Below are 43322 nucleotides of genomic sequence, written 5' to 3'. Positions count from 1 at the left end.
GTGACCTCGACAGGATTAAGCAATATCTCCAAAACCCTTTTAGGTCGCACAACTCTATTTTTAGTGGGACTGCAGTGGGACAATTTTAAGTTATAATTAATAATATTTTATTATTTTATCCGTTAATTTACTTGCTATTAACCAACTAAACACCAATGCCGCTACAGCAAATTGTACTCAATAAAATTTATAAATCCTATGGTCCTACTTTTTTTATTAAGACGTTTAACAGTTACATAGACCATAAAACAACACCTACAAACTACCATCTAGAAAACCTAGTGATTTACACCACCATCATTTGCGAAACCAGAATCAATATTGCTGGCGACTGTATAAAACACAAACATCTTATACAACAAACCAAGCACACTCTAGATGCCATTTACCACAACACAAACGATATGGTGATTAAAGCCGCAGCCGATATTTTACAGTATTGTCTAGACTACACCTCTAATCTTAGACATATAGGCTAACTGTTTGCGCTGTTCTGTTTATCAATATCATTGCCAGACAAGCCACGCTTGGTTAAAATTTTCAAGCTTTCTGCAATCCGCTCAAACCTTGGATCTACTTCGTCTTTAACAATAGCCCTTACCAGCTTTTCAAATGAAGCATCTTTTTGTGTGTTATAATCTTCGCCTGGTTCATTTAGCACACCTTCAGGTTCCTTCATTTCTCCTTCTCCTGTTGCCAACCATAATAAATTATACTCAGGAAATGCAGAAACAACATCTAAAAGCACATCTATATTTGGACTTCCACCTCTAGATTTCATTCCATTTATATAGCCATTAGATTTTTTTATACTCATTTCAAACTTTCGAGGACTATAACCCAAATCGTCGGCTATCTCTAACATGCGTTGTACTACTGGATGAATCGTGGTAGTTTTCATAATAAAAAATTTAGATAAATCACTAAATTATTTAGCGATTTGCTTGTAAGTATAGATTTTATTCTATACTTTAGCATCACGTTTACATAACAAAGATATTACAAATTCATCACAAATAAAATAATGTATTTCTATGATTACTCAAAAGCAGAGAATAAAGCTTAAAGTTTACTTAAAAGCTGACTACACCGAAGACGTAATAACTGTTTTAAACAACAGTAACAAGCGTTCTCCTAAAGGTTTAGAGTACACTCCACACATGATAAGACAAGTTATGGCTGGACGAGAAAACGCAGATGTAGAGCAAGCTATATTAACGGTATATCAAAACCGAAAAAATGCCCAGAAAAAAATAAACGCCAAAAAACATCGATTATTAGCATCATGAAAATTCAAAAAAATAGAATAAAATCTAAACAACAAGGCAGCAATGTTTGGGAAGTATTTATCACTTATCTAGAACTCGCGCTCATACCAGTAATAGCTCTATTAGTCTATTGCGCCATAATATGTATTAACCAAACCCTATAAAAACAAAAATGCAGAGCTACCACTCTGCACTTTAACACAACATTAATTATTAAAACACCAATGTTATGAAACACAAAAGTACAACACCAGTAAGCAACCTGCAATTATTACCTGCAGGAATGTCACCAGCCGACAATAATATAGAGTTTGTGGGACAAAAACCCACAAAAACCGTCGTATGGTTTCAGTTTGGGAACGCTCACACTTGGTCAGAGTTGCCAAAAAAATATTACAAGGCATGCGAAGAACTTTTCCTAACGGATATAGAAGCCGTTAGAATCTTACCTAATCATTATAAAGATTTAGCTCATAATGTTAACCGCCTAACAGAGTTATACATCTATCACATGTACGGAGGTTGCGACCAATCACCAGACATGATTGATGGTGTTTTACAACCTTGCGAAAATTTTAGAGAAACTAAAGACTGCCTCTCTTTAGAGTTCGATAATAAATATATAGACATCAATGGCATTCATTTAAGCCAGCGCGACCTTAAGATTTTAGACATGGCTATGGAAAATATGCCAGACAAACTCATTGCGCACCACCTAGGCATTACGCTTTCTACTTTCGATTTTCATAAAAAGAACCTGTTTAAAAAACTAGGTATAGATAGTAAGGTAAGTTTTGTTATTCACGGCCTTAAAAACCACATACTATGCGAAAGTTAAGCACAATAGATGCCGAGCTTACAGCACTCGAAAAACGAAAACAACAGCTATTACAAGAACGCGATGCAGCACTTAGAAACATTACAGTCATTGAAGCAACAACTTGTAGAGCTAACGAAACCGAGACCCTATTTATATAGCAAAGCAGAATGTAATGCCCATTGTAAAAAAATAATTGAATTGTATAACAAAATCCATAATTATAAAGCTTATGAAGACGCAAAACTCACCGTTGAAAACTACTTCCAACAGCACACAGATCACCGTAAAAGCTAAGCACACCTTAGCAGATTATTTTGATGCTCTATATACAGCCAGAAACTATTACGACGCTATGCGTCTAGAGGCTAACTTACCAAAAAAGCCTTTACCTCCATTACAGTTAATACTAGAAGCCTATACCGTTTGTATGGCTTATATAGAAGCCCACAAAATGCCGGCTATTAATCTAGTAAAAGCCTTAGCCAGATTAGATGCCGACAAAATTGTAGCTGTATGGCTTATGTACAAGCACCCTAACCTTAACCTAAAACTAGGCAACAAGCAAATAATAGTAACCAATACCACACCACTATGAGCAAATTCACTAAACGCGATGCGTATGTTAACGCCTTTGTAGCCATAGGCCTTATCATTTTTATAATCATTGTAGCAAAATTTATACAATAATGAACAAACTAAAAGCACAACAAAAAGCCATTATTAGGCAAATGCGAGAAGAAGGCTATAAGTATTTTGAAATAGAAAAGCACTTTAAAACCTGTGCTGAAGAAATACTAACTGAAGAAAATAACGGGAAACCAATAAAAATTAATAATTAAAATGAAAAACGGAAGAAACAGAACAATGAGTATTTGTTTAACAGATTTGCCAAAAGAAAGAATCTTTAAACACGAAAACGGAAAAATGTATCTCAACCTTTCAACTTACGATTACGATAAACCAGACCAGTTTGATAATGATTTTTCTGTATCTCTTCCATTAACTAAAGAGGAAATAGAAAAAAAGAAATCTGGCGAAAAAGTTGAGCGTATTTTTTTGGGTAATGGAAAAATATGGCCAGACAAACAACTGCAACCAATTAGTCAGGAAGAGCAAGACGATTTACCATTTTAATTTTTTTTTGTATGTTTGTATCGACCGAAAGTTTAGGAGAAATCCAAAAACTACATTTTAACGATAAGAGCTTCCCTATGGGTAGCAAACCCGAAAGGTATGCACGTCAGTTCCTAGAACTTTCGGTCAGCCCTAAGGGGAAGCTCGCATACAAAATTATTTTCGACATGACCGAAGAAAAAGATTTTGTAACCAACGCTGTATGCGTTATGGTTACACCTACCCAAAAAGCATTTATTGAATATTTACTATTAAATGCAGAAGATTTACAACAAGATTTATTAGATGCCTTAACACGCGCAACGTACATGTGCGAGTTTGAGCTGTCCAAAGATCAACTACGAAGCGATTTTAATCTTCAATGTTTCCTAAAACACCTTCAACAATTTTCTAACTCTCAAAATCAAGACTCATGAAATCAGAAACTAACAAAACCTTAGAATTTTTATATCAAGAAAAAGTAATTCATTTTCTAGTTAATCCAGATGAAGAAAATGTAATGATAAATGCTACAGAAATGGCAAAGCTTTTTAATAAAAGAACAGATAATTATCTACAGCTAAAAACAACAAAATTGTTTTTAAAAGAACTTAAAGTACCTGAGATGTCAGGTACTTTAAATACAGAAAGTCATCATAAACTAACTGACATTCCGGTTCAAATAATTGATAACAGAGGTAGAAACGGTATCTTTTTTTGTGAAGACTTAGCTATAGACTTTGCAATGTGGCTAGATGTTAAGTTTAGAGTTTGGGTTGCTAGAAAAATTAGACAATCATTAAAAGCTGAATATCAAAAACGCTCTAAAGTCTTAGAGAAAAAGACAGAATCTCAAATTGAGTTAGAAAAACTTCAGGCTGAGCTAGATGAGGAATTAAAATCGTCGGAAAAATACAAGCGCATCCAAGAGTTAAAGAAAGAGCAAGCCTCTTGTAACAAAAAACTAAAAGAGCTTGATAATGAAATTATAAGCCGTCAACTTAATTTATTCACTATTAATTAATAAGCTATGAAACCAGAAAACAAAAAAACAATTGAAGAAGCCTTAAAAAGTATAGACGAAAGTTCTAAAAACATGTGGTATGAAGGTGAGCACAGAGAAGATGAGTGTTTCGATTTTTTCAAAGAAGAACAAAATATCAGCAACAACACTAATAAAATAAGAGATATTCTAAGCATAGCCAAACCTAAAGAATAGCCCAGATTAATAGCAACCCAAAAGGCTTTGGCCTACAATTCCCTCCCAAAGCCTTTTATATTTTTTTTAGACAATGACACCAAAACAAAAAATAACCAACACCACAGCAACCAAGCTAATGCTTGGTACAGCTCAGTGTTTGGTACAGCACCAACAAAGCCAAGTGTCTAACCAAATAGATAATGTTGGTTTTGGTGACCATCGCTATAACATAAAAATCACTGTTTCAGTAAGTAAAATACAAGATTAACAATACCATTATTTAACTAATCCATGCCATATATAAGCCAAAACTTTATAGAAAAATTACTAGACGAGACCAACCTCGAAGACATCATTAAAGATTTTGTACAATTAAAACGCGAAGGTGCCAATCTTAAAGGCTTATCTCCCTTTAAAGACGAACGCACTCCAAGCTTTGTAGTAAGCCCAGCAAAACAAGTGTGGAAGGATTTTTCTACAGATCTAGGTGGCAACAACGCTGTAAGTTTTCTCATGGCAAAAAACTACAGCTTTGTAGATGCTATTGCGTATATAGCCAAAAAACAAGGCTTAACCATACAATACGAAGACAGCAAAGAAGCCAAAGCTTATCAAGAAAAATTAGTAAAAATCAACAGTTTACGTCCTACGCTTAAGCGTGCTATTGCCACCTACCAAAATGAGTTTGCCAATTTACCAAAGGACCATCCGGCAAAACACGAAGTATTTACCAAGCGACAATACAACCAAGATATTATAGACACCTACCAAATAGGTTATGCACCAGGTTCTAAATTTCTGTATGGTAAACTAAAAGAAAACGCTTTGGTAGAAGATGGTAAAGCCACAAGCCTAATAACCGGAACCAACGATTTTTACAACAACAGAGTTACCTACACCATATTTGATGCCAATGGCGAACCTATAAGCATTGCAGGTAGAGATCTACAACCAGACCCAAAAATAAAATGGCTTAACGGACGCACCACAGAACTCTATAAAAAAGAATTTACTTGGTACGGACTGCATATTGCCAAACAAGAGATAAGAAAAACTGGTGTAGCTTATATTATGGAAGGCTATAACGATGTTATTGCTTTTCAAACCAACGGATTGCTTAATGCTGTAGCTCCTTGTGGCACTTCTATACACGACAACCAGATTAAGGTCCTTAAAAAATATGCAGACATCGTTTATTTTTGTATGGACGATGATAAAGCCGGAAGAAAATCTGCACTAAAAAACATACCTCGTTTTATTGAAGCTGGTTTTAGATGCTATGTTGTAGCATTTAAAGAATGTGATCCTGACGATTTTGTAAGGCTACACAATGAAGCCCTTAAAACTAAAACTTTAGTTGAAGTATTAGACCAACAAACCAAAATAAGTGAAGGTTTTAAATTGCTATTGCAACAGCTAGACACTAAAGACGATGTTACTAAAAGCGTTATAGCCAAACAACTTTGCGAAGTTATAAGCAAAATTAGCGACGACAGCATTGTTTCTATATACCAAAAATGGCTTCAAAAAGAATCTGGTGTATCTATAACAGATATTAAGAAATGGATTAAGGAATTTCAACAAGCAAGGGACGACGAAGCTAAAGAGCGTTACATAGCCAACCACGAATACGAGTTACCAAAAGGCGTGGAAATGACCGAGGACATACTCAACGATATTAAACGCTATCAAATGTTTCAGGCTGGTAATAAAATCTACTCGCAACTTGGGTACGAATATCCTATAAAGTTTAGTCCGTGCTCAAATTTTTCGGTAGAGATTATTCAGCACATGCGAGACGAGGACTTTCCAAAAAAATTAGTTTCCGTGGAAAACACTTTTAAGGAATCCTTTGTTTTTGATGTACCAAGCGACACCTTTAACTCGCACCAAATGTTTCAAAAAGCCATGACTAATTTTGGTAATTTTCGCTGGAGTGGTCGTAGCGAAGATTTAGTACGCTTACAAGCCTTATTGTTCGATAAAATGGGTAATGGTCGTAGCGTAGATGTTTTAGGTTGGCAACAAGAGGGTTTTTTTCTGTTTAATAATCTTGTGGTTGTGCCTGGTGATAAAAATCTAGACATTGATAAAAATGGCTGTTTTAAGTTTAAAGGCACTAGTTATTATGTACCTTCTGCCAACCACATTTACAAGGACAATCCTTATAAATATACACCTCAAAAACAGTTTCGTCATATACCTGGTACAATTTCGGAATTAGATTATTTTGCTAAGGTGCATCGCGTTCATGGCAACCATGCTATATCTGCCATTTTCCACGCTATTAGCTGTATGTTTCATGATATTGTGGTAAAAAGCCTAAAGGGTTTTCCTATAAATTTTTCTTATGGTCCACCAGGAACAGGAAAAGACGAGCTTAACCATGCTGTAAAAAGTCTTTGGGGAATTCCGCAAATAGCCACCAACCTAGAGGGTAAAAACGCCACAAAAACCGCAACCATTAGAGAGTTAGCTCAGTTTACCAACTGCCTTTTAGAGTGGTCAGAGTATTCTAGAGGCGACTCTGAGCTAGACGGTACTATAAAATCGGTTTGGGATTTAAGAGGAAAAAAAGTGGGTAAGTTTGAAAGTCGTGTTGCCACAGACAACGTACCAGTTTTAAGTGGTATTGCGCTTACCGGAAATGAATATCCAGATAATTCTGCAATCATTACTCGTATTATATGGAACGATATGAATCGTACTGATTTTACTGAAGCAGACGAGCTTGCTTTTAACGAGCTTAATGACATTATAGAAGAAGGCCTTACGCATATTACCGTAAAAATATTAAACCAAAGACAATTGGTTGAAGCTAATTTTAACAAAGAGTACCGTTTACTTATGGATATTTACCAACGCAGAATACCAGACTGTAATAAACGTATGCTAAAAAATATAAGTACGCTTACAGCCTTTTATAACGTACTAAAAGATGTTATAGATTTTCCTTTTAGTCAAAACCAAATCCTAGACCACTTTACGGCCATTACCGAAGCTCAAATGCGTAAACTAACAAGCAGTAGTATTGTAACCAGATGGTGGGATTGCTTTGTTGCTAGTATGCGTGGTGTAGATCATGATATTATTAAGGTAAGTAGAGACATTAAGCTAGATGGTAGCATGCTTTATTTTCAGTTTACCAACTGCTATACTAAGATTTATAGACAATGGTCCAGACAATACTCAGATAATGCTCCAGCCAAAACCACTATGAAAGAAGCTTTAACCAAAGACCAAATATTTGTTGAGGAAAAAGCATCTGTACAATACAACACAGGCTCAGACCGTATTCGCTCTTCTGCAATGATAGTAGATATATCTAGAATGCCCGAAGACTTGCACACGTTGTTAAAAAGTGAAGTAAACCGACAAGAGTTTGAAATGAATTTACACCCTTTTTCCCCCGAACCCCCTTTGAATAAAGACAGTAATGGAGAAAAAGTTGACGAACCTGAACAAGGCGAAATACCTTTTTAAGATTTTTTGATGAAATTTTTTTTTAAAAATAAGGTAAAAAACTTTCTGACGTTTCTGACAACTACTTATTCTATTGATTATTAAGTAGTTAATTAAAAAAAAGTGTCAGAAACACAGACAGAAAGTGTCAGAAAGTGTCAGAGCGGTTTTTGAGTTTCTGACACTTTCTGACAAAAATAAGGGTAGTTTTTAAGCTAAGTATTTGATTATCAGCAATGTCAGAATGTCAGAAAGTGAAAACGGAAAATAACTTAAACGCGTACGCGACTTAAAAAAAAATAATGAGCAAACCAATTGAAATAACAACCGCCATACAACGCGCTAAAAACAATGATCTATTAGTTAAGCAAGGCTTATTAAAACTAGGTCAACCCTATTATATATTAAGTGAAGATGGTACCAAGTTTTCTGGTGTGCATGTTATAGACCAATTTCATAATTACGAAAAACTTAAGGACCTACAACTTAAGCAACGCATCTACGTACCTGTTATAGAATTCTCAGAAGAAATAACTAATACCTTACAGCAGCAGGACCTAAAAACATTATTAAGCGACTAGTTTTTTCCTCACCAATCACCAATTTACAACCAATAGCTTATAAATAATGTCCTTTTAACACTGGTAGTTACAAAGTATAATTGTATTATGGAGCTATCAAAAAACACAGATCTATTTAATGCTATTTGCTTGGTGCAAATAAAGAGCGTTACAGATATTGTAGATATTCCAGATTTACAAACCATTTACCACACACCATCAAAAATAAGTTTTACTATAAACTCATCTCCTAATGAGTCTGGTGTATTGCATCGCAAACGGTTAACACTTAATTATCCTGGACTCAGCACTGCAGACTTTAATAAGTTTCATAAGCTGTTGCATGGCGAGTACCAAGTTTTTATAAAGTTAGACAACAACGACATCTACGAGGTGGCCTCGATAACCCAACCTTTAGAGTTGGCAAGCACTTATAACCAACACCATAGTTTGGTATTTAGTGGCAGCTCACCAATACCAGTAAAATATAGAGACAACCAACCAGGTACAGGTATAGAAATAGATGGTTTTAACTACGATTTTAATTTTTACCTCAGTTAATGGCATTAGACAGAATTACATATCCCGAAAAAACCGCAGGATCAGAAACCTCTACCGAAGCAAAATTTTTTGATAGCGAAGCTAATGAAATAAAAACCGTAGTTAATGCGGCTATAGATGCTGTTGAAGAATTACAAGACGAGCAAATAGTATCTCCAAATCCGTTTTATGGCAGGCACGACTCAATAGAATTATTAGAAGCTGCATACCCAACAGGCGAGGAAAACGCTTGGGCAATTATAGACGCAGGTGTTGGTGTAACTCCACAAATAGCTGCTTGGGACGATATAGCAGGCGAATGGGAAATAACAGGCTACTCTAATTACCATGTATTTGTAAACACAGCAGCCAACTTACCAGCAACTGGCGAAGTACAAAAAGACTACATTACCTTAGACGACATGTTGGTTAGAGTATGGCATAACGGCCAGTACAAAATAAAATCTCCTATTACCAATACAACGCTTTGGTACACCAAAACCGTTAAAACCAAAGATATTGATGGTAACACGGACCCAACAGATGCCGACTCTGGAAAAGTACTAGCTATTACAGATAACACCGATATTACAGCTATTATATTTGATGTGTCTTATACGCAAGCTTTAGCAAAAGCAGCAGCCTTATCGAGTTCAGAAAGCTTTTATCTTAACATCTACAATGCCACAAAAAACAAAAATGTAAGAGCCACAATAACAACTTTTACATTAGTAGATAGTAGCACTAAATATAAACTAACAGTTACAGGTGTAGCAGACGCAGAAATTGACGAAGGTGATACGTTGCATTTAGGATTGCCAATTAATGTAGGAAGTGGTGTTACACCAAGAATAGCAACATGGTATCAACAAGGCTTTAGAGTACACGGAAGTGCTTCAGCTACATATTTTGGTGCTGATGATTTTCCTAATGGATTTATTTTAGACCACGACACTACAGAAACCGATGCGGACGACATTTCAATGGCTGAGCGTCGTGTGGTGTTTAGAGCACCATTTAATATGCGTTTGCACAACGTTTATTTTCAAATACAAGAGGAAAATTGCGCCATTGCTATTATAAAATCGTCTGATGCGTATGATGATGAAGTAGTAGTTTACGAAGAAAATTGCATAAATGGTGGTTCTGGTTCAGGAATAGACGACAACAATATAGAAGGTGGCACTACAATTTATAAAGGTGAGTTAATAGGTGTTTTTGTAAAGCGAGAAGATGGCACACCTTCTTATATAGAAGCGCAAATGTTTGTTGATTTTATTGAGGTTGGCACTGTAACAGCAGACGATGAAGCGGAATACACTTTACCTTTAGAAGATGGCACAAACGGTCAAGTACTTAAAACTAATGGAAGTGGAACGGTTAGTTGGCAAGATGAGAGTGGTGGTGGCTCATCACCAGATGATACAGCTTACGATGCTACAAGTTGGAACGATAACACAGATGCAGCAACCAAAAACGCACTACGAGATAAGTTTGTTACTATAGATGATAGCTTTGATTACCTACAGGAAGAACTTAATACCGAAAACCTGTTTAATAAAGAAACCATTGTAGAAGGTTACTATGGTAGTGGTGGTGTTACCTTTATTCCTTCTGGTAGTTTATGGACATCAGATTTTATTGAGGTTACTGAAGGTGAAATCTACAAAACTACCAACGATGCTACGACAAACATTTATATGTATGATGCTAGCCAAGACCCACATACTCCAGCTGTTACTGCTACAACACAATTAACCATACCTTCTGGTGTGGCTTATGTAAAGGTGTTGTTTGATAGTTCTAAGTTAGATGTGGTAATGTTTACCTTAAATAGTGTAGATACTGGTAGTTATATTCCGTTTTCAAAAGTTTATATTAAGGATGATGTGCTTCAAAATCCGTACACAGCACAAGATGTTGTAAACGCAGCAGATACAGAAGATTTTAAAGAACGTTTATTAGTTAGGACTTACACCGAAAACTTATTTAATAAGCGCACCATTGTAGAAGGTTACTATGGTACAAATGGTACAACGTTTCAGAGTGATGCTACATTTCACACTTCAGATTATATTCCTGTTGTAGAGGGTGAAACCTACAGAAAATCTAATGATGTAGATGCTTTTATTTATATGTATGATGAAGGTAAAACACCTCACTCACCATCTTATATTAATGATACTACAATAACCATACCTTCAGGTGTGGCTTTTGTAAGAGTTATTTATTACGCTGATAAGTTAGATGTGGTGATGTTTACGCTAGATAGTGTTGATACTACACATTACATACCTCATATTCTTCAAACTGTAGATAGAGAAGTTGTATTGCCACAACTTCAAGAACATGTTATCATTAAAAAAGTAGCGTATTGGTTGGGTGATAGTATGACAGCTTCAGGCACGTATTATCTAAACGACCTTAGGACAATGCTATCATTTTCTAAGGAATACAACTTAGCAAATAGTGGTGCAAAATGGTCTCATGGTGCAACGACAGCATACGACATTACCACAACAGGTAGTAGTATAGCAGATTGGAACTGTATATGGAATCAAGCCAATAAGATGAAAGATTTAGTAGATAATTCATCTTACTTAGATCCAGATGTGGTAATAATTAATTGTGGTACTAATGATTTTTTAGAAGATTTAGGTACACCAAGTACGGTTTATGATGGATTAGCCTTTACAAGTTTAAGTCCAGATGATTCAGAGCTTCAATCTGTAGCTGGTGGTATTCGTTATACTTGCGAAACTATACTTGAGGATTTTCCAGATGTTCAAATAATACTAATAGCACCAATACAAAGAGGTGTAGCAGATAATTCTAAGATATTTAGTATTACAGATACGATGATTGAGTGTGGTGGCTACAACAGTATTGAGGTTATAGACCAAGCTCGTAGATGCGGCATTTATGGTTATCCAGAAATTGCTTCGGATATATATCTCGCAGACAATTTACATACCAACGCAGCAGGTGCAACAAAGGTTGCTAAATTTTTATCAAAAGCTTTAAGGCAAATAATTATAGACAAATGAGAAAGTTAATAGAAATATTTAAAGCACCAGACAAAATAGCCCATACCGTAATAGGCTTGGTATTCTTTTTAGGCTGTTTACTGTTTACCACAACAGAATACGCTTTAGCTTTTACAGTAGTACTGGCTTTGGCAAAAGAGATAAACGACCAATTTGGTATTGTTACAAAAAAATCTACAGCTTCAATTTTAGATTTCATTGCAACGATAACCATTCCTTTAATAATTCACTTAATAAACCTCTATATTTTATGAGAAATTTAATCACATTACTAACGCTAATAATTTGCATATATGCAAATGGGCAATCCAAAACTTTTATAGAATATGATACTAAAACATCGCAAGTATTTTATGAGTATCTCAAGAGTATAGATAAAAAAATCATTGACCTTCAAAATAGTGTAGTGCCAATAGACATCACTAAACAACTCAATGAGCTAGAAGCGCAATTAAAAGCAGCAGATGTAAAAATTAAAGCCTTAGAAGAGCGAGTTGCCAAGTTGGAAAATGAAAATCCAACAGACCCAACAGATCCAATAGATACTATTATTCCTAGTCCAGTAGAAGGTATCTTCGGTTACGGTAAAAACACAGTTGGCGGTGAAGGTGGTAGAGTTATAAACGTTAGTAATCTTAACGATAGTGGTGCAGGTAGTTTTAGAGAAGCTGTAGAAGCGTCTGGTGCAAGAATTATAGAATTTAATGGTCTTGAAGGTAGAATAGACGTGACAGGTGAAACTATTAAAATTACCAATCCAAATATTACTATAAGATTTCAAACCGCAAAAGGCAAAGGAATTACATTAAGTCGTGAAACAAAGGATAGACCTATATTAGAAATAGACACCGACGAAGTAATTATTGAGTATATGCGTACAAGACGTTCTACATCCTACAGAAGCGGAAACAACAGCGATAACGTTTGGGTTAATAGCGGTAACAACATCGTTTTTAACCATTGTTCCTTTGCGTGGTCATCTGATGGCAACTTAGACCTAGCAAATTACGATGGGCAACCAGGAAGACCACCAAAAATAGAAATAAGTAATGTTACAATACAGTACTGCATTTTTACTAATTCTTATGGTGGTAGTAATAAGACATCGTTAGTGAGTAGAGGTGCAACAAACATCACTTATTTTAGAAATGCTTGGCTGAGTACTGCAACTCGTAATCCTTCGATATCTACACCAGTAAACGAAGCACCAACTTGGGATTGTTATTATGAGCATATCAATAACTTTCATTACGATTATACAAATGGTCCTTCATATAACAATAACGACCCAAGCCCAGATGCAGGTATTTACTATGTTAATGTTATTAAAAACAGAGCTATGGAAAATACTACATCTACAGGTATTGTAGATCCAAATATTGAAACCTATCCAGCATCAAAAAGACGATGGTTAAGAGCATCTACAGTAGGTAACGGAATGAAAATCTATGTAGAAGGAAATATCACTTATTATAGACCAAACGAAACTTATGATGAATGGGAAATAGGACAAAATAGTGGTGGTGAAGCAGACAGAAATAAATTAATACCAGAAAATCTACGCTCGTACACCGTAAACCCAACACCTATAATTACAGATAATATTGAGTTATGGGATGCTAATGATATTTGGGACAATTTAAAAGACCATGTAGGTGCATCATTACCAATGCGAGATGCTGAGGATAGAAGGGCTATAAATGATGTGGATTTAGGTATTTCAACTGAAAATAAAGTTGAAAATAAATTTGATGATTAAACTTGCTATTAAGCTACTTAGGGGATGAAGTAACTTAAAAAAATTATAGAAAATGAGTATTAAAGAAACGTTTTTAAAAAAGTACGGAATATGGGAATATATTTTATTCATATTCGGAATTGCGTTGGCTGGACGTGCAACTTATAGTATGGTGGTTTTAAACTTTAAAGAAACCTCTTGGCTAGAAATTGCGTTCATTACAACAACATTCTTTTTGGGTGTTTTAGCGTTTTCAGCACCTAAATTCCTAGTGGATTTAGCAAAGCGAAAAACAGGCGAGAGCATTAAAGATGATGAGAAATGAAAATATCCCACATTTGCAAAAAAATAAAACGCCTTTTTCATAAATATAAAACGCTTCTGACATATTCAGGATTGGCATTTTTAACCGTTTCTAACTTCTACCTAAGAAAAGATGTATTGAGTTTAGAAGTAGAACTACAAGCTATTAAGAGTGAAAATAAAGCACTTATAGCAGATATGGTTTACTTCAATCGTTCATTTGAGGACTTTCCGCTTCCTGTTTGGCAAAAAGTAAAAAGGGATGGTCAGTTTGTAATGCAATATGTTAACAAAGCGTACTATCAAAAATACTTAGAGCCAAGAGGTTATAGTAGATATGATTATATGGGTTCAACCGATTTCGATATTTACGATTATAAAACAGCTTCGCTTTTTTACGCTAGGGATTTAACACTTGCTTTAGATGGTGATTGGAAACGTTTTGATGAAAGCATTTTAGACGTTCAGACTTACAATAGATTAAAGCTAGACGTTATTAAATGGCGAATTATAGAGCGAAAAGACACTTTAATATATGGAATGGTAGTTCCTGAAAAAATAAATTAAATGAGTTTATCAAAAATACAAAGAGAGTTCACTTTTGACATTGCAAAGCTGATTATACACGCTTACGAATGTTTAGGAATAGAAATGACCTTTGGTGAAGCGCACCGTACAAATTCACAAATGCTACTTAACTATTTTGGATATGAGGTTGTAAAAGGCGGTGTGTTTGGAATAAAGCTACAAAAAACAAGACAATTAAGTAAAGTCCTTTGGTCTAGTCACGGTGATAGATTAGCAGTTGATTTTAACTTCTTTATTGATGGTGAATTAACCTATGATTGGCACAAGATAAAACCACTTGCAGATTATTGGGAAGATTTAAGAGAAGAAAATGTTTGGGGTGGTGATTGGAACAAGAACGGTATAAAGGATGGATTTATTGATGTACCACATTTTCAAAGATTAAAGGAATAATTGAACCACAAAATGACCACATTACTATTGTTTTGGCAAAAGCGCACGGTATTAGAAAAACTATTTTTAATCATTATAGTTGTAGGTGTTATTTATGCTTCGGTAGTTACTATACAGAAAGGTGTATATAAGTACAGATATTTTAAAGAGGTTGAGCAAAACTACACCAAGGCAAGGGATAGTATTATTGTGCTTAATGAAACTATAAAGTACCTAAACACTAAACAGGAAAATAGGACAAAAAATGTCCAAAAAAAATCCACTACCATAAACGATAAACTAAAGCAAGATGAAACGATTATTGATAATTCTAACCCTGATGATGACGAGCTTAACGCTTACATCTCAAAACACGAAAACGGATAGCGTTACCATTTCAAAAAAAGCCTTAAAGTCTATGGTAAAAGAAAGTCGTAAATGCGATAGTTTGCGTGTGGCTTATAATGCGCAGTACACTACCTTGCAAGATCTAATAAAAAGCAACCTGGACTACTTTAAAAAAATACAAACCGAGGAACTAAAACGTGCCAACCTACAACAGCAACTTGACGATTCTGTAAAGGCTTTGCGCAAAAAGAAAAACAATTGGTTGTTGCCAACATCTATTGGTGTGGTTGGTGGTTTGGTGCTTGGTGTTGTTATTTCTAATTAAAGAAACTCGTCACTACTACCAGTAACCAACCACAGCCCAAATAAAAAGCAAACTATTAAGGCTATAAGTTTTAGTATTATCATTGAATTAGATTTTATTCTATGTTATAATAGATTATTTTCTATATTTGGTAAACCTTTTTTATAGATGCCTACAGATAATTACCAGCTTGTTGCGTTTAATATTCCAGAACATTTAGTGTATTATTTTGCACGCAAGTTAGGTAATGAGGTAGAACTACTACCAGATGGGTCTTACACGACCGAAACCATCGTTAGAAAAAACAGCTTTTACGGCCAGCACATCTACACCAATATAATAGAAAATCCAAAGCCAAAAACTATAAAAGCCAATTTTTATTTAAAGATCCGTAATACTATTAGGATAGACTACCCTAATTTACCAGATGCGCGCTATGTTGGTATTATGTTAGATAAGGAAGTAGAGAATTTTATAAACAAACACCTTTACCATATTCTTAAAACTGAATTAATATCTTATGTAGATGGAGCGTTGTTTTCTTACCAACGCGAAAAAGGCATTACCAAAGGCATTACACACAGGGCAATATCAGAGTTTATGTTTAAAAATCGCATCCTTATCAACGATTCGACGTTTGAAAACTTCCGAAAAATGCATTACCGCGAAAAAAAGCGACCTAAAAAACTGATTTTCAGTTAATTAAAAAAATTAGTAGAATCGTGTCCCGTAAAACACGCGCTAAATGTTAAAATTTATCCATTATTTAGACCGATTTTTAGAATAAAATCTAAACCTTAAAAATTCAATTTTTTTTGAGCGCAATTAGGTGTCCTTTTTAAACGCTTCCTCTCATTGTATCATTACGTTGTTAAATACAATTTATAGTATGTAATGATATTTTCAAAAACAGCTTCAGAAATAAAGCGTGGCATTTGGTTTATGGAACCACGTATTGCCCTTAGCTACGCAGATGTTGTATCTAATATCCTTAGCAAAACAAAAACCGAAATAGATCCACGACCAGAAGCTATTACCATAAAACAGGCTTTAGCTCCAAATGGTGCTAAAATAGGTTACGACGAAGAAATACCAGAAGGTAGTATTGGTGTTGTTGCCATACATGGTCCTATGCTTAAGTATGGAGATTGGTGTAGTTATGGTGCTGATGAGCTTGTTGGGTTTGCCGAAGAGTTTGAAGCCCACGATAATATTATAGGACAAATATGGCTTATGGATAGTGGAGGCGGTTCTGTTGCAGCTATTGCGCCTTATCTCGATTTTTTAAACAAAACCAATAAACCTGTTGTAGCACTTTGCGATTTATGTGCTTCGGCAAGTTACTACGTAGCTTCTGCTACAGATTATATAATGGCAGAAAATAACATATCTGCCATGTTTGGTAGTATAGGTGTTATGATTCAGTTTGCGGATTATAAAAAATACTACGAAAAGGAAGGTATTGCATTGCACGAAATCTATGCCGACCAGTCTAAGGACAAAAACCTAGATTTTAGAAAAGCCTTAGAAAACGATTACGAACCTATGAAAACAGAAATGCTAAATCCTTTAGCTATTCAGTTTCAGGAACACGTAAAGGCATCTCGTAATCTTACCGATGCCAACGCAGTACTTAGTGGTAAAATGTTTTATGCCGAAAAAGCTTTACAGCTTGGACTTATAGACGGTATAGGCAATATGAGTGCTGCTATAAACAAAGTAAAGTTCCTTGCTTCTGCAAGATCTTTAATATCAAATAATTATTAACTATTTAAAAATTCAGAAACCATGAAAAACTGGAATGTGATTAAAGCTAATGTTTTGGCGTTTTTAGGCTTAGCGGCTCAACACGATAAACCATTAGAACTTTCTGCAGAAGAAAAAGACAAACTTAACAAGTTTGCTTCTGGAGGAAAAGAACCAACAGGCGACATGACAAAGTTTGCCGACATCTTTGCTGAAAAGTTCAACAAAGAAATTGATGCTTTAGCTGATAATAGCGAAGCGCAACAAATTTACGCCGATTTCTTAGCGGAAAACGGTATTGATGCTGCACCAGCAGCGGCAGACGATACAGACGATGCACCAGATGCACCAGAAGTACCAACTGCAGATGCTAAATCTGTAGCCGAGGCCATGAAAACCCTTGTGGCCGAAAACAAAAAAATGGCACAAACTAACGCTGAGTTAGCTGCCAATGTAGAAAAGCTAAAGAAAGATCCTGAGCCAGATGTTCCTGAAGCTATTATAACTGTTGGCTCTAAAAAAATGAATACTGTGAAACACTCTGCAACACACTTGTTTGCTTCTGGTGAGTCTTACGATAGTTTAGATTTACCATGGAACAAAAATCTTGTTGACGCTCAGAAAAATGGCGTTATACCAACCGCAACAACTGTTTGGGACAAGATAAACATTGACAAATTAAACTCAGAACTTGGTGCTTATGCTCGTAGAAACTCTAACGAGATTATGGACCTATTAATGGATGGTTACGATATACCAGAGCATTGGTCTGTAGTTAGTAATGTGCAAGACGAGTATGTTTTTGCTTCTATAGTATCAGGGCAAATTACACAAGCGTTTAAAAAGGCTTATTTGCCTAAAAACGACCAACGTTTTGTACCTGTAAAAAACAAAATTTACGACAAGCAAATTGATGGTCAGTGGCAAAGTAGCGAATTAAAGTCAATAGAGAAGAGCTGGCTTAATATGTTCTTTAACGAAGGTTCTACTCCTTATAAAGATTCTTTTGCACGTTACTTAATTGGTAAATTATTAAACCAAGCACGTAAAGAGGATAAGATTTCAATCTTTAAAGGTGTTTACTCTAGTCCAGATGTACAACCAGAAAAAGCTGGTGATTTCTTAAATGCTATGAGTGGCTTCTTAAAACTTGTATCTAACCACAGAGGTACAGATTACCAACCTTTTGATACCGCAACGTTGACGTCTGCAAATACTTACGATGTTATAAATGATGTGTGTAAAAACAAATTACCAATTGATGTAAGAAACACACCTTTAAAACTAGGTTTAGGTAGCGATGCTTTGCGTTGGTATATAGACGGAAGAGAATTAGCAAAAGGTACCAATACGGATTACGGACGAGTAACCTCGCATGTAGATGATATGCCAAATATAGAGTTTGTAAAGCATCCACAATTAGAAGGTACAGGCTTTTTCTACATTACTACCGAAGATAATATTGGTTTAATGGTAGATAGACCAGGCGAAGAAAGTTTAATTACTATTGAAAAAGATGTTAGAGCAATCAACTTCTTTGCTGATTATAAGCTAGGTGTTTATTTTAAAGCCTTTGGTGCTAACGTAGATCCTAATGTAGCTGTAACTTATGAAGATCAGATTTTCTTTTCTAACAACGTAGAGTTACTTACAGATGTTTATGTGCCAGTTGCGGCTAATGATGCTACACCTTCATTAAGTGAGCACAACGCCTTAAAAATTGGTGGTAACAACACATCTGCTACAGATGTTACAAATTTTGATGATGCTACTGCAGGCCAGTACGTTTATATTTATTGTGATGATGCTACTAACGCGCCTACAATAAAGCACAATGCCAATATTATTTTAGCATCTGGTGCAGACTTTACTATGGCTAAGGGAGATAAACTAACCTTAGTATATACTAACTCTAAATTTGTAGAGTATAGCAGAACTGTAGCTAGCGAGGTTGCATTAGAAACTAAAGTAACATTAGCGGCAGACGCTACAACTGCAGACGCAGCAGATGGTACTTGGTTTGTAACCCAAGCTAACACAGGTGCTACAGCATTTACTAATATTGCTAACGCAGTAGTAGGAGAAATCTACACCCTTGAAGGTGGTAGCGATACAGACTCTACAACGGTTGCAAGTAGCGGTAACTTTTTATTAAGTGCATCGTTTACAGCAAGTGATGGAGCTATACTAAAAGTGAAGTACAACGGCAGCAAATTTGTTGAAGTTTCTAGAGCTTAGAGATACTTTAGCCCTTATTACGGTAAGGGCTAAGGTTTTTGTTTAATTATTAAAAAACATAGAAATTATGTCTTATTCAAACCCAAGTATAGTAGAAAAAGGAAGAGGCTCTGCGGAAAGTAAAAGTTTTGAAATCATTATCATGGACGTTAATGATATTGCAACTTTTCCAACTAGAGACAGCAGTAACGTAGCAATGTCTGGAAACTTTGTTATGAAAGACGGAAAGTACGTTACTAAGATGCAAGTATCATCTAGTAAAACAAGTTTACCGGTAACAAGTGAAGGTGAAGAAGATAACGTATCTATAAGTGCGTTACCAGAATTCTCTTTTCCAGGAAGCACATTAGCTTTTGAAGAGTTTGTTGCTAACTGGACCAACAGAAGTGTTATTGTTGCAGTACAAGTAGGTGCATGCGGTGGTGGTAGTTCTTTTTGGCGCGTTTACGGAAGCCAATGCGCACCGCTTAGCTTATTGCTAGAAGCGCAAAATAACAATGATGCAACAATGGGCTTAATTAAGTTTCAGCAATTTGCTAAAACCGATTTAATGCCAGGACGTTACTCAGGTACATTTACTTTAGCCACAGTTGCAGATACTGTAGATGCAGATGCAACAACGGTAGATGTAAGTAATGGTAACGGTGAATACCAATTACAGGATAACACAGGCGCAACAGAGATTACAGACCTTACTAACGCAACTAATAACGGTAAATACACCATATTAGGTAGCGGAGGTTCTAATCCAGCAACCATTAGTACAGGTGGAAACTTTGTACTAGTAGGTGGCGTGGACTGGACAGGAACATCTGGTGCAACCATAACCTTTAACGCTATAGACGCAGGATCTAGCGACCATGTGTTTATAGAAATCAGTAGAACGTAATTTTTTTCATATAGATTATAGTTGATTAAGTTTAGTTGAAAAAACCCTACCGTTAATTTGGTAGGGTTTTTGTATTTTAGTTGCCTATTAATTAAATCTTTATGTATGAAAAACGTTTTATTATTGTGTTTGTTGTTTTGTTTTGGTTGTTCTAGTGACGATGACAACCATACTTCAGATGTTTTTTTAGGGTATATAGTAGAAACAACAGGTGAATTGAAAAGTGTTTCTTTTAATACGCCAGATGGTATTCACACCGAAGAAATAACAGGCACTTATTGGGCTATTGAGTTTGTTTCTACAGGAGGTTATAACGCAAGTATTGAAGTCGAAGTAGAAGGAAGTGCTGAAACCGAGATAATTATTCATTATGATCAATTATTTTTAGACAATAATATTTGTACAAGTACATCTGGAATATCAACTTGTAGCTTATCGACTCCAATTCCTTAACTCATAGAAACACACTATTGCAAACAAAAAACCAATACTCTAATTTTGAGTATTGGTTTTATAGTATGTCCTTTTAACCATTACATAGTGTAATTACATTGCAGTATTATTATAGATAACCTATAAATACTGCCTTATGGATGCACTAGCAAAAGCAGAAGCTTACTTAAAAACAGACCGCTCGCTTTCTGGCGGACGTACTTTGTATAATTTATTACCTGGAAAAAATAAAGCGTTTCAGAATATTTTAGCACGCTTTACAGACACCCAACCCAACTTAGCAAAACTACATTATGAGATTGCCAAGGCTGTAAAAATGCCAGAGCGCAAGCTTAAAATGTTATTGCAACAACCTATTGCAAACACTACAGCTACCAAAGCACCTGTAGAGGACGCTCCGCAACCACTTACCTTAGATGATAAGTTAATAGCTTTTAACGAAAAAGACGCGGATTACCAAGCTGCAAAACAATTGGCTAAGGACTTAGGTTTAAAACCTAAAAGCCGTAAAAAGGCAGACGTGTATGAGGCTCTTACAACTGCCAGAACTGCGCTTGTAAAAAAAAAGTAGCTAGCCTTCCGCTTAAAGAGAAGGCTTCTATAAAACTTAGAGATCAGTTTCCTTTTTTGCGCCAACCTGGTTATCCTGTTGTTTTAGACACTTTGGTTAACCGCTTAATTACCGATTGGGAAATTTTTAAAGCGCACCAGCCACAGCTTCATGATATATTAGATAATCCTAATCCAAAGCTTTTAGCAGATACGGTACGCGAAAGCTATATAAGGCGCAAACAGGCTTTTGCCGAGTTAGAGCATTACCACCGAACCAAAAAGTTATTGGGTAAGCACCCAATATTTGAATTGATACATCTTAAAGATGCTATTAGTGCCTTAGACACGGTAAGGCTTACTAAAAAGATTACCGCACTAAAAGCCAACCTAACACGTAACAGACAAAAAAACAACACGGATTTAGTAACAAGAGACGAAGCGCTTTTAAAGCACGCTGAATCTGTTTTGGAAAAACGATAAGAATTATGAACAACACTAATTTTTGGGAAGACTTAAAGCGCGCTATAGCTTTTTTAACACTACTCTATGCTGCTATATGGTTGCTTAATCAATTGTTTGTAGGATGAAAGTAGTAGAACTCAATACCGCACTAACACCAAGCGACTATACGGAAATTGAAAGTTTAGCGGAGCAGAATTATGGACCAAGGGATATAGCCAAGGTCTTAAGGGTTAGTGTGCGTACGTTTTTGCATGTGTGGCGCGACAAAAATAGCCAGATACGCAAGGCTTATGATTTGGGTAGATTTCAGATAGAGATAAAAAAGAGTGAGAAGCTTATTTCTATGATAGATAATGAGAATACCACCGCAATACAAATACATAATAAACAATCTGAGGAACGCGACTTTGAAGACGCTAGACTCGATGTTTTTGGATTTTAAGACTTATGGCATTAGATGATATTTTAGACGAACTAGAAGGGCTTCATTTTGATATTTTAAACGACTATATACAAAAAGGCGAAACCAACGAAATGCCAGAAGAAATGGTGCTCTACATGAAACAGCTAGAGCACGCGCATAGCAGACTTAACCGTGGTGAATCTCCTATGAATGTTATTAAGTCCTTGCGTTCGTTTTTTCCTGAGCTTAACGAGATTACCGCTAAAAGCCGACTAGATGACACGTTGCGTTTCTTTTATATAGATACTAACGACAACAAAAAACTTTATAATAATGTATTGTTTGAGTTGAGCATGAAGGCTATAGAACTTGCTATAAAAACCGTAAAAACACCTGAGCAAGCACTTAAGGTAGTGGATGCAATAAAGAAAGCCCAAGAGGTAAAATACTTTGGTATTGATGATGAAATAGAGATAGATCCACGACTGTTAGAAGAGAAAACGGAGTTGCATACATTAACGCCTTCAGATGTTGGTTTACCAGAAGCTAACAAGCGCGCTATTGCCAACCAAATAGACCAGATGCCAATTACCGAAGAGCAGAAACTTAAGATAAAAATGGACGCAGGTGTTACGCCTAGAAAAATATTGAATTGGAATAATGAGCAAACCGAAGATACAGAAGGATAGTCCAGATGTAGCATTGCGCTATATGCATTGGTTGGCGCAAATGATAGATATGATAAAGCCTACTAATTTATTTTTAATACTTGGTAGAGCTGGAGCTAAAACGGTACAGATTTTAAGCAAACGTTTTATGGATATTTCTAAGGAAATGCCAGGTGCTTTTGTGTCGGTGTCTGCAGATACGTATATGAATGCTATTAAAAATATTCTGCCAAATATTATAAAAGGTTGGGAACTTAATGGCTGGATAGAGGGAATTCATTTTGTGGTTGATAAACGCCCTCCTAAGCACTTTAAGAAGCCTCATAAGTCTGTTTTAAACTGGAAGCATACGTTAACAACATATCATGGTACACATTTTAAGATTATAAGTCAGGATAGACCATCTGCAGGAGCAGGAGACAGCTACCAACATAATGCTGGAGATGAAGCTAAGTACTTAAACGAGAAGAAACTTAATAAGATTAGTCAGGCTTCGCGCGGTGAATATGTGCGTTACCATAAATCACCCTATTATCTAGGCTCCACGTTTACGACTGATATGCCTAATACTAATTTAGGTGAGCACGACTGGATTTTATCTATGGAAGAAAACATGGATAATGAGCAGATAAAATTAATACTACAGGTAGCGTTTATTCTAAACGACGAAAAAATAAAACTAGTTAAAAAACAACGTGAATTACAAGATCATCCTAGTGACTCTGAAATACGGAAGGATATTAAGAATATTGAGCGGAATATAAAACGCTGGAAGGCTAGATATAATAAAGTTAGGAAAAACTCTACATTTTTCTACATTGGTAGTAGCTATGTTAATGCAGATATACTTACCGAAAGCTATTTTGTATCGCAGTTTGAAAAGGGAAATTTCAAAGAGCTGGCTACAGCTTTACTTTCTATTACGCCTCAATTAGAAAAAGGCTTAATGTTTTACCCAAACTTAAGCGAGCGTAATTTTTACAGTGACGGTTTTACCTATAAACGGATAGACAAATCTAGTTATGCGTCTTTACAGCTAGAAGCTGAGAGTAGCTTGGATTTAAAGTATATAAATCACAATCTATACTTAGAGGGAGGCTTTGACTCAGGTAATATGTGTAGTTTGGTTGTAGGCCAAGAGTTGAATAATGTAAGACGCGCACTAAAAGAGTTTTATACTTTACCTCCAAATTTCATAAAACAGCTTGGACAACAGTTTGTGGAATATTTTAAACATCATCAAACAAAAGAGTTGATACTGTGGCACGATAGAGCCACTAATAAATACAAGCGTGTTGGTGAAGATCATGCATCTAAATTAAAATATGCGATAGAAAAAGACGCTGAAGGAAACTCTACAGGCTGGACGGTTGTATTAAAAAATAGAAATCAAGCAACTATTTATCAGGAAACGGAATATGAGTTGGCGCTTCAGTTGTTTTCTGGCGAAAACAATGAGTTGCCGCAAATTTTAATAGACAAACATAATTGCCCTAACTTAAAATCTTCTTTAGAGCGTGCGCAAAAAATTGAGCGTGTAGATAGAGAGGGTAATAAGACTATTCATAAAGATAAATCTTCAGAAAAACTTCCAGACGAAAGACTACCATCTGAGTCCACAAATTTCAGCGATGCTTTTAAATATTTTATTTGTACTCCAGAAAACTTAGAAAAAATAGAAGAAAATCCATTGTCTTTTATCGGTAACCCAACTATTAAGTAATTATTTTTTTGTTTTAGTGTTATATTTTTTATAAAACCAACTACTTAATAAAATTTAAGTTCTTAACAATCAACAAACAAACCTTCTAAAAATTCCAATAAAAAAAAAATAGTGTTACAAAATACCGCCACGCTAAACCCTAAATGTGTTTTTACACTTTTTCAGAATTTTTAGAGATATGATTGTTCTATTTAATTTGTTTCTGTCCTTTTAATCTTTCTATCATTGATTTAACATTGTATTATGAGCAAATGTTACACCTCTTATAGTGAAGCTATAAACGAAATGATTAGGCTTACAGAGCTAAGCACACCTTTTAAGCTAAAGTTCATTAAAACAAACGGAACGATTAAGCTTATACATAAAGCTCTTCTGAGAAAACAAACACCAACCACTCAAGACGCTAACGGTTCTTATAAATTAAACTACATAGATCAGGCTGATGACAACTTAGGCAACTGCTACATTCCATTAATAACAGAGGTTAACGACAGAAAAATAATTATAGAATGAACACGCACCGACTCAATAGAAATAGCTACTTATCACTGTCAGGCAATAACCTAAACTATTTTGAAATAACAGGCAGAGGAACTACCGACTCTACTTCAAACACCAAAGAAGACTTTAGTGAGTGGTCAGAAAACCCTTTAGATATTGGTGACTTTAAGGTATTACCAAACGGTAATAATAACGATATACCAACCCAAATACAGGAAACAGTATTACCAAACTCATTCGCGCATAGAGCACTTAAGCGCAAAGCAGAGCTACTGGTAGAGCAAGGACCTTACATCTACACCCAAAAGGTAGATGGCACCAAATACACTAGAACTCCTGAGGAAAACTCCCAACTAACAGAGTGGCTAGAATCTTTCAATTACGAAGAGCTACTCCACAAAAACGCAATAGACTACTACTTCAATGAGTGTGTTTATACAAAAATATTCCGCCAAAAATCAGGCAGACTAGCCCAATCTTCAGAACCAGCACAAATAGAACACGTTTCAGCCTTCAACTGTAGATTAGCATATCGTAAAAACGATAAAAAAGAACGCCCAACACACGTTATTGTAGGTAATTGGAAAAAACAAGACCAGCAAGACCTTAAGGTTTACCCATTATACGACCCTAAAAACCCTGATAAATACCCTGTAGCAATTGCATACAATAAATTCTACACGTTTGGTATGTCAGATTACCCATTACCAGACATATACGGAAGCTTAGATTGGATCACTAACACCACCAACACACCAAAAATTTTTAAAGCCTTTAGTGAAAACTCACTAAACATAAAATGGCATATCCAATCACCAGAAGAATTCTGGGAGGCCAAACGCAAAATCATTAAGGAAAACATTAAGGCAACCCCTTCATTAGGCCCATACAAAGAGCAAATGCTCGAAGACCTAAAAACCGAAATCCTAGACCAACTCTCTACACTACTTTCAGGCGTAGAAAATGTAGGTAAGTTTTGGCACAACGAGTACGTTGTAAGGCTTATTGGTGCTTCAGCAACGGAGCAAGGCTGGAAAATAACGCCAATAGAACAAAAAACTAAAGAATGGGTAGAAAGCCAAATAAAAATGTACGATACAGCTATTTATGCTGTCCAAGCATCATTAGGAGTACACGCGTCATTGCTTATGGTTGGCGCAGATGGTAAATCAGACTCAGGCTCAGAGCAACTTTACGCTTACGTTACCCATCAAAAAACAGCAACACCTATACCAGAATATTACGTTTGCAAAGCCATAAACGATATTATAAAATCAAAATTCAACACCAACCAAAAAATAGGTTTTTACCGCACCACTCCAGAGCGTCAACAAGATGTAAGCGATAGTCAGCGCGCAATACCATCAACCACCACTAAAACACCTACAGAATAATGAAACTTCTTTTTAACTATAACGACCAAGGACAAACAGAGCTAAAAACCACACTAGGGTTTTTAAATGCAGATTTCAACTACGATAATCTACAACCAGATATTAAGCTCAACACACCATACCTTATAGACCTTATAAGCCAAGAAGTTTACGACAAAATGGTTAATTATTACCAACCCGAAAGCGGAACACCAACACCCAACGAAGACCTAGACCTAGCTATAGAATACTCAAGGCTATACATAGCTTCAATGGCATACTTAGATTATGCTCCAAACAACGATATGTCGCACAGCAATTCTGGACGCTCATTCCGCAACGAGGAAAACGAAAAAATTCCTTGGCAATGGCAAATCGATAGCGATAACGCTGCAATTGCAGAGCGCGCATACAAAGCCCTAGACAGGCTATTTGCGTTACTAGACCAAACCGAATGGACAGAGTGGACTAATAGCGAAGCCTACAAAGCCGCCAATAAGCTATTTATAAAAGACGCTATTACCTTCGATAAATCATTCTCCATAAATCGCTCAGCACAACTATTCTACCGCTTAGTACCTTTTATGGAGGACATCGAAACAGAATACATTAACCCTATAATAACAGACGATCTAGCAGACACCCTAAGAGCCGTAGAAGAACCAGACGCAGACCAAAAAAAGCTGTTAACCCTTATTAAGTCTGCAATAGCATATTTTTCACTTTCTAAAGCCTTACAATCATTTCCGGTACAAATGTTTCCTCAAACATTAAGATATGCTTACACAGAGCAAAATAAATTAGAAGAAAAAGACAAAACCGTAATGGTCATGGAAGCCGAAGGCAAAAAATACGTGCTAAAACTCGAAAACGAATACGGCAGACAAACAGAAACCTTTACAACACTTAAAACAACTAATGGCCTTACAGAAGGCAAAAAATACGTTAATCTATAATGAAAAAACACCTATTACAACTCATCAACACCATCTATTGGTTTTTTAAACGCCTTACACCAAACGGACGCAAGGATTACATCATTGCTAAAGCCTTTTCTGGTATTCAACAAAGTAAGCGCAATGGTAACATTACCAAACTAAAAGTCATAGACACCGCCAACAAATTATTAAAACCAAAAAAGATAATAACCTTTCATAAAGGCAAATCCATAACAAAACCAAAAAAATCAAACCACCAGGTTATAAAACAAGCTTCAGAAAAACACAGTGAAGACCTAAAACAACAAAACCTTAAAGTCACCAAAAAAGGAAAATTCAAACATGCATAAAATAGAAGTTACAGAAGCCAATCATACCTTTTTGTTTCCTGAAAGCGCACTAGAGTTTACCAAGGAGCAAACACTCGTATTTGCCAGAGCTTCACTACTCTATTTATCAAAACAAATAACCTTTTCACAGCTAAAAACCACACTGGCTTATAATTTCCTAAACCTAAAACGTAGAGCAGACCTAACCAAGGCCGAAAACTCCCAAATAGCCGAAAACATAAACATCATTAGCACATTAACTGAAGCCTATTTCACCCAAAAACGCATAGACGGCAAAAACCAAAACCAAATTGTTATGGATTTTTACCTTCAAAAAATACCAAGCTTCAAAATAGATGGTATTACATTCTATGGACCAACAGATGCGCTTTTCAATACCGTTTACGGAGAGTACCTACAGCTCATCAACCATTTTACAACCTATAGCCAAACCCAAAACATAGGTGCGTTAAATGCTATGATAGCCACAATTTACAGACCCGAAAAAGACAACTATAACACCATTAAAAACCAAACCGACTATGATGGTGACCGTCGCAAAAAATTTAACTCAGCACTAACAGACCACTACTCCACCTTTATTGACAAATTAGGGTTTGATACTAAATACGCAATTTACCTATACGTAGCATCCTGCCAACACTTTATAGCCACTACAAGCGCTTTAGATATTGGCGGAGGCGCAACCATAGACCTAACCATATTGTTCAACGAAACCCAAACCACCAAAAAAAACAATCTAGGATTACTAGGCACACTCTACTCACTTGCAGAAACCAAAGTATTTGGTAATATCAAAGAAGTAGCAGAGCAAAACACCTACGATATTTTAGCCTATTTAGTCAACCAAACCAACGAGTATAACAAAAACAAACGCAATGCTACTAATACCTGATCTTATTACATTCTCAGACGCGCACCAAGCAGAGCGCGCCAACCTAGAAGCCAATATAGTTGTAGGTGACGACTCAGAAGTTTCAGACCGCATTAAAGACTTAGCCAACGCCAACAACCAATGCACGCTAATTACCGTAATACCATCGCACAACTCTAATATACAAGACGAGGACACGCGTCAAATGGCAAATAATCTTATGTTTTTTATTGTAAAAAAATACGATAGCAAAGGTGGTTTAGTACAAAAAACAAACAACTACACCATTTGCCAAGCCGAAGCCTTAGCACTACTCAACAAAATTTTAGACCTTAAGGACGCACAACAAGACAATTGCCTCTTTGCAGACCTACAACCAGCCACAGCACCAATAACACCAGTAAGCAACTACTTTAACCAAAACGGTTATTTGCTACAACTAACCACTAGAACCGATTTTTAAAATAGATTTTATTCTACATATTAGATTTTTTTCTATATTTGTAACATAGAGTCGTCGCTATTTTACAACATTATTTTTTCTAACAGGAAGAAAACCCTCTTTAGTAACGACGACTACTACTGAGGGTTTTTACATTTTAATAGAGTATAATCTAAATCTTAATGATTTTAAGAAGACTAGGAAATAAAAAGAAAATCGCTAAAGAAATACAAAAGCACTTTCCACCTCATAAAATTTATATTGAGCCGTTTTTTGGTGCTGGTGGTATGTTCTTTAATAAGCCTAAAGCAAAGTATAATATTGTAAATGATTTAGATAGCGATGTATTTAATTTGTTTCAAGTGGTTATGAACCAAAAAGAAGAGCTTGAAGAAGCTTTTTATATAATGCCTATACATTCTGATTTACTTGACTATTGGAAAGAGAATAAAGAAGATGAACCAATTAGAAAGGCTTTACGGTTTTTGTTTTTGAGCAATCTTACATTTTTAGGGAAACAAGACACAATTCAAATGGGGTTAGGAAATACTAAAACCAGTTTTTACACAACCTTAAAAACTACTTATGACTTAATTAATGATGTAAAGTTTTCTAATAAAGACTTTAGAAAATTCATTTCTAGTTTAGCAATTGGATTTAAAAATGATTTACACCCAGATGAAACTTTTGTTTATTCAGACAGTCCATATCTATCAACAGTTGATACATATTCAGACAGTGACACTTGGAACGAACAAGATAGTTTAGATTTATTTAGCTGTTTAGAAGAAACAAAATGTAAATGGGCAATGAGTGAATTCGACCATCCATTTATAATAGACCAAGCACAAAAAAGAGGTTTAAATATCATCTACATAGGCGAACGCCAAAACCTTAAAAATAGACGTACAGAAATTTTAGTTACTAATTACGAAAACAGACAACACACACTTTTTTAAAATCCCACAAATACATGATATCAACAATTATCACACTTTTAAAAGATATTTTACTATATTTGTCTCGTCACATCCATTGAACCTAAGTATTCAATGATAATTTTACGAGATAATTAACTACAATAAAGGCGTAGTTTCTCTTCATTCCTTTTACTTAGGTAATTGGTGGGTGTGACAACTCGAAGGGAGCTACGCTCTCGTTTTATTAACTTTTTAAATATTTTCTTATGTCACACCCAGAAAATTCAAACCAAAACACGCTCATAATACAGAGCGTAGAGGACATTCAACAGCAAATAGGCTTTGGCGACCTCAAAACATTCCTAATGCATTGTTACCAAAACGCACAATTAAGCGAGCAATTTGGCTACACACCACAAGAGCGACACAGCAATTTTTACCTGTTCCGCCACTTTTACAACCATCTCCTTACATTAGAGATGTATTACGAGCCAAACCTTACAGGTATTAACACCATTTAAACCAAAGCCCTCACAAGAGGGCTTTTTTCTTTCACCTTCACGCGTCCAGCTTCCAGCTTCCAACTGTAAACTGTCCTTTTAACACCAACCATATTAGCATAAAATTGCTATATGGAAGGCAACACACCATTAAGCGGTAAAAACATTATTAGCAACATCTTCATCGCTCAGGTATTAGATGAAGAAGCCAAAAACATAATTCAAGCACAAGACCGTGTGCTATCCGCTAAAAATCCAGACTCTAAAAATCTTATAATCGCTAGTCGTAGCTATACCGTTACTGGCACAACGCTACAATTTACCCACGCTATGCAACAGCGTTTTATAGATATGAAAACCATTAACGGTATTAAGCGCAAGCCAATACCTGTACACAATAAGGTTATCTATACACATTTCAATAATATTATTGCAAAAACTAAGTATGGCCTTACAGAGAGCGTTCAAAATCTTATTGCTAACCAACACAATATTCAGTTATAATGGCAAAAAAGATTACAGACGAAACCCTAAAATTTAATATTGTAGTCAACGGAGACAAAGCCCAAGCAGAATACAATAAACTAGAACGCTCCAACCGCAAGTTAGCCACAGCAACATCAGACCTAGAAGCCCAAGCGCGCAAACTAGAAAAAGCCAATAAGCAAAACACCGAAGAGTACAAAAAGTTGCAAACCGAAATCGATAGCAACAACAAAGCCATTACAGACAACAAAACCAAAATGGCTGCACTTACCAAAGAGATAGGCATTAATAACCTTACCATGAGCCAGCTTGGTAAAGAAGCACGCAAGCTATCTGCCATACTCAATAATTTAGATCCACAAACCGAAGAGTGGAAACAGTACAGCAACCAATTAGCCGCAGTACAAAACCGCCAATTCGAGCTACGCAAAGAAACACGCGAAACCGCTAAAGCAATGGGTGAGCAAGATGCCGCACTCACCACATTAACATCAGGTTTTGCAACCTTATTTTCAGGTATGAAATCGGGCAACTTTGCCGATGTTAAAACAGGCTTTGCAGACATTAAATCTGGTATAGGTGGCGCAACCAAAGCTGCATTAGCATTTATAGCCACACCAATAGGTGCAGCAATAGCCGCTTTAGCTGGTATAGGTTTAGCCGCAAAATCTTGGTTCGATTATAATTCGGCAGTCGTAGAGGCACTACGCCTTACCACACAAATCACAGGACTTACAGACCAAGCCGCAGACCAAGCACGTATTCGTGGCGAAGCACTTGCAGAAACCTTTGATGTAGATTTTAAGGAAACCATGGAAACGGCTGCAACACTAGCCAAACAATTCGATATTTCTTTTAACGAAGCCTTTGATAGTATTGAAAACGGTTTAGTACGTGGACAAAAAAATAATGACGAATTCTTTGATAGCCTTAAAGAATATCCTGTTTTATTTGATCAGGCTGGTTTTTCAGCTCAAGAGTTTGCTAATATTGTAGAAACAGGTTACGACCTTAAAATTTATAGCGATAAATTACCAGACGCTATTAAAGAAGCTAATTTATCACTAACAGAGCAAACCACAGCAACCAGAGATGCATTAGTAAACGCCTTTGGCGCACCATTTACAGATAGTATTCTAAAACGTGTTAAGCAAGGCGAAATTACCACCAAAGAAGCCTTAGCCGAAATATCCAACCAAGCAGAAACCACAGGTTTAAATGTTCAGCAAAATGCCCAATTAACAGCAGATTTATTTCGTGGTGCAGGTGAAGACGCTGGTGGAGCTATTAAGGTTTTTGAAGCCTTAGACATTGCCCTAAACAATAACCAAAGAGAGCTAACAGAAAGTGAGCAAATAACCCAACAACAAGTAAAAGCCACCACAGAGTTAAAACAGGTATCGTCTGCACTATTCTCTACAGGAGATAAAGGCTTTGGGTTACTTATAGACAAAGCCAAACTCTTTGGTACAAAAATGCTTATAGACATTTTAAAGGCTGGTATAGACATCTACAATTGGTTTGTAGATCTTAATAACGAAAGCCGTGTGTTTTCTGGTATTATTACAACAATAGGTACCATGTCCACCTATGCTTTTGAGATTATAGGCGAAGGCATTTCACTTATAAAAAACCAATTTGGTAGTCTTGGAGATATTATTTCAGGCATTTTTACCTTCGATACAGACCAAATAAAAAAAGGAATGAATGGCTTTATCTCTAATATAGGCGACTCATTCACCAAACTAAAAGAAAAAGCCCTCGAAGACCAAAAGGAAATAGCAGATGCCTTTGCTGGCAACAATAAACTAGAGCGCAAAACCCTCGAAGATTTTACTGGTCCAGATGCACCTACTACACCCAACCAACAACCTGTATCTGGTAATGGTAACGATAACGAGCTTACCGCAGAAGACCAAAAAGTATTAGATTCTCGTAAAAAATTATACGAGCAACTCAAAGCACTTCAAGAAGAGCAAGAACTTCAAGAAGAACTTAATAAACTCGATAAGTCGGTTAAGGCTGAAGAAGAGGAAATTCTACGAAAAGAAGCAGAGTACGCTAAGCTTATAGAAGAAGCAGGAAAAGACCAAGAACTTAAAGCTGGTTTTGAAGACGCTTTACAATTCGAGTTACAGCAAATTAGAGATAAATATGCAGAAGAACGTTTAGAAAAAGATAAATCCGAAAAAAAGAAACTTGCCGATCAAGATAAAAAGTTTAAAGAAGAGCAAATAAAAGCAGAGCAGGAATTAGCAGATGCTAAATCCGACGCAATTCATACAGGTATAGGTTTGCTTCAATCAATGTTAGACGAGTCTAGTGGTCTAGCAAAAGCTTTATTTCTTATAGATAAAGCCGTTGCAGCTACAGATGTGTTTTTAAAAGGGCAACAAGAACGAGCCGCCATAGCCGCAACTTATGCCGCATTAGGTCCTGCTGGTTTAGCAATTTCAAAACCTTTAATACTTGCTTCTAAATTAAGGACAATAACAAGCTTAGCTTCTATTGCCGCAACAACCATACAGGGCTTTGAAGAAGGACTTTACCCTGTTACAAGAGCACAAGACGGTAAAGTATTTAATGCAACCTTTGGCGGAGCACCAACTACACAAATCGTTGGTACACCAAAAACTTTTTTAGCTGGTGAAATGCCAGAACTTATTGTAGATCCGCAAACCTTTAAAAAAATGGATCCACAAATTGTAGATTATATTTTAGAATTGGCTGGTAAGCGACCTTCAAAACCAACACCTGGTTACGAAAAAGGGCAATACCCAACCACCACAACAGAAACACCAAGTACCACAACTAATAATGTAGTACTATCAGACGAAACCCTTTTAGAATTCATAGACACTATGAAAAATCTAAAAGCAACCGTTGTTTACACGCTTCAAGACGAGCAACAACGTAGAGCCTTAGCAGATAAACTAGACCAAACCATAGCAGCATCAAAAACATAGAATATGTCCTTTAACCCACCTTCTCCAATAGCGTTTAACTACCAACAGTATTATACACCACTGTCGCAAACCGTAACCTATGATATATCTTCAGAACTGTTTGTTAATTCGGCTTCTCAAATAGAAACCATAAGCATGCCACCATGGCTTATTATGTCTAACCCTTATTTTGTTGCTGCAGACGATAAAATATACTTCACACTTTCGGTTAATACAACTTATGCCTTTACCATGGCAGAAGGCAATTACTCAGATAATATTAAGCTAAGGTTTAAGGTTAACATACCTGTTTTTGGCACAATAACAGTAACCTCAGATAATTATTTAGTACAATTAGAGGTAATACACACCACACAGCTTACCCTTACACCTTCAGTATTGCCCTTTAGTTATTTGGTTGGTGGCTCTAACCCACAAAACCAAACCTTATCTATTGCCTCAGATAGTAATTGGAATATTGTAAGCTCACAGTCTTGGGTAACATTATCACAAGCTAATGGCTATGGTAGTGCTTCGGTTTTTGTTGGTGTTAATCCAGCCGGTTTAACCGTTGGAGACTACCAAGCTATTTTACAGGTAACAGATGGTTTGGGTATTCCAAGAGTAGCAACCGTTACCTTATTGGTAACAGAAGGCGATACTGAGGACACCTATTTATATGTATCACCAGGTAGTTTGCAATTTATTTCAGAGTTAGAGGTAGAAAACACCACAGAAAAAACCATCACCATTGAGGCTAGCGATGCGTGGACCTTAACATCATCAGAAGCGTGGTGCGTTGTATCGGCATCATCTGGTACATCTGGTATATCTACCGTTACCGTAACTGTAGATAGCGACGAACTTACAGATACTACAGTACCTTATTTATCCGAAATTGTGTTTGTAAGCGAGGGAATTCAAAAAACAGTATTTGTAGAGCTTATTATAGTACCTTTTTTATTAGATGGTATCACCTCAGAAACCTTATACTATGCAGACGACCGCAATAAACTTCAGGTGACTAACGTATTTCCTAATATGTTTTTATACATAGAAGCTATTGCCAGCAACGGAGCATCTAACCACGTTTATAAGCTTAGCGCTCCTTACCAAAACGGTTTAGCAAAACAGCTTATTGGTATGGAAACTAATGCGCTTTTAAAGTCAGTAATACCAACAGCAACGCTTACCACAAGAGTTATACATAGTATTAATCCGGTAAACATTAATATCAACGCGTATAATAAAGCGCAATTTTCTGGCGCAACAACCGCCTTGGCTAATTATACCAACCTTCAGTTTTTAACAGGTACCACACCAAGCGTTACAAACAAAATATGCTATACACCAGCAATTTTAAACCTTACAAAAGATGCTGTAATATCCTTATCTGCAGTAAACCTAGAGGAAGCACCAACCCAAATCGTAGTTACTGGCTCAGACTCAGGCACTTTTACAACCTCTATCGCTAACGACCTTACCACCTACAACGCTATATTAAATTTGGCAGATTTAGACTTGTCGGCTGGTGACCAAATAGAAGTAGCTTGGGCAGGATTTACAACCACAATTAATATAAAAGACAATGCTATAGAGCAAACCATTATTGCTTTTGAAAACGAATGGAAAAAATACGAATTCTTTGAGTGTACAGGTTTTTTAACCGAAACACCAACAGCCAAAACCACCACTACCGAAGTGCAGGACGAAGGCAATAAACACACCAAGGTTGTAACTATAGATAGTGGTGTAGAATATACCTTAAACACAGGTTACATCTACACGCAAGCAGAATACGATTGGTTAGCTAGGATTTTAGAGTCTAAGCACATTTACATCTACCGCAACGGAGCACCAGTAGAGATTATTCTAAGCACAAAAAACCTAGAAACCTATAAAACCAAAACACATTATAGATCTTATAATCTAAAATTTACAAAAGCCATTATTAAATGATTAAATTTTCTACAGTAGCTTGGGATTGGGATTTAACCAACTTCGGATTAACCTTTACCGAAGAAAATGACTATTTTACCGAGACCACCACAAAAAGTTATAGTTTTCCTACTTCAGTAAAACTTACTCAGGAAATTTCAGAAAAACTAGGCTTAGTAGAGTTTGAAGGAGCAACAGATTATGCTTCAAAAATCTACGGTACATTACAAATAGACAATACGTTTTACGACGCGTATTTGTCTATTAACGAAATTGAGGACGATACTGCCGAAATCACATTTTTTTACGGAAAAGAAACCTTGTCTGTTTTCGACAAAAAACTAAAAGATTTACCTTTTCCTGTTACCATTGCCACACCAGACCTTAACACCTTTGCGCTATCTCAATTAGATACAGCTTGGCCAACAGCCACACACCAATTTGTAAAAGTATTTAGAGACGATCTGAGCTCTAAATCTAACTACAAGCATTTTGAGTATTTTTTAAACAACACCAAGTACGATGATATAGAGGAAGAGTGGTATTTTCAGGAAAACGCCAACGAAACCATAGACGAAGAAGTTGTGGCTGTAAATAAAAACGTCATGGTACCAATGACTTATTTATTAGAAGTTTTAAAAGTAGGTTTTAAATCAGAAGGATTAGAGATTAGAGGACAAATGGTACAAAACGAGTTTATAAAAAAACTGTTATTGGTGCCTCAAAATTTTATGGAGCAGTTTGCGTCATCGCAATACCTTAATTATAGTTTTTCGGCATATACGAGCCAAACCCAAGTCAACGGCCAGACCATAAATATCTACAAGCAAAGCCACACACCAACCAATGTAGGTTCTTTTGAGCTAAAAATAAGAATAAATATGAGTAGCCTTATGGCACAATATTTTAAACTTACAGTAGTACAAGACGGTGTAACACTTTACGAAGCCTTTAGCGAAAATGCCACAGTAGTCATTAATGAAACTTTAGACATCAATATTATAAACACTAATATATTTAACGATATAGATGTAGAGCTTCATTTAGTACAGCAGTCAGAATCTATAGCCTCTTACAATCATTTTACTTACGAGTACAAAGAAGGCCAGCTTAATATATTCCCAACCGTTTATACCATTGCAGATTATTTGCCAGACTTAACCTTTAGAGAATTCTTTAACAGAATAAAATCGTGGTTAAACCTAGATGTCATTTATAGTGATAATGCTGTGTATTTAGATTTTTTAGAAAATAATCTACCCAACTTTACCTTTAAGAATCGCTCACATTTACAAGACACCAAGCCAAAACGCATTACCAATACCAACAACCTTTTTAAGCTTCACTATCCAAACGACGAATTCGTCCTAGTGAACAAAACAGGTCAAACCTATAACGAAAGTGATTTTAATACTTCCGAAATATCAACAATACCCTTCGAGCTTCAGCCATTACAAGTTAGAGATAACTATAATATAGTAACAGCAATGTATCCAGAAGACGAGGAAGACATAATGCTAATATTGTATAATGGCACCATAGCAGGCGAAAATCTAGCCATACAAAGTTACAACAACCAAACCCTAACAGCTCAAGACGTGTACAATCACTTTTGGAAACTCTGGCTACAATTCCGAGCCAATGCCGAAACAGTGAAAGACAATTTCAAAATGCATTACACAGAAGCTATTAACATAAAAGAAGGCGAGTATAAATACAATACCAAACGCCTTATAGTTTCTATAAGAAAACAGCGACTATCTACAGAATGGTACAACGTAGAAATGACAGCCGAAACATTTTAAAATAGATTTTTTTCTATTTTTTAGATTATATTCTATATATTTGACGCTCAGTGTCACAGTAAAACATATTTAACTAGAATTAATTCTAAGGACAAAAGCCCTTTATGTAGTTTGGTGACACTGCTACTAAAGGGTTTTTTGTGTTTTAAATCATAGTATTTTGGAAGTTATAAAATCACAAAAGTTTTCCCAAACCACTAATCTAGAAGAAAGCATCAACACTTTTTTAAAGACTAATGGTATTTCACCAAGCAGAGTTATAAATATTATACCACAAAACCACGATTATATACTTTGGTATAGAAAAGAGTAAGTGGTTTTTGGTTATTGTTTACGTGCAAGGCTATGCGTTCGGCTGACGACAGGAAGCTGACGTATAGGTGGTGTTAGCCATCTGGTGCGGAATTTTAAGAACAAACTTTTATTATAAAACGAAATGGAAGCAAAAAATTTAAGAATAGGAAACTTAGTAGGAATAAAGAAAACCGCCCTACACGCTGACGGTTGTAATATTGAAAATGCCTACTTTGAAATAGAAGAACTAAAAAAAGACGTAGTGCAATTTAAAGGCTTTCACGCTGGCGAATACTACAAGGATTTAGAACCTATAAAGCTGACTGACGGAATGTTGAAACTCTACGGCTTTGAGGTGGAATATACTAATGGCGGTTTTTTGAGGTGGCAAAGAGGCAGTTTTAAATTATTAGATAGAAGGTTACCACACCCAATGACTGATATACATCGAGAATATGTGTTGCACCTTCATGAATTGCAGAATCTATTTTTTGCGATTACTGGAACTGAACTTGAATTAACACACGAACCTAGCACTTGTGGCTAACGAATCTCAGATATGTTTTGTCGCCGACTGTGAGAGGGATTTTAGCAGAAAATCACGGTAAACAGAATAGGTGGCAAACAAAAAAAAGAGGCTTCGCCCAAAGGCGATAAAATATATCTACTGTTCACGGGTCGTAACCCACATACAGTAGGAAACTAAACGATGGAATAATGACAGATTACAAAGAAAAATTAGAATGGTCAAAGACATTGGCTGAGCGTATTAAAAAAGACTTCAAGCCTTATGCGGTTATTGTTGGATTAACAACTGGGTTTGATAGCAATGTAGCTTTAAAATTAGCAACTATGTTTTTTAACGTAGATGCAGCTTTTACTTGTGATACAACAATTGCAGCACCAGAAACTTTGTCTAATTGTAAAAAAGTTGCTGAAGATGTTTATGGGTTAAAATGGATTTGCAAAGCCCCACCTTACAATGGTAAAAAAGAAAACCATAACACATATTTTGAAGTAGTAAAACAACATGGATTTCCAGGTAAAACAAAAACTGCTCATAACTGGATGTACCGTTGGTTAAAAGACCATACAGTAAGTTCTATAATTTCAAGCATTAGAAAAGGTAAGCACAATAGACCAATCATAATTATAAGTGGCGCAAGAAAATACGAAAGCGTTAGAAGGATGGGTACAAGTGAAGATATTACAATAAACGGCAATAATATTTGGGTAAATATATGTAATGAATGGACAAATAGTGAGGTACATGCATTTGCAGAAGATAATAAACTTACAAGGTATAGATCGCCAATATCTAAAGCTATTGGAATGAGTGGTGAATGTTTTTGTGGTTGTTTTGCTGGTAAAGGTGAGTTAAGTGAAATCAAAATAGCAAGTCCTAGTACTTGGGATAAATTAAACAGAATCCAAAAGTGGTTAACAGATAATACTAATTTTAGTTGGGGTTATGAAGAAAGCCCACCAAAAAAATGGATTTTAGAAAAGTACGGTCAAACAAATATGTTTTCTGAAAGCAACATGATAATGTGTAGCACTTGTATGAATAATCCAATAGGAAAAACATTAGTTGAGACATAAACGAGCCTAATCCAAAGTCGGTGACGATAGGAACCGCTAGCCTCTTTTTTTTGTATCTGAGATTCGTTCACGGGCATTAGGGAACAGGAAAAATGTAGAGAGGCACGAACGTAGTTTTGTTTCCGTATGTGAAGCATAAGGCGTTAAACCGAGGAACGAGGATTTAATGCTGTTGCTGAGGTTATGCCCGTGAACCCGCAAAGTATAAGTTTCGTGGATGCGCAGCATACACATAAGAAACGTCGGCTGTGCATCTATGACACTTATACAATGTTGGCTTGCAGTAGCCATAAGTTAATAACTGCATTAAATAAATATTAACCTAAGATTGCCGATGCATAGCCTATACTTGGCGGGTTGGCTAGAATAAGCAATCTTTTAAATTATTAATTTTGTATAAATAAAAACCGAACATTATGACACACCATGAATTATTAAATAAGTATAAAAAAGAACTAATTGATTTAGAAAAAAACTTTGAAGAACAAGTTAAAGATGGGGCGCTTGGACTATCCTGTATGACAATATCCAAAATTGAATTAGTTCGTAGTTTTATTAAAGACATTGAAAAATTAATGATTTGATTGCGTGCCCTTGTGGCTATTCTAGCCAACGTTACAGGTATAAGATTAGGTGCGAAATTCGGTAGAATTTCCACCGTGCGAATAAAATATTAAATTTGAATTAAACACAAGCCAACCAAACAAGTACAAGCACTTAATTTTATACGGTGTTAGCATTTCGTTTTTAGCGTTGGCAATAAATACTAAAATTATGACTAAACATTTAAGATTTGACATTTTATGGGCTCCTTACAATAATGTAAAGCAAGAACACCCGCAAAAAGTAATGAAAGAATTAGGAATCACTTACCAACACGCAACGCCTCAAAGTATGGGTGACCAATGGTGGTTCTGGAATTGTGAAAATATACCTGAACAACTACCACCTTATCTTGAAGTTGCTGATTGGAATCCAATGGAAATGATAGGATTTGGTTTGTCTAAAGATGATGCTGAAAAAATACGTGATTATAAGAGCGTTGGCAAATGAATGCTAACGTACTTGGGTATGGGAAGTAAATTAAACGGAATTGAAATGAGAAAATTTGAAACAAAAGAAGAACTTGTAGAATGGATTGAAACAATGCATCTACAAAACACAAACGGTAGGGAAACAGGGTTAGAAATGTTTAAACTCGGAATAGAAGCTACAATAGAAGAACTAACCGAGTTTAATTTATTTTCTATACCCGTTGTTAGCAAATCCGTTGCTCTTTGCGGAAGTTGTAAGCAAGAACTTACCTTAGTTAGACCAGGTAAACATCAATGTGATAATGAAAATTGTCCGAGCAATGTTTGCTAACTACCTGATAACCCAACCTTTTTTATTTAATTAACTAAAAATTAATCAATTATGAAAACAAAAACAGAACTTATTGAACTATATAAATTATATATTTCGCTTTCGTGTACAGGAAAAACAATATATAGATATACTCGAATTATTGAATTATTTTTTAACACAACCAACGATCCGTACAACGCTACCTATGGACAAGTTTTAAAATTTGTTTCAGGATTTAAAAGTATATCTGCCAAAAAACAAGCCCAAGGAGCTTTAATGCATTTCTATAAAGGTGTTATTCCTAAACCTGGGTTAATAGTAAGGTTGCCAAAAATTAAATCCGCTCAGGCATTACCAGAAATTTTAAGCGAAAAAGAAATTGCTTTGGTTTTAAGTAATATTTCTAACTTAAAGCACAAAGCTATTATTTCAACCATCTATTTTAACGCTTTAAGAATATCAGAAGTTATAAATCTTCACATTAACCACATCAACGGATCAAACAGAACTTTACATATAAAATTTAGTAAAGGCGCTAAAAGTAGAATTATACCTTTTTCTAAAGACCTTCATGAATTACTTAGATCATATTATAAAAAGTATAGGCCTAAAGCGTATCTTTTTGAAGGTCAAGCAAAGCCCAGATACAATGCAAGTAGTATTAGAAAAATTTTACAGCGTGCGTTAGATAAATCCAACATATCTAGAAAAATAACACCTCATTGCCTTAGGCATAGCCGTGCTACACATCTATTGAGTAATGGAATGGACATAAAACTTCTTAGTGAATTTTTAGGCCACAGCAAACTAGAGACTACCGAACGATATATTCATTTAAAAACGTCAGATTTAATGGAGGCAATAATGTTGGCTGATAATCGTATTTCATCAAAAATAGCAGCTTAGCTGATAATACCATCCATCAGCTCAATTTCTGTGTTCATAATAGACTCTACTGCATGAGCGTAAACCATGGTTGTTTCTATTTTACTGTGACCTAGTGCTTTCTTTAAATTAACTAAAGAACCTCCGGCTATTAAGTAGTTGGTGCCAAACGTGTGCCTACTACTATGATAGTATAATCGCTTTTTTATTCCGCAAGCCTTAGCAATGAGTTTTAATTCTCTATTAATGTGCTCCCTGGTATATTGCCCATTAAAAATGTGAGGAAAGTTTATTAAGCTTTTAGCTGTTGCGTTTATTTTAATTTTATTAAACTTTCCTCCTTTGTTAGATTGCCAAACAAGGTATTCATCAATAAAATTCTCTTCACTAATAATTTCTATATCACCAATACGCAAACCGGTAAAACAACTAAATAAATAGCGCTGCAATATATTTTTCCATGTAGAGTTTATAAATGGCGAGTTATAGAAATCATAAAGCGCTTTCACCTCTTCGGGTAGCAGAAACGTAAAATCACCTTTCATACTCCCAACCTTAATCTGAGTGTATTTTATTTTAGTGCTTATATTTTTATCATTGGCTGCACGTAGAAATTTCTTAAAATTTTTTAAAGTACCCTCAATTGTTGGTTTTTTATTTCCTATTTTTTTTAAATGGCCCTTTAGTTTTTTTATAAAATTAGCGTCAATTTCAGAAAACAATATAGGGTCCTTAAAGCGTTTCATTTTTTCAATAAAACCGTTTTGCTGTCTGTATGTTGATTTTTGGATAAACCCTTCCGCCAACTCGTTGTTTAAATAGTTTTGCGCAAAAGCATTATAATTTATTCTTAATGATGGACTGTAGAGGTCTTCTAACACTTTTGAAATCGTAATCGTTTCATTAAATAATTTATAATTAATTTCAATAGTGTTTAAGTCGGCCAAGGTTTTTTCTATCAATAAATTATAAGCGTCTGCGTGCTGAAATCCTTTTTTTACTCGTTGGTTTTTTTCATCAAAATACTTAATAGGCACAGCTATGTCCAGGTTGGTTTTTTTTCTATCTCCATTATAGGTAATATCTAGATACAACGCATTAGTACCGTCGTCTCTAGTGTAGTCTTTTTTTATCCTAATTTTGTATTTAAGTTTCCCATTCATTTTTTGTGGGACAATTTGTGGGACAATTTCATGATAAGATAAACCTGTCTGCATGCTGCTGTTTTTTTGATAGTTGTACAAACCACTAAGGGCGAAGCCTTTAACCATTCTGAAAATGGTAAAAACTCCGCCTTTAAATCTTTAGTGACCTCGACAGGATT

At 35.7% G+C, this 43322-nt stretch carries 53 protein-coding genes; 51 read left to right on the top strand and 2 right to left on the bottom strand.

The window, feature by feature from the left end; translation table 11 throughout:
- Positions 1 to 155: 155 nt before the first annotated feature.
- On the top strand, positions 156 to 479 hold the full coding sequence (locus ACFFGA_RS15300) for a hypothetical protein (protein ID WP_386065368.1): 324 nt from the start codon (positions 156 to 158) through the stop codon (positions 477 to 479).
- On the opposite strand, the gene ACFFGA_RS15295 is transcribed toward ACFFGA_RS15300, so the two are convergent.
- Complete coding sequence (locus ACFFGA_RS15295) at positions 476 to 901, bottom strand: hypothetical protein (RefSeq protein ID WP_386065366.1); 426 nt, start codon at positions 899 to 901, stop codon at positions 476 to 478. The two genes, ACFFGA_RS15300 and ACFFGA_RS15295, sit on opposite strands and share 4 nt — an antisense overlap.
- Positions 902 to 1034: 133 nt before the next feature.
- Between ACFFGA_RS15295 and ACFFGA_RS15290 the strand changes: the two genes are divergently transcribed.
- The 50 genes from ACFFGA_RS15290 (at position 1035) to ACFFGA_RS15045 (ending at position 42019) form a co-directional block, all read left to right on the top strand.
- Positions 1035 to 1289, top strand: coding sequence for a hypothetical protein (locus ACFFGA_RS15290; RefSeq protein WP_386065364.1), 255 nt, complete (start codon positions 1035 to 1037; stop codon positions 1287 to 1289).
- A gap of 208 nt (positions 1290 to 1497) precedes the next feature.
- Positions 1498 to 2106: a helix-turn-helix transcriptional regulator gene (locus ACFFGA_RS15285; protein WP_386065362.1), complete on the top strand. Its 609-nt coding sequence runs from the start codon at positions 1498 to 1500 to the stop codon at positions 2104 to 2106.
- Entirely contained in the window at positions 2094 to 2246 is a 153-nt protein-coding gene (locus tag ACFFGA_RS15280) for a hypothetical protein (RefSeq protein WP_386065360.1), read from the top strand. The genes ACFFGA_RS15285 and ACFFGA_RS15280 overlap by 13 nt, the downstream gene beginning before the upstream one ends.
- Before the next feature lie 71 nt (positions 2247 to 2317).
- Complete coding sequence (locus tag ACFFGA_RS15275; protein WP_386065358.1) at positions 2318 to 2683, top strand: hypothetical protein; 366 nt, start codon at positions 2318 to 2320, stop codon at positions 2681 to 2683.
- A gap of 91 nt (positions 2684 to 2774) precedes the next feature.
- On the top strand, positions 2775 to 2927 hold the full coding sequence (locus tag ACFFGA_RS15270; RefSeq protein WP_386065356.1) for a hypothetical protein: 153 nt from the start codon (positions 2775 to 2777) through the stop codon (positions 2925 to 2927).
- 1 nt (position 2928) lies between these two features.
- Complete coding sequence (locus tag ACFFGA_RS15265) at positions 2929 to 3222, top strand: hypothetical protein (RefSeq protein ID WP_386065354.1); 294 nt, start codon at positions 2929 to 2931, stop codon at positions 3220 to 3222.
- A gap of 11 nt (positions 3223 to 3233) precedes the next feature.
- On the top strand, positions 3234 to 3638 hold the full coding sequence (locus ACFFGA_RS15260; protein ID WP_386065352.1) for a hypothetical protein: 405 nt from the start codon (positions 3234 to 3236) through the stop codon (positions 3636 to 3638).
- Positions 3635 to 4225: a KilA-N domain-containing protein gene (locus tag ACFFGA_RS15255; RefSeq protein ID WP_386065350.1), complete on the top strand. Its 591-nt coding sequence runs from the start codon at positions 3635 to 3637 to the stop codon at positions 4223 to 4225. The genes ACFFGA_RS15260 and ACFFGA_RS15255 overlap by 4 nt, the downstream gene beginning before the upstream one ends.
- Positions 4226 to 4231: 6 nt before the next feature.
- Positions 4232 to 4420 carry a hypothetical protein gene (locus ACFFGA_RS15250; protein ID WP_386065348.1) on the top strand — a complete coding sequence of 63 codons (189 nt, stop codon included), beginning with the start codon at positions 4232 to 4234 and terminating at the stop codon, positions 4418 to 4420.
- Positions 4421 to 4493: 73 nt separating this feature from the next.
- Positions 4494 to 4670, top strand: a complete 177-nt coding sequence (locus ACFFGA_RS15245; RefSeq protein WP_386065346.1) for a hypothetical protein — start codon at positions 4494 to 4496, stop codon at positions 4668 to 4670.
- Positions 4671 to 4693: 23 nt separating this feature from the next.
- Positions 4694 to 7885 carry a DNA primase gene (locus ACFFGA_RS15240; protein ID WP_386065344.1) on the top strand — a complete coding sequence of 1064 codons (3192 nt, stop codon included), beginning with the start codon at positions 4694 to 4696 and terminating at the stop codon, positions 7883 to 7885.
- Positions 7886 to 8166: 281 nt separating this feature from the next.
- The gene (locus ACFFGA_RS15235; RefSeq protein WP_386065342.1) at positions 8167 to 8445 is read left to right on the top strand and encodes a hypothetical protein; all 279 of its coding nucleotides are present in this window, start codon (positions 8167 to 8169) and stop codon (positions 8443 to 8445) included.
- Between the two features lie 87 nt (positions 8446 to 8532).
- The gene (locus tag ACFFGA_RS15230; RefSeq protein WP_386065340.1) at positions 8533 to 8985 is read left to right on the top strand and encodes a hypothetical protein; all 453 of its coding nucleotides are present in this window, start codon (positions 8533 to 8535) and stop codon (positions 8983 to 8985) included.
- Complete coding sequence (locus ACFFGA_RS15225) at positions 8985 to 12011, top strand: SGNH/GDSL hydrolase family protein (RefSeq protein ID WP_386065338.1); 3027 nt, start codon at positions 8985 to 8987, stop codon at positions 12009 to 12011. Before ACFFGA_RS15230 ends, ACFFGA_RS15225 begins: the two co-directional genes overlap by 1 nt.
- A complete protein-coding gene (locus tag ACFFGA_RS15220) occupies positions 12008 to 12265 on the top strand; it encodes a hypothetical protein (protein WP_386065336.1) in 258 nt (85 codons plus the stop codon). Before ACFFGA_RS15225 ends, ACFFGA_RS15220 begins: the two co-directional genes overlap by 4 nt.
- A complete protein-coding gene (locus ACFFGA_RS15215; protein WP_386065334.1) occupies positions 12262 to 13770 on the top strand; it encodes a hypothetical protein in 1509 nt (502 codons plus the stop codon). The genes ACFFGA_RS15220 and ACFFGA_RS15215 overlap by 4 nt, the downstream gene beginning before the upstream one ends.
- Before the next feature lie 52 nt (positions 13771 to 13822).
- Complete coding sequence (locus ACFFGA_RS15210) at positions 13823 to 14074, top strand: hypothetical protein (protein WP_386065332.1); 252 nt, start codon at positions 13823 to 13825, stop codon at positions 14072 to 14074.
- Complete coding sequence (locus ACFFGA_RS15205) at positions 14071 to 14619, top strand: hypothetical protein (protein ID WP_386065330.1); 549 nt, start codon at positions 14071 to 14073, stop codon at positions 14617 to 14619. The genes ACFFGA_RS15210 and ACFFGA_RS15205 overlap by 4 nt, the downstream gene beginning before the upstream one ends.
- Positions 14620 to 15033 carry a M15 family metallopeptidase domain-containing protein gene (locus ACFFGA_RS15200; RefSeq protein WP_386065328.1) on the top strand — a complete coding sequence of 138 codons (414 nt, stop codon included), beginning with the start codon at positions 14620 to 14622 and terminating at the stop codon, positions 15031 to 15033.
- Positions 15034 to 15045: 12 nt separating this feature from the next.
- Positions 15046 to 15399 (top strand): hypothetical protein, encoded by a 354-nt coding sequence (locus tag ACFFGA_RS15195; RefSeq protein WP_386065326.1) that lies wholly within the window; start codon positions 15046 to 15048, stop codon positions 15397 to 15399.
- A complete protein-coding gene (locus ACFFGA_RS15190) occupies positions 15323 to 15685 on the top strand; it encodes a hypothetical protein (RefSeq protein WP_386065324.1) in 363 nt (120 codons plus the stop codon). The genes ACFFGA_RS15195 and ACFFGA_RS15190 overlap by 77 nt, the downstream gene beginning before the upstream one ends.
- 147 nt (positions 15686 to 15832) lie before the next feature.
- A complete protein-coding gene (locus ACFFGA_RS15185; RefSeq protein WP_386065322.1) occupies positions 15833 to 16366 on the top strand; it encodes a hypothetical protein in 534 nt (177 codons plus the stop codon).
- Between the two features lie 192 nt (positions 16367 to 16558).
- Complete coding sequence (locus ACFFGA_RS15180) at positions 16559 to 17431, top strand: S49 family peptidase (RefSeq protein ID WP_386065320.1); 873 nt, start codon at positions 16559 to 16561, stop codon at positions 17429 to 17431.
- 21 nt (positions 17432 to 17452) lie between these two features.
- Positions 17453 to 19648: an FtsB/FtsL family cell division protein gene (locus ACFFGA_RS15175; RefSeq protein WP_386065318.1), complete on the top strand. Its 2196-nt coding sequence runs from the start codon at positions 17453 to 17455 to the stop codon at positions 19646 to 19648.
- Between the two features lie 67 nt (positions 19649 to 19715).
- Positions 19716 to 20537, top strand: coding sequence for a hypothetical protein (locus tag ACFFGA_RS15170; RefSeq protein WP_386065316.1), 822 nt, complete (start codon positions 19716 to 19718; stop codon positions 20535 to 20537).
- A 105-nt stretch (positions 20538 to 20642) separates the two neighbouring features.
- On the top strand, positions 20643 to 20990 hold the full coding sequence (locus tag ACFFGA_RS15165) for a hypothetical protein (protein WP_386065314.1): 348 nt from the start codon (positions 20643 to 20645) through the stop codon (positions 20988 to 20990).
- A gap of 136 nt (positions 20991 to 21126) precedes the next feature.
- Positions 21127 to 21561 (top strand): hypothetical protein, encoded by a 435-nt coding sequence (locus ACFFGA_RS15160; RefSeq protein ID WP_386065312.1) that lies wholly within the window; start codon positions 21127 to 21129, stop codon positions 21559 to 21561.
- Positions 21562 to 21617: 56 nt separating this feature from the next.
- A complete protein-coding gene (locus ACFFGA_RS15155; protein ID WP_386065310.1) occupies positions 21618 to 22022 on the top strand; it encodes a hypothetical protein in 405 nt (134 codons plus the stop codon).
- Positions 22023 to 22125: 103 nt separating this feature from the next.
- Positions 22126 to 22446: a hypothetical protein gene (locus ACFFGA_RS15150; RefSeq protein ID WP_386065308.1), complete on the top strand. Its 321-nt coding sequence runs from the start codon at positions 22126 to 22128 to the stop codon at positions 22444 to 22446.
- 5 nt (positions 22447 to 22451) lie between these two features.
- Positions 22452 to 23096, top strand: coding sequence for a hypothetical protein (locus ACFFGA_RS15145; RefSeq protein WP_386065306.1), 645 nt, complete (start codon positions 22452 to 22454; stop codon positions 23094 to 23096).
- Complete coding sequence (locus ACFFGA_RS15140; RefSeq protein ID WP_386065304.1) at positions 23068 to 24798, top strand: hypothetical protein; 1731 nt, start codon at positions 23068 to 23070, stop codon at positions 24796 to 24798. Before ACFFGA_RS15145 ends, ACFFGA_RS15140 begins: the two co-directional genes overlap by 29 nt.
- 243 nt (positions 24799 to 25041) lie before the next feature.
- Positions 25042 to 25311, top strand: a complete 270-nt coding sequence (locus ACFFGA_RS15135; protein WP_386065302.1) for a hypothetical protein — start codon at positions 25042 to 25044, stop codon at positions 25309 to 25311.
- Complete coding sequence (locus tag ACFFGA_RS15130) at positions 25308 to 26693, top strand: hypothetical protein (RefSeq protein ID WP_386065300.1); 1386 nt, start codon at positions 25308 to 25310, stop codon at positions 26691 to 26693. The genes ACFFGA_RS15135 and ACFFGA_RS15130 overlap by 4 nt, the downstream gene beginning before the upstream one ends.
- Positions 26693 to 27628, top strand: a complete 936-nt coding sequence (locus ACFFGA_RS15125) for a DUF6712 family protein (protein WP_386065298.1) — start codon at positions 26693 to 26695, stop codon at positions 27626 to 27628. The genes ACFFGA_RS15130 and ACFFGA_RS15125 overlap by 1 nt, the downstream gene beginning before the upstream one ends.
- Positions 27628 to 27960 (top strand): hypothetical protein, encoded by a 333-nt coding sequence (locus tag ACFFGA_RS15120; protein ID WP_386065296.1) that lies wholly within the window; start codon positions 27628 to 27630, stop codon positions 27958 to 27960. Before ACFFGA_RS15125 ends, ACFFGA_RS15120 begins: the two co-directional genes overlap by 1 nt.
- On the top strand, positions 27953 to 28855 hold the full coding sequence (locus tag ACFFGA_RS15115) for a hypothetical protein (protein ID WP_386065294.1): 903 nt from the start codon (positions 27953 to 27955) through the stop codon (positions 28853 to 28855). The genes ACFFGA_RS15120 and ACFFGA_RS15115 overlap by 8 nt, the downstream gene beginning before the upstream one ends.
- Complete coding sequence (locus tag ACFFGA_RS15110) at positions 28839 to 29297, top strand: hypothetical protein (protein WP_386065292.1); 459 nt, start codon at positions 28839 to 28841, stop codon at positions 29295 to 29297. The genes ACFFGA_RS15115 and ACFFGA_RS15110 overlap by 17 nt, the downstream gene beginning before the upstream one ends.
- 161 nt (positions 29298 to 29458) lie before the next feature.
- On the top strand, positions 29459 to 30235 hold the full coding sequence (locus tag ACFFGA_RS15105) for a DNA adenine methylase (RefSeq protein ID WP_386065290.1): 777 nt from the start codon (positions 29459 to 29461) through the stop codon (positions 30233 to 30235).
- 227 nt (positions 30236 to 30462) lie between these two features.
- Positions 30463 to 30717 carry a hypothetical protein gene (locus ACFFGA_RS15100; RefSeq protein ID WP_386065288.1) on the top strand — a complete coding sequence of 85 codons (255 nt, stop codon included), beginning with the start codon at positions 30463 to 30465 and terminating at the stop codon, positions 30715 to 30717.
- Between the two features lie 111 nt (positions 30718 to 30828).
- On the top strand, positions 30829 to 31200 hold the full coding sequence (locus ACFFGA_RS15095) for a hypothetical protein (RefSeq protein ID WP_386065286.1): 372 nt from the start codon (positions 30829 to 30831) through the stop codon (positions 31198 to 31200).
- On the top strand, positions 31200 to 34148 hold the full coding sequence (locus ACFFGA_RS15090; protein WP_386065284.1) for a phage tail tape measure protein: 2949 nt from the start codon (positions 31200 to 31202) through the stop codon (positions 34146 to 34148). The genes ACFFGA_RS15095 and ACFFGA_RS15090 overlap by 1 nt, the downstream gene beginning before the upstream one ends.
- A gap of 3 nt (positions 34149 to 34151) precedes the next feature.
- Positions 34152 to 36086 carry a BACON domain-containing protein gene (locus ACFFGA_RS15085; protein ID WP_386065282.1) on the top strand — a complete coding sequence of 645 codons (1935 nt, stop codon included), beginning with the start codon at positions 34152 to 34154 and terminating at the stop codon, positions 36084 to 36086.
- Complete coding sequence (locus ACFFGA_RS15080) at positions 36083 to 37870, top strand: hypothetical protein (protein ID WP_386065280.1); 1788 nt, start codon at positions 36083 to 36085, stop codon at positions 37868 to 37870. Before ACFFGA_RS15085 ends, ACFFGA_RS15080 begins: the two co-directional genes overlap by 4 nt.
- A gap of 160 nt (positions 37871 to 38030) precedes the next feature.
- A complete protein-coding gene (locus ACFFGA_RS15075; protein ID WP_386065278.1) occupies positions 38031 to 38183 on the top strand; it encodes a hypothetical protein in 153 nt (50 codons plus the stop codon).
- 123 nt (positions 38184 to 38306) lie between these two features.
- Entirely contained in the window at positions 38307 to 38711 is a 405-nt protein-coding gene (locus tag ACFFGA_RS15070; protein WP_386065276.1) for a hypothetical protein, read from the top strand.
- Between the two features lie 170 nt (positions 38712 to 38881).
- Entirely contained in the window at positions 38882 to 39766 is an 885-nt protein-coding gene (locus ACFFGA_RS15065; protein ID WP_386065274.1) for a phosphoadenosine phosphosulfate reductase domain-containing protein, read from the top strand.
- A 416-nt stretch (positions 39767 to 40182) separates the two neighbouring features.
- Entirely contained in the window at positions 40183 to 40350 is a 168-nt protein-coding gene (locus ACFFGA_RS15060) for a hypothetical protein (protein WP_386065272.1), read from the top strand.
- A 190-nt stretch (positions 40351 to 40540) separates the two neighbouring features.
- Complete coding sequence (locus ACFFGA_RS15055) at positions 40541 to 40819, top strand: hypothetical protein (protein ID WP_386065270.1); 279 nt, start codon at positions 40541 to 40543, stop codon at positions 40817 to 40819.
- Positions 40820 to 41131 (top strand): hypothetical protein, encoded by a 312-nt coding sequence (locus ACFFGA_RS15050; protein WP_386065268.1) that lies wholly within the window; start codon positions 40820 to 40822, stop codon positions 41129 to 41131.
- Positions 41132 to 41182: 51 nt separating this feature from the next.
- Positions 41183 to 42019, top strand: coding sequence for a tyrosine-type recombinase/integrase (locus ACFFGA_RS15045; RefSeq protein ID WP_386065266.1), 837 nt, complete (start codon positions 41183 to 41185; stop codon positions 42017 to 42019).
- Here the strand turns inward: ACFFGA_RS15045 and ACFFGA_RS15040 are convergent.
- Complete coding sequence (locus ACFFGA_RS15040; protein WP_386065264.1) at positions 42016 to 43215, bottom strand: site-specific integrase; 1200 nt, start codon at positions 43213 to 43215, stop codon at positions 42016 to 42018. The genes ACFFGA_RS15045 and ACFFGA_RS15040 overlap by 4 nt on opposite strands.
- Positions 43216 to 43322: the final 107 nt, after the last annotated feature.

It is taken from the genome of Winogradskyella pulchriflava (assembly GCF_042434315.1).
GTDB lineage: Bacteria > Bacteroidota > Bacteroidia > Flavobacteriales > Flavobacteriaceae > Winogradskyella > Winogradskyella pulchriflava.
The sequence above is the reverse complement of the archived record's forward strand: the minus strand, read 5'-3'. Positions and strand labels throughout refer to the sequence as shown.

Excerpts from the sequence above, each read along its gene's own strand:
- ACFFGA_RS15195 (WP_386065326.1), top strand. The coding sequence starts at position 15,046 with ATGACCACATTACTATTGTTTTGGCAAAAGCGCACGGTATTAGAAAAA.
- ACFFGA_RS15175 (WP_386065318.1), top strand. The coding sequence starts at position 17,453 with ATGAAAAACTGGAATGTGATTAAAGCTAATGTTTTGGCGTTTTTAGGC.
- ACFFGA_RS15270 (WP_386065356.1), top strand. The coding sequence starts at position 2,775 with ATGAACAAACTAAAAGCACAACAAAAAGCCATTATTAGGCAAATGCGA.
- ACFFGA_RS15290 (WP_386065364.1), top strand. The coding sequence starts at position 1,035 with ATGATTACTCAAAAGCAGAGAATAAAGCTTAAAGTTTACTTAAAAGCT.
- ACFFGA_RS15275 (WP_386065358.1), top strand. The coding sequence starts at position 2,318 with ATGAAGACGCAAAACTCACCGTTGAAAACTACTTCCAACAGCACACAG.
- ACFFGA_RS15055 (WP_386065270.1), top strand. The coding sequence starts at position 40,541 with ATGACTAAACATTTAAGATTTGACATTTTATGGGCTCCTTACAATAAT.
- ACFFGA_RS15210 (WP_386065332.1), top strand. The coding sequence starts at position 13,823 with ATGAGTATTAAAGAAACGTTTTTAAAAAAGTACGGAATATGGGAATAT.
- ACFFGA_RS15200 (WP_386065328.1), top strand. The coding sequence starts at position 14,620 with ATGAGTTTATCAAAAATACAAAGAGAGTTCACTTTTGACATTGCAAAG.
- ACFFGA_RS15095 (WP_386065286.1), top strand. The coding sequence starts at position 30,829 with ATGGAAGGCAACACACCATTAAGCGGTAAAAACATTATTAGCAACATC.
- ACFFGA_RS15160 (WP_386065312.1), top strand. The coding sequence starts at position 21,127 with ATGGATGCACTAGCAAAAGCAGAAGCTTACTTAAAAACAGACCGCTCG.
- ACFFGA_RS15150 (WP_386065308.1), top strand. The coding sequence starts at position 22,126 with ATGAAAGTAGTAGAACTCAATACCGCACTAACACCAAGCGACTATACG.
- ACFFGA_RS15140 (WP_386065304.1), top strand. The coding sequence starts at position 23,068 with ATGAGCAAACCGAAGATACAGAAGGATAGTCCAGATGTAGCATTGCGC.
- ACFFGA_RS15295 (WP_386065366.1), bottom strand. The coding sequence starts at position 901 with ATGAAAACTACCACGATTCATCCAGTAGTACAACGCATGTTAGAGATA.
- ACFFGA_RS15120 (WP_386065296.1), top strand. The coding sequence starts at position 27,628 with ATGAAAAAACACCTATTACAACTCATCAACACCATCTATTGGTTTTTT.
- ACFFGA_RS15165 (WP_386065314.1), top strand. The coding sequence starts at position 20,643 with ATGAAAAACGTTTTATTATTGTGTTTGTTGTTTTGTTTTGGTTGTTCT.
- ACFFGA_RS15110 (WP_386065292.1), top strand. The coding sequence starts at position 28,839 with ATGCTACTAATACCTGATCTTATTACATTCTCAGACGCGCACCAAGCA.
- ACFFGA_RS15080 (WP_386065280.1), top strand. The coding sequence starts at position 36,083 with ATGATTAAATTTTCTACAGTAGCTTGGGATTGGGATTTAACCAACTTC.
- ACFFGA_RS15240 (WP_386065344.1), top strand. The coding sequence starts at position 4,694 with ATGCCATATATAAGCCAAAACTTTATAGAAAAATTACTAGACGAGACC.
- ACFFGA_RS15225 (WP_386065338.1), top strand. The coding sequence starts at position 8,985 with ATGGCATTAGACAGAATTACATATCCCGAAAAAACCGCAGGATCAGAA.
- ACFFGA_RS15285 (WP_386065362.1), top strand. The coding sequence starts at position 1,498 with ATGAAACACAAAAGTACAACACCAGTAAGCAACCTGCAATTATTACCT.
- ACFFGA_RS15135 (WP_386065302.1), top strand. The coding sequence starts at position 25,042 with ATGAGCAAATGTTACACCTCTTATAGTGAAGCTATAAACGAAATGATT.
- ACFFGA_RS15190 (WP_386065324.1), top strand. The coding sequence starts at position 15,323 with ATGAAACGATTATTGATAATTCTAACCCTGATGATGACGAGCTTAACG.
- ACFFGA_RS15280 (WP_386065360.1), top strand. The coding sequence starts at position 2,094 with ATGCGAAAGTTAAGCACAATAGATGCCGAGCTTACAGCACTCGAAAAA.
- ACFFGA_RS15070 (WP_386065276.1), top strand. The coding sequence starts at position 38,307 with ATGGAAGCAAAAAATTTAAGAATAGGAAACTTAGTAGGAATAAAGAAA.
- ACFFGA_RS15040 (WP_386065264.1), bottom strand. The coding sequence starts at position 43,215 with ATGCAGACAGGTTTATCTTATCATGAAATTGTCCCACAAATTGTCCCA.
- ACFFGA_RS15230 (WP_386065340.1), top strand. The coding sequence starts at position 8,533 with ATGGAGCTATCAAAAAACACAGATCTATTTAATGCTATTTGCTTGGTG.
- ACFFGA_RS15185 (WP_386065322.1), top strand. The coding sequence starts at position 15,833 with ATGCCTACAGATAATTACCAGCTTGTTGCGTTTAATATTCCAGAACAT.
- ACFFGA_RS15115 (WP_386065294.1), top strand. The coding sequence starts at position 27,953 with ATGCATAAAATAGAAGTTACAGAAGCCAATCATACCTTTTTGTTTCCT.
- ACFFGA_RS15220 (WP_386065336.1), top strand. The coding sequence starts at position 12,008 with ATGAGAAAGTTAATAGAAATATTTAAAGCACCAGACAAAATAGCCCAT.
- ACFFGA_RS15205 (WP_386065330.1), top strand. The coding sequence starts at position 14,071 with ATGAAAATATCCCACATTTGCAAAAAAATAAAACGCCTTTTTCATAAA.
- ACFFGA_RS15045 (WP_386065266.1), top strand. The coding sequence starts at position 41,183 with ATGAAAACAAAAACAGAACTTATTGAACTATATAAATTATATATTTCG.
- ACFFGA_RS15060 (WP_386065272.1), top strand. The coding sequence starts at position 40,183 with ATGACACACCATGAATTATTAAATAAGTATAAAAAAGAACTAATTGAT.
- ACFFGA_RS15145 (WP_386065306.1), top strand. The coding sequence starts at position 22,452 with ATGGCATTAGATGATATTTTAGACGAACTAGAAGGGCTTCATTTTGAT.
- ACFFGA_RS15260 (WP_386065352.1), top strand. The coding sequence starts at position 3,234 with ATGTTTGTATCGACCGAAAGTTTAGGAGAAATCCAAAAACTACATTTT.
- ACFFGA_RS15125 (WP_386065298.1), top strand. The coding sequence starts at position 26,693 with ATGAAACTTCTTTTTAACTATAACGACCAAGGACAAACAGAGCTAAAA.
- ACFFGA_RS15300 (WP_386065368.1), top strand. The coding sequence starts at position 156 with ATGCCGCTACAGCAAATTGTACTCAATAAAATTTATAAATCCTATGGT.
- ACFFGA_RS15100 (WP_386065288.1), top strand. The coding sequence starts at position 30,463 with ATGTCACACCCAGAAAATTCAAACCAAAACACGCTCATAATACAGAGC.
- ACFFGA_RS15130 (WP_386065300.1), top strand. The coding sequence starts at position 25,308 with ATGAACACGCACCGACTCAATAGAAATAGCTACTTATCACTGTCAGGC.
- ACFFGA_RS15255 (WP_386065350.1), top strand. The coding sequence starts at position 3,635 with ATGAAATCAGAAACTAACAAAACCTTAGAATTTTTATATCAAGAAAAA.
- ACFFGA_RS15265 (WP_386065354.1), top strand. The coding sequence starts at position 2,929 with ATGAAAAACGGAAGAAACAGAACAATGAGTATTTGTTTAACAGATTTG.
- ACFFGA_RS15105 (WP_386065290.1), top strand. The coding sequence starts at position 29,459 with ATGATTTTAAGAAGACTAGGAAATAAAAAGAAAATCGCTAAAGAAATA.
- ACFFGA_RS15215 (WP_386065334.1), top strand. The coding sequence starts at position 12,262 with ATGAGAAATTTAATCACATTACTAACGCTAATAATTTGCATATATGCA.
- ACFFGA_RS15250 (WP_386065348.1), top strand. The coding sequence starts at position 4,232 with ATGAAACCAGAAAACAAAAAAACAATTGAAGAAGCCTTAAAAAGTATA.
- ACFFGA_RS15065 (WP_386065274.1), top strand. The coding sequence starts at position 38,882 with ATGACAGATTACAAAGAAAAATTAGAATGGTCAAAGACATTGGCTGAG.
- ACFFGA_RS15235 (WP_386065342.1), top strand. The coding sequence starts at position 8,167 with ATGAGCAAACCAATTGAAATAACAACCGCCATACAACGCGCTAAAAAC.
- ACFFGA_RS15170 (WP_386065316.1), top strand. The coding sequence starts at position 19,716 with ATGTCTTATTCAAACCCAAGTATAGTAGAAAAAGGAAGAGGCTCTGCG.
- ACFFGA_RS15180 (WP_386065320.1), top strand. The coding sequence starts at position 16,559 with ATGATATTTTCAAAAACAGCTTCAGAAATAAAGCGTGGCATTTGGTTT.
- ACFFGA_RS15050 (WP_386065268.1), top strand. The coding sequence starts at position 40,820 with ATGCTAACGTACTTGGGTATGGGAAGTAAATTAAACGGAATTGAAATG.
- ACFFGA_RS15090 (WP_386065284.1), top strand. The coding sequence starts at position 31,200 with ATGGCAAAAAAGATTACAGACGAAACCCTAAAATTTAATATTGTAGTC.
- ACFFGA_RS15085 (WP_386065282.1), top strand. The coding sequence starts at position 34,152 with ATGTCCTTTAACCCACCTTCTCCAATAGCGTTTAACTACCAACAGTAT.
- ACFFGA_RS15245 (WP_386065346.1), top strand. The coding sequence starts at position 4,494 with ATGACACCAAAACAAAAAATAACCAACACCACAGCAACCAAGCTAATG.